Here is a 57,671-nt window from a genome sequence, read left to right on the forward strand (position 1 = left end):
TGCTGCGTGACGCCGAACGGGAAGGGGTCATCCCCGACCTGCCAGCCATCTACAAGGCCACAAAGGAGAGCAAGCGCAAGCCACGCCGCCCCAACGCTGTGCCCACCCTCGTGGACCACGCGAAGATCAGGAACGGGACACCAGTCCACCTACGTCTGTGGAACAAACCCGAGATCGATGCGCTCACCCCCTGGCTAGCCGAGGACCCCCGACGCGGTGAGGCAACCTGGGTGAACGACCGTACGCGGTGCCTAGTGTGGGCGGTAGACGGGCGTGCATACTCGCCGACGCGGCTGGTCCTGAACCTCTACGAGCTCGCCGGCTGGGAGGAAGCGCCTGTGGCGGTCCAGGGCCCCGCACGCTGGACTCTGGACGGTGGCGCAACCCTCTCAGAACTGGCACGGACACTGCTCGACGAGCAGGCCGAACAGGAATGAGTGCGGGCAACGCCGCAACACAGGCTGAGGAACACCGGCTCACTCACCCACGGCAAGGGGTCGAAAAGCGTTTCACAAGGCGGCGTCAGGCCCCTTCCCTGATCACGTAAACGTCATGTTGTCACGGAAAGCACCTGCTGCTGTCCCGTGGCGGTCGCCCGTCACAACTGACTTTGGCGAGACGGCTCGAGGTCGACTCATCGGTGGGACTGCTTGAGGCTGAGGGCCTGGAGGGCGAGGGTACGCATCATCCAGGCGGTATGGCCGTGCGGGTCTGGCGTCCAACCCCGCAGGCGAGGCCACCGTACGGTGCGTGGCGACCGACCGGACCACAGCCGGGACCGCTCGGTCGACGGCAAGGGACGGCTTCCACGGCGTCGTCGCCTGGACGACACCTTCCTTCCGCTCGTAGCAGCCAGTCTTCACTTGGCCGGCGCCCACGCGAGTTTCAGTAGGCCGGGTCCCGCAGTGATGCACCTCGCGACCAGTCGCATCGTCGCCGGTGAGACCTTGTCCGCCGTCCGGCCGCGGCGCCGCCGAACTCGCTACTAGGGAAGTTTCTCGCCGCCCCGGTTGGTTGTCCTACGAGCGTGGACCGTGACCGTGACGAAATCCCGCCCAGCCCCGAAGAGCAGCCCCATCCTCGCTCAGGACACCGGTATCCGCCCAGGTCAGTCGGCCTGCGCGGGCAGTTTCACCCCCAGTTCCTGAGTGAACGCCTCGATCTCGGCCAGCGCCCGCCTCAGGTCGTCGGTGACGGAGACCGTCAGTTGCTCGATGGAGGGTGACTCCCCGGCCTCGGAGGCGGAGGGGTCGAGCAGGCCAATGTCGAGACTCACCCTCTCGTCGGCGAGCAGTTCGCTGGCGTCGAAGGGGCGGAAGACGTCGGGCTGCCGATCCTTGCGGCTCTGGCGGTGCGGGTCGTCGGCGGGGAAGGCCCGGTGCTCGAAGTCGGCGAGGTGCTTGGCCTTCAGCGGGCGCTGTTTGAGAGTAAAGTTGCTGCCCATGCGTAGGCCGTAGACCCACAGCTGGCCGGTGTTCGGTGGGTCGTCGTCCTCGCGGTGGTCGGGGACCGCGTCGAAGAAGCGGCATCCCTTCGAGCATTCTGCGCCCCTTGTCGAGGGCGACCTCGACTTGCCGGCGGTCCCCGAGCCGTGCCCACGCCTTGGCTTCCTGCGCTGCGAGTTGAACGGCCACCCCGTGATGCTTCGCCCCTTCAAGCCCGGCCTGCGACGCCGCGATGACGCCGCGGTAGTCGCCGGTCGTGAGGGTGAACCAAGCCCGCATCTCGTGTGCCCACCCGGCCACCTCAGCGTGGTCGAAGCGCGCCCAGAGGGCCGGCCACGGCGCGGACACGATCTATTGGGACCCCGTCAAGAAGAGTTATGTGGGGGCCGTCTCCCCGGGGTACGCCCCGAACGGCAAGCGCCGTCGGCCGAAGGTGTACGGCAAGACGAAAACCGAAGTGCGCCAGAAGATCCGGGACTTGAAGAAGGAGGTGCAGACCGGAGTCAAGGCTCCGGCCCACTACACCGTGGCCGACGCGGTGAACGACTGGTTGGAGCGCGGCCTGAAGGGGCGCGACGAGAAGGGCACCATCGGCAAGAACCGCTCGATGGCGAACAAGCACCTGATCCCGTTTATCGGCAAGGCCAAGCTGAAGGAACTCAGCGCGGACGATGTCGACGACTGGTTGGACGACAGGGCCGAATTCCTCGCGACGCGGAGCCTGCGTGACCTGCTCGCCATCCTGCGCCGCTCCATCGCGCACGCTCAGCGCAGGGACAAGGCCGCGCGGAACGTCGCCCTACTTGTCACCGCGCCGGAGGGGCGCCCCGGCCGTCCGAGCAAGGCACTCAACTTGGAGCAGGCGAAAGCCGTGCTCGCCGCCGCGCGCCCGTCACGGCTGTACGCCTACCTCGTGCTCTCGCTGCTCAGCGATGTGCGCACGGAAGAGGCGCGGCCCCTCACCTGGGATCACGTCTTCCTTGAGACGAAGGACGGCATCCCGCCGCACGTCGCGGTGTGGCGCTCTGTGCGCAAGCACGGCGAGACGAAGACCCGGAAGAGCCGGCGAACCATCGCTCTCCCGAAGCAGGTGGTCGACGTCCTCGAAGAGCACCTGAGGTGGCAGAATTAAGGAACGTGCCTCACGAGGGATGGAGTGGAGCCCGGCCGGTCGCGTCTTCACCACCCGTACCGGCGAGCCGCTCGACGCGGCCAACGTCCGGCGTGACTTCAAAGCCATCGTTCGAAAGGCCGACCTAAAGCCGGAGTGGACGCCGCGGGAGCTCCGGCACAGCTTCGTGTCCCTGCTCTCGGACCATGGCATCCCGCTGGAGACCATCGCACTGCTGGTCGGTCACAGCAGCCAGGCGACGACCGAGGCGGTCTACCGCAAACAGCTCCGGCCCGTGATCACGAAGGGAGCCGAAGCGATGGACGACATCTTCACCGATGACCAGCAAGGGGAGGACGCGGAGGAGCAGGAAGAGGGCGACGAGGTAGCCTGATCAACTTCGTTTGGCCCCCTGTTTGGCCCCCCGGGCATGAAAGAGGGCCAATCGCGATCATGCGATTGGCCCTCTGACCAGCGTCGGGGTGGCGGGATTTGAACCCACGACCTCTTCGTCCCGAACGAAGCGCGCTGCCAAGCTGCGCTACACCCCGGTGTCGCTGCTGTCGCGGCGACGTCGTTTACTTTAGCCCACCGGTGGCCGGAGACGAAATCCGGTTTTGGCGCGGCGGCGGACGAGGTTCGGGCGGGTGTGGTCGAGGAGGATCAGGACGATGGCCAGGGCGTAGATGGCGAGGCCGATGAGGAGGGCGTTGGCGAGGGTGCCGCGGTAGCCGTGGTGGCCGGCGTCCAGGAAGGGGTAGAGGTAGCGGCCGGCCGTGCCGGGGATCAGCAGTTCGGCCCTGCCGAGGTAGAAGGCCAGGTAGGCCAGGGGGTAGACGAGCCAGGCGGCGGTCTGGCGGAGGTGCAGGCGGCCGCGGGCGGTGAGCAGGAGCCAGTCCAGGAGCGCCGCGATCGGGGTCGCGGTGTGGAGGAGCTGGAGGGCCGTCCACTGGCCGTGCCACGGGGTCGGCGGTGTGGTCGCGTCCGTCATGGAGAACGGCGGCGTGGTGTGTCCGAGGAGCAGGTGGTAGGCGAGGCCGGCGGTCAGGACGTAGAGCAGTGCGGCTCCTGTGACGATGGCCGGCAGGGGGCGGCGGGCCGCCCACGCGCGGTGGGCCGAGATGACCATGACCAGGGCCAGGAAGGCGTTGCTCTGGACGCTGAAGTAGCTCAGCGCGCGGGTCGGCGAGCCGAGCAGCAGCTCCAGTGCGACGCCCGCGAGGGCCATCAGGGCGACGAGCAGGCGGTACAGCGCCGTCAGCGGGCGGGGGACGGGGGCCATCACTGCGGCGGCGGGGACGTACGAGGGCTTCAGTACGGGCATGCCCGGGACCGCGGGAAGGTCCGGGATCTCCCTGGGTATCGGGGCCGTCATGCCTTCACGCTAAGCAGAATGGGCGAAACGGGCGATATGGGGTGGGCTGGTTGGGTTAATTCCGGAATGGGGGCGGTATTGGGAATGCCCTCGGGCAGGCCGGCGGGTCGGTCCTACGGCCGGTTCCCCTCATCGGTTCCTTGTTGTCGTCCGGTGGGGCTCGGCTCCGTGCTCCCCGCTTCGCCCCGCCTGGCACCAGCTTGCTTTCCGCTACTCCCGTCCCACCAGCGTCAGCAGCGTCGCCTCCGGTGGACACGCGAACCGTACGGGGGTGTAGCGGTTGGTGCCGCAGCCCGCGGAGACGTGCAGATAGGACGTACGGTCCTGCGCCGTGTGCGTGGACAGGCCCTTCACCCGGTCCGCGTCCAGGTCGCAGTTGGTGACCAGGGCGCCGTAGAAGGGGATGCACAGCTGGCCGCCGTGCGTGTGGCCGGCCAGGATCAGGGGGTAGCCGTCCGCCGCGTACGCGTCCAGTACGCGCAGGTACGGAGCGTGCACCACGCCCATCGAGAAGTCCGCGCCGCTCGATGGGCCGCCGGCCACGCGTTCGTAGCGGTCGCGCTTGATGTGCGGGTCGTCCAGGCCCGTCATCTCCACCGAGACGCCCTCGATCTTCAGCACGCCTCTCGTGTTCGTCAGGTTCAGCCAGCCCGCCGCGTCGAAGCCGTCCCGCAGGTCCTCCCACGGGTTGTGGATCGCGCCCACGACCGGCGGGTTGCCGTTCAGGCCGTGGCGGCCGCTCGCCCTCTCCAGCAAGTAGCGGGCGGGGTTGCGGGGTTTGGGGCCGTAGTAGTCGTTGGAGCCGAAGACGTACGCGCCGGGGAACTCCATCAGGGGGCCGAGCGAGTCCAGTACCTCGGGTACGCCCTCCGGGTCGGACAGGTTGTCGCCCGTGTTGATCACGAAGTCGGGGCGCAGGCCGGCCAGCGAGCGCAGCCAGCGCTGCTTCTTGCGCTGGCCGCTCACCATGTGGATGTCGGAGACCTGAAGCACGCGCAGTGGGCGCATGCCCGGGGGCAGGACGGGGACCGTGACTCGGCGGAGCCGGAAGAAACGGGCCTCGAACCCCGCCGCGTAGGCCAGACCGGCGGCGCCGACCGCCATGACTCCCAGGGGTACTCCGTATCGCGCGCGCATACGACCATCGTGTCAGACCCGGGACCCTGTGCCGCGTCCGGCCGCCCCTGAAATCAACGGGCGACCGGGCTCTCGTACCTGCGACAATCGGACCCATGACCACCACGCTCAAGTCGAAGCTGCACGACGACCTCAACGCCGCGATCAAGGAGCGTGACGAACTCCGCTCCTCGACGCTCCGGCTGACGCTCGCCGCGATCACCAAGGAGGAGGTCGCGGGCAAGGAGAAGCGTGAGCTGTCCGACGACGAGGTTCTGAAGGTGATCACCAAAGAGGCCAAGAAGCGCCGGGAGGCGGCGGATGCCTTCGCGCAGGGTGGCCGGGCCGAGCAGGCCGAGCGGGAGAAGGCGGAGGGCGAGGTACTTGCTGCCTACCTGCCCAAGCAGCTGTCCGACGAGGAGCTGAACGCGATCGTCGCCCAGGCCGTGGAAGAGGCGAAGGCGGCCGGTGCGGAGGGGCCGCGGGCCATGGGCGCCGTGATGAAGATCGTGAACCCGAAGGTGGCGGGTCAGGCGGAGGGCGGCCGGGTCGCCGCGGCGGTCAAAAAGCTGCTCCAGGGCTGACCCGGGGCTGTGCCAGCACTGGCCTGGGGTTCTTTTCGGGGCTGGCCTGGGTGTGCCGAGGCTGGCCTGGGGTTCTTTTCGGGGCCGGGCCGGGTGCGCCGGGCTGGCCTGTGTTCTTTTCGGGGCCGGACCGGGGTGGCCACGCGCGCTGGGGCCCGTGAACCCTGGGCTGACGCGGAATTGGCCCGGGGTTCTCGCCGGGTCGGGCCCCCGCACGGGCCCCGCACGGGTGGTCCAGCGGGCTCTCGGCTGGAGGTCGGCCTCGGGCTCTGTCTGGGGCGTGCCCGGGGCGGCCCACCTGCACCGGTGGCCCAGCGGACCCCGAGGTGGACCGCTCGTCCTGGGCGAGCCCGGAAGTCCGGTGCTGAACTGCTCCCGCCAGGCGAGCGCGCCGGCCCCGGCTTGGCCCAGCCGTCCCCTGCCCGCCCCTCCGGCAGGTCGGCCCCTTCGGCCCGGGAGTGGCCCCGGGCCCCACAGCGACCGGCCGTACGGCATTCGACGTGCCCGAGCCGATCCAACCCACCCCCACCTTACGTAACGGGGCCGCACCCAAGTCAGGGTGCGGCGCCGCCGCGTCAGACATCAACCAACGCCCCGAGCCGCCCGGCCTCCCAGCCGAAGCGCCCCGAGCCACCGGCCCGAGCCGAGGCGCCCGTGCCGCCAATCCCTGCGCGAAGCGCCCCGAACCGCCGGCCTTCACCCGAGACACCCGTACTGCGAGTCACTTGCGCGAAGCGCCCGGAGCCACCGGCCTTCCGAAGCGCGCCGAGCCGAGGAGCCCGAGCCGCCCGGCCTCCCAGCCGAAGCGCCCCGAGCCACCGCCCCCGAAGCGCCCGATCCGTCGCCCCTCCGCCCGGTGCGCCGCGGCGCAAGCCCGCTGCCCTCACCGTTCCTCGGGCCCCGGTGTCAAGGCCGCTGCCCTCACCGCCCGGCGCGCCCAAGCACCAGGGCCGTTGCCCCTCCGCCCGGTGCGCCCCGGTGCTAAAGCCGCTGCCGCCCCGCGCCAAAGCCGCTGGCGCCCCGCGCCAAAGCTGTTGCCGCCCTCGCGCTAAGGCCGCTGCGGCTCCCGCGCTAAGGCCGATGCCCCCCGTTTCCGTTTCGGCCTCCGTTGCCCTGGCCCTGGATGAAGTTGCCCGGGAAGGAGATGGTGGGGGCCGGGTTGGCGCCGCCGTTCGCGCCGCCGTCCGTCAGGCCGCCGATGATGCCGCCGTTGTCCCCGCCGCGGTTGTCGCCGTTGCCGTTTCCGTCGCCCCGGTCCCTGCCGTGCCCGTTGCCGTCCCCGTTGTCGTCCGGGATGTCGACGAGGTTGAAGGACTGGACGGGCTTGCCCTGCAGGGCGCCGGTCATGGCGTCCTTCCAGATCGGGCCGGGGACCTCACCGCCGTAGACGAGCGGGCGGTAGACACCGCCGATGGTGATGTTCCGCATCTTGACGTTCTGCTTGGGGCCGCCGACCCAGACCGCGCCGGACATGTTCGGCGTGTAGCCGACGAACCAGGCGTTCTTGCGCTCGTCCGTGGTACCCGTCTTGCCGGCGCTCTCGCGGTCGGTGAGGCCGGCCTGCTGGCCGGTGCCCGAGTCGACCACGCCGCGCAGCAGGGTGTTGACCGTGTCGGCGGTCTGCTCGCTCATCGCGCGCGAGCACGTCGACTTGGGCACCTCAAGGGACTTCCGCTCGTTGCCCACCTTCTGGGTGATCGACTCGATGGCGACCGGCGTGCAGTACATGCCGCGCGAGGCGAAGGAGGCGTACGCGCTCGCCATGGTCAGCGGGGACAGGCCCACCGCGCCGAGCGCGATGGCGGGCTCCTCGGGCAGCTTGTCGCCGTTGCCCTGCACCACGTGCAGCGCGTCGGCCATCTTCATCACCGGGCACAGCCCGATGTCGGCGATCATCTGGACGAAGTAGGTGTTGACCGACTTGGCCATCGCCTCCTTCATCCGGTAGGGGCCGACCTCCGCCTTGTTCTCGTTCTCGGCGGTCGTGTGGTCGTTGTTGACATAGGGCCGGCTGTCGCAGCGCTGGACCGGGCTCGGGTACTCCATCTTGTACGGCGACGGGTACTCCTGCGTCGGGGGCTTGCCGCCCTCGACCGCCGCCGCGGCCACGAACGGCTTGAAGGTCGAACCGGTCGGGAAGCCGAAGTTCGAACCGCCCATGTCGCGGTTGACCGAGTAGTTGTACTCGGTCTCGTCCTTCGCGTAGCCGTACGGCTTCGACTGGCCCATGGCGAGGATCTTGCCCGTGCCGGGCTCGACCAGGGTGGCGGCGGCGGCCACCGAGTCCGACTTGTTGATGTGGTCCTTGAGCGAGGCCTGGACGGAGTCCTGGGCCTGCTGGTCCAGGGTGGTGCGGATCGTCAGGCCGCCGCGGTTCCAGATCTTCGCGCGGGCTTCCTTGGTCTTGCCGAAGACCGGGTCGCTGAGGAAGACGTTCTCGACGTACTTGCAGAAGAAACTGGCGCCCTTGGTCGCGGTGATGCAGCCGTTCTTCGGCTGGCTGACCTTCAGGCCGAGCGGGGCCTGTTTGGCCTTGTCGGCCTCCTGCTGGGAGACGTCGCCGACCTCGGCCATGCGCTGGAGGACCACGTTGCGCCGCTTGGTGGCCTCGGCCTCGTCGTTGACCGGGTCGTAGCGGCTGGGGGACTGCACGATGCCCGCGAGCAGCGCCGATTCCTGGAGGTTGAGGTCCTTGGCGTGCTTGGAGAAGTAACGCTGGGCGGCGGCCTCGACGCCGTAGGCCTGCTGCCCGAAGAACGTGATGTTCAGGTAGTTCTCCAGGATCTTCTTCTTGCCGAGCTTCTCCTCGATCTGGATCGCGTACTTCAGTTCGCGGACCTTGCGGCCCAGTGTCTGCTGGGTGGCCTCGGCGACCTTGGTCGGGTCGTCGCCGGCCTCCTCGATGAAGTAGTTCTTCACCAGCTGCTGGGTGAGCGTGGAGGCGCCCTGGGCGACCCCGCCGCTCTGCGCGTTCTTGTTCAGGGCGCGCAGTACGCCCTTCAGGTCGACCGCGCCGTGCACATAGAAGCGCGAGTCCTCGATCGCGACGATGGCCTTCTGCATGTACGGCGAGATGTCCTTGAGCTCCACCACCGTGCGGTCCCGTGAGTAGACCGTGGCGATCTGCTGACCCTGGCTGTCCAGGATCGTGGTCCGCTGGCTGAGCTGGGGGCTCTTCAGGTTGGCCGGGATCTCGTCGAATCCCTGCACCGAGCCCTTGGCCGCGAGGCCGAGCGCGCCCGCCGCGGGCAGCGCGATGCCGGCCATGACGGCTCCTGCGAGGACACTGACACCGAGGAACTTGGCGGCCTGCTGCGTTGGCGACAGACCACCGCCCGAGCGCTTCTTTGGCATAGGGGCAGCCTACGTTCTCATTCGCCGGACACGCGTATATGCCTTGGCCTAAGCTGCTCTCAACTGTCACAGTAGCGCGGTCACCTATCAATACGTCCGGCGACCCCGAATCGTTCCGGATCTTCCCGGCTTTCTCCGACGGGTTCCTCCGTCGGGCATGTCGGGGTGTGTTGGAGGCGTGTCCGAATCCGCCTCGTGTGTCACGCGGCGTCCGTTGTGGCGCACCATAACTGTCCCGCTTTGCCGGGATGATCACGCATGTCACCAGCTCACTCCCGCGGGTGATCTGCCGCTTACCCATAGTCCGTTCGGGCCATTCAAGATTGGGCCCGACGGGGGTGTTGCGCTGTGCCCGCCTTCCGTAACGTCCTCAACTGGCTGCGGTGAATATGCCGCTGCCGCCGTGGGGGAGCCTCGATTCGGGAGAGGACGGCGCCGGTATGGGCTGGGTAACCGACTGGAGTGCGCAGGCCGCCTGCCGCACTACCGATCCGGATGAACTGTTCGTTCAGGGAGCAGCGCAGAACAGAGCCAAGGCAGTGTGCACCGGATGCCCGGTACGCACCGAATGCCTGGCCGATGCGCTGGACAATCGCGTGGAATTCGGTGTGTGGGGAGGCATGACGGAGCGCGAGCGCCGCGCACTGCTGCGCAGGCGCCCCACCGTGACCTCCTGGCGCAGGCTCCTGGAGACCGCGCGTTCGGAGTACGAACGAGGGGCCGGGATCGTGCCCCTCGACGACGACGAGGTGTACGAGAACTACGCGGCGGTCAGCTGAGACGTCGTCCTCTCTCATGCGTGAGAGGACGTCCCCTCTCACGCATCGGTACGCGTTTCGGGCAGCTCCGGCCGTTTGGCCGCGAGCCGGTCGCCGATGTCCCGCAGCCCCGCGAGGTCATGCACATCACCGGGGAGCGCGGCCACTTCCACCACGGCCACCTCGGGATGGCGCGCGGTGAAGCGGTCACGCGTGCGCTGCTCGCGGGAGAGCAACTGCATACGGTCGGCGTGCAGCCTCAGCAGACCTGCGGTCAGCTGGTCGACATCCGGGTCCGTGCCCGGGGAGCGCGGCTCGGACGCGGAGGAAGCAGCGGGGGATTCTGAACTGTCAGACGGCTCGGGAGAGTTACGAAGTCCAGCTTTCCCCTCCCCCTGATCCACAATGCCGGGCTCCTCAAGATTTTCCGCGGCGGCGAGCGCCCGCTCGGCCGACAGCCGGTCGGCGCCGCTGCCGTGGACGCGGTTGAGCACCAGGCCGACCAGCGGCATGTCCTCGGCGGCCAGCCGCTCCACGAAGTAGGCGGCCTCGCGCAGTGCGTCCCGCTCCGGGGCCGCCACCACCAAGAACGCCGTGCCGGGCGCCTGGAGCAGTTTGTACGTGGCGTCCGCGCGGGTACGGAAGCCGCCGAAGGTGGTGTCCATCGCGGCCACGAACGTCTGTACGTCCTTCAGCAGCTGACCGCCCAACAGCTTGCCCAGGGTGCCGGTCATCATCGACATCCCCGCGTTCAGGAACTTCATCCCCGCCCAGCCGCCCAGCTTCGCCGGCGCGGTCAGCAGCCGGATCAGCCGCCCGTCCAGGAAGGAACCGAGCCGCTTGGGCGCGTCCAGGAAGTCCAGCGCGGAGCGGGACGGCGGGGTGTCGACCACGATGAGGTCCCACTCGTCCTTCGCCCGCAGCTGGCCCAGCTTCTCCATCGCCATGTACTCCTGCGTGCCCGCGAAGCCCGCCGAGAGCGACTGGTAGAAGGGGTTGGCCAGGATCGCGGCGGCCCGCTCCGGATCCGCGTGCGCCTCGACGACCTCGTCGAAGGTGCGCTTCATGTCGAGCATCATGGCGTGCAGCTCCCCGCCCGCCCGTCGCCCGCCGCCGTCCCCGGCCGGATCGCCGCCCGAGGCGCCTGCTCGGTCCTCGGTGCCCTTCACCCGGCGCGGCACATTGTCCAGCGAGTCGATGCCCATCGACTGGGCCAGCCGGCGCGCCGGGTCGATGGTGAGCACGACCACTTTCCGGCCGCGCTCGGCGGCCCGCAGCCCCAGGGCAGCCGCGGTCGTGGTCTTGCCGACCCCGCCCGAACCGCAGCACACCACGATCCGGGTATCGGGATCGTCGAGCAGCGGATCGATGTCGAGCACGCGCGCGGGGGAGAGACGATGGCGTGCGGTGTCCTGTGCGTGGGCCGGGTCCGGACTCATGTCATCCCCTGTTCGCGCAGCTCGGTGGCGAGTTCGTACAGGCCCGCGAGGTCCATGCCCTCGGCGAGCAGCGGCAGTTCGTGCAGCGGCAGCTCCAGCTCACCCAGGACCGCACGCTGCTCCTGCTCCAACGCGTACCGCTCGGCGTACTCCGCGGCCTGCTCAAGGAGCGGGTCCACCAGCCGCTCGGCGTTCCCGCCGCGCCGCGCCCCGCCCAGCCCGGCGGCGGACAGCGCACGGGCCACGGCGGTGCGCGACACGGTGCCCACGAGGTCGAGGTCGGCCGCGTCCAGCACCTCCGGCCGCACCATGTTCACGATGACCCGGCCCACCGGCAGCCGGGCCGCCCGCAGTTCGGCGATGCCGTCCGCGGTCTCCTGGACCGGCATCTCCTCCAGCAGGGTGACCAGATGCACGGCGGTCTCGGGGGACTTCAGCACCCGCATCACGGCCTGCGCCTGATTGTGTATCGGGCCGATCTTCGCCAGGCCCGCGACCTCGTCGTTCACATTCAGGAAACGGGTGATGCGCCCCGTCGGCGGCGCGTCCATGACGACGTAGTCGTACACGAACCGGCCGTTCCTGTCCTTGCGGCGTACCGCCTCGCACGCCTTGCCGGTCAGCAGGACGTCCCTGAGGCCCGGGGCGATGGTGGTGGCGAAGTCGATCGCGCCGAGCTTCTTCAGGGCGCGGCCCGCGCTGCCCAGCTTGTAGAACATCTGGAGGTAGTCCAGAAGAGCCAGTTCGGGATCGATGGCGAGGGCGTACACCTCGCCGCCCCCCGGAGCGACGGCGATCTTCCGCTCCTCGTAGGGCAGCGCCTCCGTCTCGAAGAGCTGTGCGATGCCCTGCCTGCCCTCGACCTCCACGAGAAGCGTCCGCTTCCCCTCGGTGGCGAGAGCCAGCGCGAGAGCCGCGGCGACCGTGGTCTTTCCGGTCCCGCCCTTGCCGCTGACGACCTGGAGCCTGCTCACGTCTTCGAGACTAACCAGTCCGCCGTCGGGCTACGCGGGAGGCTGTGGATAACAGCGGATACAGTCGCCGCATGACCAAGTGGGAATACGCAACCGTGCCGCTGCTCGTCCATGCCACGAAGCAGATTCTGGACACCTGGGGCGAGGACGGCTGGGAGCTCGTCCAGGTCGTGCCCGGGCCGAACAACCCCGAGCAGCTGGTGGCCTACCTGAAGCGGGAGAAGCAGTGATGGGCGCCGTCGAGACGAGGCTCGCCGAACTCGGTCTGACCCTGCCGGAGGTCGTGCCCCCGCTGGCCGCCTACCAGCCGGCCGTCCAGACCGGCGCGTACGTCTACACCTCGGGCCAGCTGCCGATGGTGGAGGGCAAGCTGCCGGTCACCGGCAAGGTGGGCGCCGAGGTCACCGCCGAGGAGGCCAAGGAACTGGCGCGCACCTGCGCGCTCAACGCCCTGGCCGCCGTCAAGTCCGTCACGGGCGATCTGGACCGCATCGCGCGCGTGGTGAAGGTCGTCGGCTTCGTGGCCTCGGCCGCGGACTTCACGGGCCAGCCCGGTGTCGTCAACGGCGCCAGCGAACTGCTCGCCGAGGTCCTGGGCGAGAAGGGCGTGCACGCGCGCAGTGCGGTCGGCGTCGCCGTGCTGCCGCTGGACGCCCCGGTGGAGGTGGAGGTCCAGGTCGAACTGGTGCCGTGAGGCCCCGGCCCCGGGCGCCTCTCGAACATTCGCGCACATCGGGATAGCCTCCGCCCATGGCGAACGGGCAGTGGTACCCACAGGAGTGGCCGGACCGCATCCGCGCGCTCTCGGAAGGCACCCTCACACCGGTGCCGGCCAGGCGCGCGGCCACGGTGCTGCTCCTGAAGGACACCCCGCACGGCCCCGCCGTCCACATGCTGCGCAGACGCGCCTCCATGGCCTTCGCCGGAGGCGCGTACGCGTATCCCGGCGGCGGCGTCGACCCCCGCGACGACGACCACCAGGTCCGCTGGGCGGGCCCCACGCGCGCGTGGTGGGCCGAACGGCTGGGCGTCGACGAGACGGGGGCACAGGCGATCGTCTGCGCCGCCGTACGGGAGACGTACGAGGAGGCGGGCGTCCTGCTGGCCGGGCCGACGGCCGCGTCGGTGGCCGGTGACACCACCGGCGAGGACTGGGAGGCGGGCCGGGCGGCCCTGGTCGCCCGCGAGCTGTCCTTCGCCGAGTTCCTGGACCGCCGCGGACTGGTGCTGCGCTCCGACCTGCTGGCCGCCTGGACCCGTTGGATCACTCCGGAGTTCGAGTCCCGCCGCTACGACACCTGGTTCTTCGTGGCCGTGCTCCCCACGGGCCAGCGCACCCGCAACGCCTCCACGGAGGCCGACCGCACGGTGTGGATCCGGCCCGCCGAGGCCGCGGCCGGGTACGACAGGGGCGAGCTGCTGATGATGCCGCCCACCATCGCGACCCTGCGGCAGCTGTCGTCGTACGCAACCGCGGCCGAGGCGCTGGCCGCCGCGCCCGCGCGCGACATGACGCCCGTGCTGGCCCGCGCGCGCCTGGTCGACGGCGGGATCGTGCTGGCCTGGCCGGGCCATGACGAGTTCACCAAGCACATCCCTACCGCACCGACCGCCCCCACCGGTGGAGGCCCCGCATGACGGACGCAGCAGCCCTGCCCGGCCAGCCCCGGGGCAAGGCCCTGTCGGGCCCGGCCACGGCGCGGGCCGTCAACGTGCTCGCGCCCAACGCCTCCGCCATGACCCTGGACGGCACCAACACCTGGATCGTCTCGGAGCCCGACTCCGACCTGGCCGTGGTCATCGACCCGGGCCCGCTGGACGACGACCACCTCCGCACGGTCGTGGACACGGCCGAGAAGGCGGGCAGACGCGTCGCGCTGACCCTGCTCACGCACGGCCATCCCGACCACGCGGAGGGGGCCGCCCGGTTCGCCGAACTGACCCGCACCAAGGTGCGTGCGCTGGACCCGGCGCTCCGGCTCGGCGACGAGGGGCTGGGCGCGGGTGACGTGGTCACCACCGGCGGCCTGGAGCTGCGGGTCGTACCCACCCCGGGCCACACCGCGGACTCGCTGTGCTTCCACCTCCCGGCCGACGGGGCGGTGCTCACCGGGGACACCGTCCTCGGCCGCGGCACGACGGTCGTGGCGCACCCCGACGGCCGCCTGGGCGACTATCTGGACTCCCTGCGCCGGCTGAGGTCCCTCACGGTCGACGACGGCGTCCACACCGTGCTGCCGGGCCACGGCCCGGTCCTGGAGGACGCCCAGGGCGCCGTCGAGTTCTATCTCGCCCACCGCGCGCATCGGCTCGCCCAGATCGAGACGGCCGTCGAGGACGGCTACCGCACCCCGGCCGAGGTCGTGGCCCACGTCTACGCCGACGTGGACCGCTCCCTGTGGCCCGCGGCGGAACTGTCGGTGAGGGCCCAGCTGGAGTACCTCGGCGAACACGGACTGATCTGATCGAACGGGGGCGGCCGCCGGGCGCCGGGCGGGGCGTCGAGTCGCGTGCGCGGCGGACGGGCGTCGGGTTGTGCGGGCGTCGGCCTGGGCGGCGGGCCGGGCTGACCCGCTCGTCGTCGGGGCGGGGCCGATGGGCTTCACGGTCTGTACGCGCGCGTACTCCACCGTCCCAGGTCATCGAGGTACGCCGATGGAGAAGGGGCCGCCGGCCGGTCCCCCAGCCGTACTCGGCCGCCGTTGACAAGCGGCAAGGCAGGGTTGCAACAGCCAGGCGGACATCGCGCCCCACGCGCGCGTACCGCGTCGGCACGCGCGCGTGGGGGCCGTCGTACGGCTCTCAGGGCGAGGCCCCCACCGGGATCGACCACGGCGCCGGCCTCGCCGTCATCCGAGGCGGCTGCCCCTCAAGGGCCAGCGTCGGGCGGCTGCCCCCGGAGGGTCCGCCTCGGGGCGGCTGCCCCTGAGCGTCAGCGGGAGCGCTTGGCGAGCCGTTCGACGTCCAGCAGGATCACGGCCCGCGCCTCCAGGCGGAGCCACCCGCGCTGGGCGAAGTCGGCGAGCGCCTTGTTCACGGTCTCGCGGGACGCGCCGACCAGCTGGGCCAGCTCCTCCTGCGTGAGGTCGTGGACGACGTGGATGCCCTCCTCGGACTGCACGCCGAAGCGGCGGGAGAGGTCCAGCAGGGCGCGCGCCACACGGCCGGGCACGTCGGAGAAGACGAGGTCCGACATCGCGTCGTTGGTCTTGCGCAGACGGCGGGCGACGGCGCGCAGCAGGGCGCCGGCCACCTCAGGACGCGCGTTCAGCCAGGGCTGGAGGTCGCCGTGGCCGAGACCGAGCAGCTTGACCTCGGTCAGCGCGGTCGCCGTCGCCGTTCGCGGGCCCGGGTCGAACAGCGACAGCTCGCCGATCAGCTCGCTGGGACCGACGACGGCCAGCATGTTCTCGCGGCCGTCGGGTGAGGTGCGGTGCAGCTTGACCTTGCCCTCGGTGACCACGTACAGCCGGTCGCCCGGGTCGCCCTCGTGGAAGAGGGAATCGCCGCGCGCCAGGGTCACCTCACTCATGGAGGCGCGCAGCTCCGCGGCCTGCTCGTCGTCGAGAGCCGCGAAGAGCGGGTTGCGCCGCAGAACGTCGTCCACGAGTTCTCTCCTTGTCGACCTGCTCAAGGGATCTTGCTCCCCCGGTGTACCAGGGGACCGTGCTCCCCATTTTGCCGGACGGTCCAAACAGTGTGATCTGTCACAAGGATGCCGCACAGGTGTCCCGAGGTAAGCGGCAGGGGGCCAATCGGGGGCCGATCCCCGGGGTCCGGGGCGGATGTCGGTGCCGGGGCTTAGGCTGGCCGGGTGTCCAAATCGCCGGTAGAGCACAGGCCGAGGGGGCTGGGCGGGTGGTTGTACGTCGCGATTCCGCTGTGGGCGAACAGGGCCCGAGCGGTGGTAGTAAAAAGGTGAAATCGGCAGAAAAGGTGCCGACGAAGAAGATGGCTCCGGCGCCCGCGAACGAGGCGGAGGCCGCGAACAAGACGGCCCCGGCGAAGAAGGCGGCACCCGTGAAGTCGACGGCCGTCAAGAAGGCGGCAGAGAAGGCGGCCGCCGCGAAGCCGGCCGCCGCCAAGAAGACACCCGTCAGGAAAGTGGCTGCCAAGAAGGCAGCCGCCAAGAAGGCGGCAGCCGGAGCGTCTGGTGCCGAGAAGGCCGTGAAGGCCGTGAAGGCCGCCGTCGCGAAGCCCCCGAAGAACGAGTCGCGTGCCGCGCTCGTCCGCCGGGCCCGCCGGATCAACCGCGAACTCGCCGAGGTGTACCCGTACGCCCACCCCGAGCTGGACTTCGAGAACCCCTTCCAGCTGCTGATCGCCACGGTGCTGTCCGCCCAGACCACCGACCTCAGGGTCAACCAGACCACCCCGACGCTCTTCGCCAAGTACCCCTCGCCCGAGGACCTGGCCGCAGCCAACCCGGAGGAGGTCGAGGAGATCCTGCGTCCGTGCGGCTTCTTCCGGGCCAAGACGAAGTCGGTCATAGGGCTGTCCAAGGCGCTGACCGAGCAGTTCGGCGGCGAGGTCCCCGGCCGCCTGGAAGACCTCGTGAAGCTGCCCGGAGTGGGCCGCAAGACCGCCTTCGTGGTCCTCGGCAACGCCTTCGGTCGCCCCGGGATCACCGTGGACACCCACTTTCAGCGGCTGGTGCGGCGCTGGCAGTGGACCGAGGAGACGGACCCCGACAAGATCGAGGCGGCCGTCGGCGCGCTGTTCCCGAAGAACGAGTGGACCGACCTCTCGCACCACGTGATCTGGCACGGCCGCCGCATCTGCCACTCCCGCAAGCCCGCCTGCGGCGCCTGCCCCATCGCCCCGCTCTGCCCGGCGTACGGCGAGGGCGAGACCGACCCGGAGAAGGCGAAGAAGCTGCTGAAGTACGAGAAGGGCGGCTTCCCCGGCCAGCGCCTCAAGCCGCCGCAGGCCTACCTCGACGCGGGTGGCAGGCCGGCGCCGCCGCTGGGGGCCGGGTGAGGGGCCGGTCAACCTGGCTTGACCGGTTGGAACGATCCCGGCCCCGCAGGGCGTTGGACTCGGCAGAACGGGGGTGGTCATGACGCACATCAGCGGGACGCACACCGGCGGTCCGCATGCGAGCGACGCGGAGGCGGGCACCGCGGCCACGAGCACCGCGCGCGCGAACGGGACGCATGCCGACGCCGCGCACGCGAAGAGCCCGCACCCGTGCAGTACGCGGACCGGACCGGTGTCGCTCAGCAAGGAGGGGCTTCCCGGCTGGCTGGACCCGGTGGTGCACGCGGCGGAGACGGTCGAGCCGCTGCAGCTCAGCCGCTTTCTGCCGCCGAAGAACGGGGCGGGACGGCAGTCGGCCGTGCTGATCCTGTTCGGCGAGGGCGAGCGCGGCCCCGAGCTGCTTCTCATGGAGCGGGCGGGCTCCCTTCGCTCGCACGCCGGCCAGCCCGCCTTCCCCGGTGGCGCCCTCGACCCCGAGGACGGCGACCCGACGGCCGACGGGCCGCTGCGGGCCGCTCTCCGCGAGGCCGAGGAGGAGACCGGGCTCGACCCCCGCGGCGTACAGCTCTTCGGCGTGCTGCCCAAGCTGTACATCCCGGTCAGCGGCTTCGTCGTGACGCCGGTCCTCGGCTGGTGGCGCGAGCCGAGCCCGGTCGGCGTCGTCGACCCGAACGAGACCGCGCGGGTCTTCACCGTCCCCGTGGCGGATCTCACGGACCCGGTCAACAGAGCCACCGCCGTGCACCCCCGCGGCCACCGAGGTCCGGCATTCCTGGTCGAATCGGCGCTGGTGTGGGGCTTCACGGCGGGGATCATCGACCGCCTGCTGCACTACGCGGGCTGGGAGCGCCCGTGGGACGGAGACAGGCAGGTCCCGCTCGACTGGCGGTCATGACAGGGTGGCGTCCGTGCTGTGTATTCCCGGGGGGCTCCCCTCGGCACTCCGGCCTGGCCGGTCGGACCGGAGCGTGACGAGGCGAGGCCTGAACAAGTGAATGTGCTGGACATCCTGCTGCTGATCGCCGCCGTGTGGTTCGCGATCGTGGGCTACCGCCAGGGCTTCGTCGTCGGCATCCTGTCGGTGATCGGCTTCCTCGGCGGCGGGCTCGTCGCGGTCTATGTGCTGCCCGTGATCTGGGACGCCCTCACCGACAACGCGGAGGTCAACACGACCGCCGCCGTCGTCGCGGTGATCGTCGTCATCGTCTGCGCCTCAGTCGGGCAGGCACTGACCACCCACCTCGGCAACAAGCTGCGCCGGCACATCACGTGGTCACCGGCTCGTGCCCTGGACGCGACGGGCGGCGCGCTGGTCAATGTCGTGGCGATGCTGCTGGTCGCCTGGCTGATCGGTTCGGCGCTCGCCGGTACGACACTGCCGACCCTGGGCAAGGAGGTCCGCGGCTCCAAGGTGCTGCTCGGGGTCTCCCGGGCGCTGCCCACGCAGGCCGACACCTGGTTCGCGGACTTCTCCTCGGTCCTCGCGCAGAACGGCTTCCCGCAGGTCTTCAGCCCGTTCTCGAACGAGCCGATCACCGACGTCCAGCCGCCCGACCCGGCGCTGGCGGGCAGCGCCGTGGCCATCCGCGCCCAGAAATCCATCGTGAAGGTCATGGGCACCGCCCAGAAGTGCGGCAAGGTCCTGGAGGGCACCGGCTTCGCCTTCGCCGACCGTCGCATCATGACCAACGCGCACGTGGTCGGCGGCGTGGACGAGCCCACCGTGCAGATAGGCGGGGTCGGCCGCAGGTACGACGCGAAGGTCGTCCTCTACGACTGGCGGCGCGACATCGCCGTACTCGACGTACCGGACCTCAGGGCGCCCGCCCTGCGGTTCACGTCGCAGGACGCGGCGAGCGGCGACAGCGCGATCGTCGCGGGTTTCCCGGAGAACGGGGCCTATGACGTCCGTGCCGCACGTGTGCGCGGCCGCATCACGGCCAACGGCCCGGACATCTACCACCGCGGCACCGTCCGCCGCGACGTCTACTCCCTGTACGCGACCGTCCGCCAGGGCAACTCCGGTGGCCCGCTGCTCACGCCCGACGGCAAGGTGTACGGCGTGGTGTTCGCGAAGTCCCTCGACGACGCCGCGACCGGGTACGCGCTCACGGCCGACGAGATCCAGCAGGACATCGCCCGGGGACGTACGGCGAACGAGCAGGTGGGGACCGACAACTGCGCCCTGTAGGGCGGCCCGGCGAGGTGCTCAGCCGCGGGCGTGACGCAGGCGTACCGAGACCCAGCGGGCCCGGCGGCGCAGGATGCGCGGGATTCCCACGCGCAGGTCCGTGTCCGGCGTCTGTGGCGTGCCCGGCCGATGGGAATTCAGGCCACTGGCCGAGCGGCGGTTGCGGGGTGCGTCACTGTAGTCGTGCGTCCAGCCCATACCCGGACCTCTGCCCCTGCCCCAAGGTCGATAACCGCCCCGAGGCCCCTCAATTGGCCTATGCGCCGGGCATGTGGCCGTTCGTACGACAGATGTTCCCGTCCGGATACCGGGCGCATCGGCGCGGTCACCGATCGGGTTCGGGGTCTTTCAGCCAGTTGACGAGTTCGGCGGAGAAGGCGACCGGGTCCTCCTCGTGGGGGAAGTGCCCCAGCCCGTCGAACAGTCGCCAGCGGTAGGGCGCTTCGACGTACTCGCCCGAGCCGGCCGCGCTGCGCGTGCGCATCACGGGGTCGAGCGAGCCGTGCAGATGCAGCGTGGGCACGCGCACCGGCCGCTTCATACGGCGGTTGAACTGGATGCCGTCCGGGCGGACCAGGGACCGCACCATCCAGCGGTACGGCTCGATCGCGCAGTGCGCGGTCGACGGGATGCACATCGCGCGCTGATACGTCTCCACCGTGTGCTCGTCCGGCAGCTGGGGCCCGGACCAGTCCTGGATGAGCCGGCCCACGAGCGCGCCGTCGTCGGCGGTGAGCTGCCGCTCGGGCACCCATGGCCGCTGGAAGCCCCAGATGTAGGAGCCGGCGACCGTCTGCCTGGCGTCCCGCAGCATCGCGGCGCGCCAGCGTCGCGGGTGCGGCATCGAGACGACCGCGAGGCGCCGGACGAGCTTGGGGCGCATCGCGGCGGCCGTCCACGCCAGATAGCCGCCGAGGTCATGGCCGACCAGCGCGGCGTCCGGCTCGCCCAGGGAGCGGATCACTCCGGTGACGTCGAGGGCGAGGTTGGCGGGGTCGTAGCCGCGCGGGGTGCGGTCGCTGCCGCCCACGCCCCGCAGATCCATGGCGACGGCCCGGAAGCCCGCGTCGGCGAGTGTGACCAGTTGCCGCCGCCAGGTCCACCAGAACTGCGGGAAGCCGTGCAGCAGCAGCACCAGCGGGCCGTCGCCCAGCTCCGCCATGTGGAAGCGGGCGCCGTTGGCTGCGACGTCCCGGTGTGTCCAGGGGCCTTCGATCCGTACGGCCGGGGGAGCGGCGGGGTCCGTCATGACGACGAGCGTGCCACAGCCTCGATGGCTTCGGGCGCACGATCCCGCGACAGCTCCGGGCGCGGGTGCGGCTTGGCCTTCTGCAGGACGCCCGCCGACTCCTTCATGGACGCGGCCACCTTCTGCGGCCCCTTGCCCTTCTTGGCCTTCTGCGCGAAGTACAGGCCGATCAGCCCGAGGACGCCGGTGACCAGGACGTTCGCCGCGAAGGACAGCACGAAGCAGACGGCGAGGTTCAAGCCGCTCCAGGTCCGAATGCCGTAGGCGAGGGCGAAGTTGAGCATGGGCAGGGAGAACAGCAGGATCAGGCCGGCCACCGTGAAGACGCCGCCGCTCACCGCGCCCCGCTTGACGTCCTGCCTGAGCTGGGCCTTGGCCAGCGCGATCTCGTCGTGCACCAGTGCCGACATCTCGCTGGTCGCCGAGGCGACCAGCTGGCCGATGCTCCGTTCGGCGCCGACCGGGCTGCCGTCGGGTGCGCTCATCGCGGTCTCCCTCTTCTGCGTACGCCGTGCGTACGGATCCGTCTTCTGCCTGACTGCGTACGGTCCCGTAATTTGTACCGTCTCGTCAGATCATGCCGGACGGTCGTTCTCCTCGCCTGCCCCGCCCGGCACTTCGGCAAGCCCGTCGCGTGCGTCGGCCTTCGCCCGGGCCAGTCGGCGGTGTTCGGCGGCCTTGCGCTCGTAGATGTCCGCCATGCGCAGGTGGTAGGCCGGATCGTCCTCCTCGTAGACGTCCGGGATGCCGTCGCTGTCCTCGTCGCGTTCCTCCTCCGCGCACAGGCGGCGGTACTTGGCGTTGCGTATCTTCAGCAGGACCGTCGCGCACAGGGCCGCGAGGAGCGAGCCGGTCAGTACGGCCGCCTTGACCTCGTCGGTCAGCACCGCGTCGCCGACGAAGGCGAGTTCGCCGATCAGCAGCGACACGGTGAAGCCGATGCCGGCGAGGGTCGCGAGCGCGAACACGTCGGGCCAGGCGAGGTCGTCGCTGAGCGAGGCCCGGGTGAAGCGGGCCATGAGCCAGGTGCCGCCGAAGATGCCGACCGTCTTGCCGACGAACAGGCCGAGTACGACGCCGAGGGTCTCCGGCTGTGTGAACACGTCCCCGAGCGCCCTCGCGGAGATGGACACGCCGGCGCTGAACAGCGCGAACAGCGGCACGGCGAGCCCCGCCGACAGCGGGCGCACAAGGTGCTCGATCCGCTCACCGGGCGAGCGTTCTTCACCCTTGTGGGTGGTGCAGCGGACCATCAGGCCCATCGCCACGCCGGCGATGGTGGCGTGGACGCCGCTGTTGTACATCAGCGCCCAGATGACGAGTGCGAGCGGTAGGTACACGTACCAGCCGCGCACGCCCTTGCGCAGCAGTACCCAGAAGACGACGAGACCGGCCGCGGCGCCGCCGAGCGCGGCGAAGTCGAGCCGGTTCGTGAAGAAGACGGCGATGATCAGGATCGCGAACAGGTCGTCCACGACGGCGAGCGTCAGCAGGAAGGCGCGCAGCGCGCTCGGCAGGGAGGTGCCGATGACCGCCAGTACGGCCAGCGCGAAGGCGATGTCGGTGGCGGTCGGCACGGCCCAGCCGTCGGTGGAGCCGCCGCCGACGAGATTGGTCAGGGTGTAGACGAGGGCCGGTACGGCCATCCCGCACAGTGCAGCCACGACCGGGAGGACGGCGGCCTTCGGATCGCGCAGGTCACCGGCGACGAGCTCACGCTTCAGTTCGATCCCGGCGACGAAGAAGAAGACGGCCAGCAGCCCGTCGGCCGCCCAGTGCTCGACGGACAGGTTCAGACCGACGGCGGCGGGGCCCAGGTGGAAGTGGCCGACGCTCTCGTAGCTGTGCCCGAAAGCGGGTACGTTCGCCCAGATCAGCGCGGCGACGGCGGCGACGAGCAGCAGCACGCCGCCGACCGTCTCGGTGCGCAGCGCGTCCGCGACGAACCTCCGCTCGGGCAGTGAGAGCCTGCCGAGAACCTTGCGAGCGGTGGTGGTGCGGGGCGCGGTCACAGTGAAGACCTCCTGGTCGGCGGGCATGGCAGAGCACATGCCGACCAGACTTCCCGGCACACCTTGTGGATCTTGTTGTTCTTCGTGGATCTTGTTGTTGCTTCGACGCTTTCCCTATTTTACCCAACCCGTCAGGGGGGTCCTCGGCGCGTTCTGCGCACAGCTGTGCGCAGAAGGGACGCCCCGGTGTCAGGGCGTCCCCTCCGGCGGCCCCGCTCAGTCCTCGCTCGGCGCCGCCGGGAGCTTCGCCTGGATGAGGTCCATGACCGTCGAGTCCGTCAGCGTGGTGACGTCACCGAGCTGGCGGTTCTCCGCGACGTCGCGCAGCAGACGGCGCATGATCTTTCCGGAGCGGGTCTTCGGCAGCTCCGCCACCGGCAGGATCCGCTTCGGCTTGGCGATGGGTCCGAGCGCGGCGCCGACGTGGTTGCGCAGCTCGCCGACCAGACCGTCGTCCTCGGACGCCGTACCCCGCAGGATCACGAAGGCGACGATCGCCTGCCCCGTCGTCTCGTCCGCCGCGCCGACGACGGCCGCCTCGGCGACCGACGGGTGCGAGACCAGCGCGGACTCCACCTCGGTCGTCGAGATGTTGTGGCCGGACACCAGCATCACGTCGTCCACGCGGCCGAGGAGCCAGATGTCCCCGTCCTCGTCCTTCTTCGCCCCGTCGCCCGCGAAGTACTTGCCCTCGAACCGCGACCAGTAGGTGTCGAGGAACCGCTGGTCGTCGCCCCAGATGGTGCGCAGCATCGACGGCCACGGCTCGGTGAGGACGAGGTAGCCACCGCCGCCGTCGGGCACCTCGTTCGCCTCGTCGTCGACGACCGTGGCGGAGATGCCGGGCAGCGGCCGCTGCGCGGAGCCCGGCTTGGCCTCGGTCACGCCGGGCAGCGGCGAGATCATCATCGCGCCGGTCTCGGTCTGCCACCAGGTGTCCACGACCGGGGTGCGGTCCGCGCCGATGTGCTTGCGGTACCAGATCCACGCCTCGGGGTTGATCGGCTCACCGACCGACCCCAGCACGCGCAGGCTGCTGAGATCGAACTTCGCGGGGATGTCGTCGCCCCACTTCATGAACGTGCGGATGGCGGTGGGCGCCGTGTACAGGATCGTCACCCCGTACTTCTGCACGATCTCCCAGAAGCGGCCCTGGTGCGGGGTGTCCGGCGTGCCCTCGTACATGACCTGGGTGGCGCCGTTGGCCAGCGGCCCGTAGACGATGTAGGAGTGCCCGGTGACCCAGCCGACGTCCGCCGTGCACCAGTACACGTCCGTCTCCGGCTTGAGGTCGAAGACGGCGTGATGGGTGTACGCCACCTGGGTGAGGTAGCCGCCGGAGGTGTGCAGGATGCCCTTCGGCTTACCCGTCGTACCGGACGTGTAGAGGATGAACAGCGGGTGCTCCGCCTCGAACGGCTCCGGCGTGTGCTCGGCGGACTGCCGCTCCACGATCTCGTGCCACCACACGTCCCGCTCGTCGTGCCAGGCGACCTCCTGGCCGGTACGGCGCACGACCAGCACGTGGTCCACGTTGTCCACGCGCGTGATCGCCTCGTCCACCGCCGGCTTGAGCGCGGACGGCTTGCCGCGCCGCCAGCCGCCGTCGGAGGTGACGACCACCTTGGCGTCGGCGTCCTTGATGCGCGTGGCGAGCGCGTCCGCCGAGAATCCGCCGAAGACGACCGAGTGCGCTGCGCCGATACGGGCCGCGGCCAGCATCGCGATCGCCGTCTCCGGGATCATCGGCATGTAGATCGCGACCCGGTCACCGGCGCGGACCCCCAACTCCAGCAGCGCGTTGGCGGCCCTGGAGACCTCGTCCTTCAGCTCGGCGTAGGTGATGGCGCGGCTGTCGCCGGGCTCGCCCTCGAAGTGAATGGCGACCCGGTCGCCAAGCCCGGCCTCGACATGCCGGTCCACGCAGTTGTACGCGACGTTGAGCCGACCGTCCTTGAACCACTTGGCGAACGGCGGGTTCGACCAGTCCAGCGTCTCCGTCGGCTCCTCGGCCCAGGTGAGCCGGCGGGCCTGCTCGGCCCAGAAGCCGAGCCTGTCAGCCTTGGCCTGTTCGTACGCCTCTGCCGTGACGTTGGCGTGCGCGGCCAGGTCAGCGGGCGGCGCGAAGCGTCGCTCCTCCTTCAAGAGGTTGGCCAGGCTTTCGTTGCTCACGACATCTCCCTTTCGAAGGGTGTCCGTTGTGTCCCAGGCCACAGCTCATCAGACCCAGGGGGCCGATGACAAGGGTCGACCGTGAAGTGGTTTAGACCTCTGTGCGGGACGCGGCTACTTCTACCCACGGACGCCGACCGCCCCGAGTTCACGCCCACGGCACCGAGTGCCCGCCGCCGAAGACTACGCGCTTTGCCGGATGTGCCGCGCTGTGCCGTCGGTTGTCTGCGGCGGCGTGGTGACTGGTCGTGCTCGCGCGGCGGAGCCGCATAGCGATACAGCCCCGCGCTCCTTCGGGGGCGCTGACCGGAGCTTGCTCGGCCCGGAGGGCATCGGACCGGTGGCTGCGGGTTCGGAAGGCACCGGGGCCGACGGCTTCGGGACCGGTGGCCGCAGGGATCGGGAAGCGTCGGACCAGTGGCCGCGGGGTTCGGAAGGCATGGGGTCGGCGGCTGCCGGGTTCGGGAAGCCTTGGGTCAGGTGGTTCCTGGTTTCGGAAGCCCCTGGCTCCCGGGCCCCTGGGGTCAGTGGCGCCCGGGTCCCGGTGTGCGGCCGCTGTGTGTGGCCGCACACCGGCCTCCCCGCCCCGCTCAGGCCCGCCCCGCCCGCTCACGCGAGGCTGGGCAGCTCCTCCGTCCCCGGCACATGCTGGAACACCTCGTCCCCGACCGGCCCGCCGAGCAGATACGCCTGCGCCTCGCCCACATGGAAGTACATCCCGTGCAGCTCCAGCCCGCCGTCCGCTCGCGCCCGCGCCACCGAGTCATGGGCGCGCAAATGTTCCAACTGCTGGACCACATTGGTCAGGCAAAGCTGCTCGACCACGTCCGCGGCCGGCCGCCCGGCCAGCCGTGCCCAGGGGCGGCTGTCGTCGGCCATCCGCTTCAGGCTCGGCTGCCCGTGCCGCAGCCACCGGCCGAGCGGAGTCTGCCCGTCCCCGGGGGCGGAGTTGAGGAGGGCCTGCATGGCCCCACACCCGGAGTGCCCGCATACCGTGATGGACCGCACCTTCAGCACGTCCACCGCGTACTCGATCGCGGCGCCCACCGAGTCGTCACCCCACTCCTCGCCCGGCGGCGGCACGAGGTTGCCGACATTGCGGACGACGAAGAGGTCGCCGGGACCACTGGAAGTGATCATCGACGTGACGAGCCGGGAGTCGGCGCAGGTGAGGAAGAGCTGGGACGGCCGCTGCCCCTCCCGCGCCAGCCGTGCCAGCTCATCCCGCACCAGGGGCGCGGTGTTGCGCTGGAACGCGCTGATCCCACGGGCCAGTTCATGCCCACCGAAGCTGTGGGCGGCGCTCGTACCGGTTCCGGTGAGGGCCCCGGTACCCGTGCGGGTGTCGGGACTGCCTGCGGAGCCGACACGGATGCCGATGCCGGAGCCGGTGCCCGTGCTGGATCGAGAGCCCGAGCCCGGTTCCGATCCCGTGCCCGTGCCTGGTTCCGGTCCAGCATCCGAGCCCGAGCCCGAGCCCGGTTCCGAGCGAGGGCCGGAGCCCGAACCCGAGGGTGAGTCCGTGCCGGAGCGGGGAGTCGGTCCCGAGCCGGGGCCCGAGGTGACCGGGTTTGTGCCAGGGCCGGAGGTGGCGGGGAACGGGCCGGTGCCGGCACCCGCGCCGTCGTCTTCTCCTCTGCCACCTCCGCCGCCTGGTGCGCCGGTCTCGCCGTCCGGCAGCCCGGCATCATCGGGCACCCGGTGTCCGGACGCGCCGTCGCCCGACGAGCCGTCCCGGCTGCCCTGACCGCCGGACGGCATGGCGCACTGGTGGTTGCGCCATGGTGTCCACGGCCTGCAGTGGCACTCGGCGGAGGCCGGCCGTTCGCTGGTCCGGATCCCCGTGCGACACCCGGTCAGCTCGGTGGTGCCGCCCTGCGCGGTGTGCGAGCTCCGCCAGTCCTGCAGTGACTCGTACGCCGCGTGGTCCATGAACGAACCGTCCAACTCCACCACGGCGTGGGCGCCTTGGGGTACGAGGTGCAGGGCCCGGCTGAGCCGAGGGACCGCCAGGAACGTCAACTGTCCGCATACATGTACGTGATGGGCTCCTCCCTTCTCTTCGTGCGTGATACGGGTGCGGGTGAGACGGTGCATGGCTACGGCGACGGCCACGGCGACCCCGAGCGCCACTCCCTCCAGGACGCCCAGGAACACCACGCCGAGCGTGGTGACGGCGTACACCAGCACTTCTCTGTGGCGGGTCACCGTGCGGATGTGGTGCAGTGACACCATCTGGATGCCGACGGCCATCACCAGGGCGGCGAGCGAGGCGAGCGGGATGAGGTCCAGGACCGGAACCATCAGCAGCGCGGCGACTACTACGAAAACGCCGTGCAGCATCGTGGAGTTCCGGCTCACGGCACCGGATTGCACATTCGCCGAACTCCGCACCGCCACGCCCGCGACCGGCAGCCCGCCGAGCGCCCCCGAGGCGATGTTGGCCGCGCCCTGTCCGAGGAGTTCCCGGTCCAGGTCGGAGCGGCCGGCGCGGGGTTTTGGGCCGGGGCGGGCAGCGACCATCTTGTCCACGGCGACCGCACCCAGCAACGACTGCACGCTGCACACCAGCGTGGTGGTGAAGACGGCGGCGGCCGGGCCCAGCACCGGTCCCTCCGGCAGTCCGGCGAGGGCATGGCTGCCCCAGGACGGCAGGTCGACCTTGGGCAGGACCAGTCCCGCGAGCGAGGCGGTGACCGTGGCCCCGGTGACGGCCACCAGGGCGGCCGGGACCTTGCGCAGCAGCCGGCCCGGTCGGCCGGGCAGGCGCGGCCAAGCCAGGAGCAGGACCAGGGTCAGCGCGCTCATCGACACCGCCGCGGGGTGCAGGTCGGCCAATTGGGCGGGCAGACCGAGGATGTTGTCGATGACTTCGCTCTGCGGGGTGCCGCCCAGTACGACATGCAGCTGGGCGATGGCGATGGTGACGCCGATGCCGGCGAGCATGCCGTGCACGACGGCGGGGCTGACGGCGAGGGCGCTGCGGGCTACCCGCAGGCATCCCAGGCCCAGCTGGGACAGTCCGGCGAGGACGGTGATGGCGCATGTCGTGCGCCATCCATAGCGGTGGATCAGATCGGCGGTGACGACTGTGAGCCCGGCGGCGGGTCCGCTGACCTGGAGCGGGCTGCCGCCCAGCCGTCCGGCGACGAGACCGCCGACGGCGGCGGCGACCAGGCCGGCCTGGAGCGGGGCGCCGGTGGCGAGGGCGATGCCGAGGGACAGAGGGAGAGCGATCAGGAAGACCGCGATCGACGCGGACAGGTCGGCGCCCGCGATGCGGAACCGGCGGTGCGGGGCAGGGGGCGGGCTGTGCGGTTGGTGCGGATGCTCGGGTCGGGTGTGGACGCAGGCTGACATGTTCCCGTCTCCTCCGGGGCAGCGCGGTCGCGGAATGGGGGTCCCGTCGATGACGGGGCGGTCGCGGCCGTGGGTCACGGCGTGCAGCGGCGGGATGGATCAACGCTCAGTAAACGAATCGTAATTGCGAGTAAAGGTCACGCATATCTTTTCTACGCAAATGGTGCAGATGTTCACCTGTTGAGGTGAAGTGAGCCGTTTATCGGCTTGTCGTATTAAGTCCTTCTCGGTCCCGTGCGACCTTGGCGGCGCTGTCGGCAAAACCGGCACATCGCCGCAAAGCGCCTGATCAGCGTTTGCCTGAGAGAAGGAAGAAGGTGGGCGGAACATGGCCGCCAACCAGAGGATCGCCGTGGGTGCCATGGTCGCCGCGGCGTGTGCCGCGTCGCTCGTCGGTTGCGCGACCGGCTCCAGCGGTTCGAAGGAAGGGGCGCCCGGCCCGGCGAAGGGAGCGCCGGCGCCCAACAGCATGCTCCGTCTGATCGGCGACGGATCCACCGCTTACACCGGGGCGCAGCCCCACCTGCCCAAGCCCGAACGGCTCAAGTCCGGCGAGAAACCTCCGCAGTTCGTGGTGTTCTCCTGGGACGGTGCGGGCGAGGACAGCCAGAAGCTGTTCTCCCACTTCCGCAAGGTCGCCAAGGACAACAACGCCACCATGACCTACTTCCTTAGCGGCGTGTACATGCTGCCGGAGGAGAAGCGCGACCTCTACCGTCCCCCGCAGCACTCACCGGGCCGCTCGGACATCGGCTTCAACGACGAGAAGGGGATCGCCGACACCGTTCAGCAAGTGCGTCTGGCCTGGCTGGAGGGCAACGAGATCGGCACTCACTTCAACGGGCACTTCTGCGGCACCGACGGCGGGGTCGGCGAGTGGTCCGTGGAGGACTGGAAGAGCGAGATCGCCCAGGCCAAGCAGTTCGTGAAGAACTGGAAGACCAACAGCGGCCTGACGAAGTCCGCGCCGCTGCCCTTCGACTACGACAAGGAGCTGATCGGCGCCCGCACCCCGTGTCTGGAAGGCCAGAAGAACTTCATGAAGGCGGCCCGGGAACTGGGCTTCCGCTATGACACCAGTGGCGTCAACAACCAGGTCTGGCCCAAGAAGAAGGAAGGGCTGTGGGACCTGTCGATGCAGCTCGTGCCCTTCCCCGGCCACACCTACGAGCAGCTGACCATGGACTACAACTTCATGGTCAACCAGTCCGGCGCCTCGACCCAGGGTGACCCCGACAAGTACGACTACTGGGGCGACCAGATGCGCGACGGCCTGCTCAAGGGCTTCTCCCGGGCCTACGACGGCAACCGCGCCCCCCTGGTCATCGGCAACCACTTCGAGTCCTGGAACGGCGGCACCTATATGCGTGCCATCGACGAGGTCGTCGAGCAGGTGTGCAACAAGCCCGAGGTGCGCTGCGTTTCCTTCCGGCAGCTCGCCGACTGGCTGGATGCCCAGGACCCGCAGATCCTGGAGAAGCTGCGCACCCTGGAGGTGGGCGAGGCGCCCAAGCAGGGCTGGGCGTCCTTCCTCGCGGCCCGCCCGGCCCCGGCCCCGAAGGGGGTGCCCGGGGCGCCGGCGGTCAAGCAGTAGCCGTCAGGCGGGGGCGGCGACGTCCTCGCCCAGCACGAACCCGGGGTCGACCTGCGCCGTCAGGTCGGCCCCGGTGCGCTCGTTGCCCCATGCCTCGGCGTTCTTCAGATGGAAGTGCACCATCTGCCGCGTGTAGCGCTCCCAGTCGCGCATCTCGTAGGTCGCGTCGGCGGCGACCCGGATCTTGCGCAGGGCGCGGCGGTTGGCGTCCTCCAGGAACTCGAACCGGGGCGGCCGGCCCTTCTCCATAGCGCGCACCCAGTCCGAGTGCCCGAAAGCCACGAGCAGGTCGTCCCCGACCTCCGCGCGGAGGAAGTCGAGGTCGTCCTCGCCCTGCACCTTGTTGCCCACGACCTGAAGGACAACCCCGAAGTCCCGGGCGTACTCCTTGTACTGACGGTAGACGGAGACCCCCTTCCGGGTCGGCTCGGCGATGAGGAACGTGATGTCGAAGCGGGTGAACATGCCGGAGGCGAAGGAGTCCGAGCCCGCGGTCATGTCGACCACGACGTACTCGTCGCGGCCGTCGACGAGGTGGTTGAGGAACAGCTCCACCGCTCCGGTCTTGGAGTGGTAGCAGGCGACCCCCAGGTCGGCGTCCGTGAAGGGCCCGGTGACCATCAAACGGACGGCACCGCCGTCGAGTTCCACCGGTCGCGCGCAGGCGTCGTAGATCGGATTCGGCTCTCGCACCAGGACCAGCCGCGAGCCCTCGCCCGGCGGGGTCGTCTTGATCATCGTCTCGGCGGAGGCGATGCGCGGGTTGGCGCCGCGCAGATAGTTCTTGATCAGCGGCAGTTGCTCGCCCATCGCGGGCAGCGCGGCCGCTTCCGCCTCGCCGAGACCGAGGGCCGCGCCGAGGTGCTGGTTGATGTCGGCGTCGATGGCGAGGACCGGCGCGCCTGTGGCCGCGAGATGGCGGACGAAGAGGGAGGAGAGCGTGGTCTTGCCGCTGCCGCCCTTCCCGACGAAAGCAATTTTCATGTTCACGAAGAGTAGTCGTATGGTGGCGGTGCGTGTCGGGGCGTGAGAAGAAGACCACTCCTTCGTGGGGCGGGCGCGCGGGGTGCGTAGGGTCGTACTCATGAGTACGACAGGCGCGACCGCCGATCCGCTCGCGGCCCTGGGTTCCCTGCCCGGTGTGGCCGAGTCCGTGGAGTCCGTACGCAAGGCCGTGGACCGGGTCTATGGTCACCGGATCATGCGGCGGCGCAGCAACGAGATCACCTCGGAGGCGGCGCTGCGCGGCGCCCGGGGCTCCGCTGCGCTGTCCGGCGTGGACTGGGCCCTGGAGGAGGTACGGCGCCGCACGGACTTCGGTGCCGACGACGACGCGCGCGTGCTCGGCGCCGCTCTCAGGCTGACCGCGGAGGCGGGTCAACTGCTGTCGGTCTGGCGGCAGTCGCCGCTGCGCGTGCTGGCCCGGCTGCACCTGGTGGCCGCCGCGAGCGGCGCGGACGAGGCCGGCAGGCCGCGCCGGGACGGCGAGCGTGTCGACGAGCCGCTGATCGAGCTGCCGGCGCCCGGCGCGGACGAGGTGTCCGGCCGGCTGGAGGGGCTCGCGGAGCTGATCGTCGCGGGAAGCGCCGCTCCCGCCCTGGTGACGGCGGCCGTCGTGCACGGCGAACTGCTCGCGCTGCGCCCCTTCACCTCCCGCAACGGCCTCGTCGCGCGCGCGGCCGGGCGGATCGTCCTGGTGGGCAGCGGTCTGGACCCGAAGGCGGTGTGCCCGGCCGAGGTGGGGCATGCGGAACTGGGCCGCGCGGCCTATCTGGCGGCCCTCGACGGCTATGTGTCGGGCACTCCGGAGGGCATGGCCGCCTGGATCGCCCACTGCGGCAAGGCCGTCGAACTGGGGGCGCGCGAGTCGACGGCGGTGTGCGAGGCGCTGCAGCGCGGCGCTGCCTGAGAACAGGGTTGCGGCGGCACGAGTCCTCGTACCGCCGCTGGCATGCCCACCTGGTTACCAAGCGTCCTCGATGTATTGCCCATCAGGCCGGGATCTTCGCCCGTCACCTGGTGCGGCTGGCCCGTAATCGACGGGTCGACGTCGCGTGGGTGCCCGGTGTTCATGCTCGGTCCGTGGGGCCGAAAGCGTCTTGAAAGGGGATCCTCTCGGATGTCCTTTGGTCTCGCGGGCCGTTGAATCCTTTGTACTGCAAGCCCGGAGCAAGCGGAACCCCTGGCCATGGTTCTTTACTTTTAGGTTCAAACGCCCATCAATCGGGCGGCGGCGAGGGGGTCAGGCGACTGGGCTGCGGCGCCGGGCGGCGTACCAGACCAGACCCGCGGTGGCCGCCGCCGCGCCTATCGCGGCGGCGGCCACCATGACCGGACGCGGCGGTGCCGAGAACGCGGGCAGCCGCTGCTTGAGCCGGACCGGCCGGTGGAAGTCCAGAATCGGCCACCCGCGCGCGAGTGCTTCGCGCCGCAGTGCCCGGTCCGGGTTCACGGCGTGCGGATGCCCGACGGCCCGGAGCATCGGCAGGTCGGTCGCCGAATCGCTGTAGGCGTAACAACGGTCGAGGTCGTACCCCTCGGACTCGGCCAGCTCCTTGATCGCCTCCGCCTTGGTGGGTCCGTACGCGTAGTACTCCACCTCGCCGGTGAAACAGCCGTCGTCACCGACGACCATGCGGGTGGCCACCACCCGGTCCGCGCCGAGCAGTTCGCCGATCGGCTCGACCACCTCGGCGCCCGACGTGGACACGATCACGACGTCGCGCCCGGCCGTGTGATGCTCCTCGATGAGGGAGGCGGCCTCGTCGTAGATGATCGGGTCGATCAGATCGTGCAGGGTCTCGGCCACGATCTCCTTCACCTGCTGGACGTTCCAGCCGCGGCACAGGGTGGACAGGTACTCGCGCATGCGCTCCATCTGGTCGTGGTCCATGCCGCCGACCAGGAAGACGAACTGCGCGTATGCGGTGCGCAGCGCGGCCCTGCGGTTGATCAGTCCGCCTTGGTAGAACGACTTGCTGAAGGTGAGCGTGCTCGACTTCGCAATGACCGTCTTGTCCAGGTCAAAGAAGGCCGCGGTGCGGGCCAAGGGGTGGTTTTCCACGACCCTGAGCATAGGCGCCCACCATTCGGCGTAAGGTGGGGCGCGTGGGTTTGCCTGAGAGGGCTCTCGGGTACACCATGGAAGTCACGGATCGTTCGCGACCGTGCTAACCCGGTCCGACTCCTCCCCCCCCCCCCCCCGAGTCGGCCGTGGGGACGACCCCCGCTCTCCCCCCCGGCGGGGGTCGTCGCATGTCCGGGTGGGTTTTCCTCTTCTTCAGGTGGCCTCGACGCCGCGGCAGGGCGGCGTCGACCGCCCTTTCGGCATGCCCATGATCCGTCACGGAGGGTAGTCGTCAGGGTGCGCTGCGGAAGTCGTTCGGCGCCTCGTGCGCCGGTCACCGGTATGAGTGACGGCGATATTCACAACCACCGGGTTGTCCACAGTTTTCGACCAAGATCCACATGATTTCCGGGATCGCTGCACCGTGATTCCAACGCGCCCCGCCGGCCGCGAGTTCATGGCCGGTTCCGTTTGTCGGCGCGCGTTTGGCCGGTTCGTATCGGCCGTTCATATGAAGGCCGGTCGCCGGTTCTTCACACGTTCGGGAATCGCGTGGCCGCATCGGGCCGCGCGCGCAGATGCAGCGAAGGGGGACCACATGGCCGGAACCGTCACGCACGATCCACCGCCCGCCGTCGGAGGACGCCCGGGCAGGCCGCTCATCGTCACCGAGGACGCCGAACTCCTCGACGACCTGCTGCGCCTGTGCGCGGCGGCAGGCGCAACACCCGAGGTCCACCACGGGGTGCCGGAGCGCAGGGGCAGCTGGGAGGCGGCGCCGCTCATCCTGGTCGGTGACGATGCCGCGCGGCGCGTGCGCGGGGCCGCGCGCCGACGCGGAGTGGTGCTGGTCGGCCGGGACCAGGACGACTCCGGGGTCTGGAAGCGGGCCGTCCAGATCGGCGCCGACCACGTCCTGATGCTTCCCGACGGCGAGCAGTGGCTGGTCGACCGCATCGCCGACGTCGCCGAGGGAGTCGGACGGCCCGCGCTCACCGTCGGCGTCATCGGCGGCCGGGGCGGCGCCGGGGCCTCCACGCTCGCGTGCGCGCTCGCCGTCACCTCCGCGCGCGAGGGACTGCGCACCCTGCTCGTGGACGCGGATCCGCTCGGCGGCGGACTCGACGTACTCCTCGGAGGTGAAACGGCCGAAGGACTGCGCTGGCCGGCCTTCGCCGCCTCACGCGGCCGGGTCGGCGGCGGCGCCCTGGAGGAGTCCCTGCCCCGGCTGCACTCCCTGAGGGTGCTCAGCTGGGACCGCGGCGACTGCGTCGCCGTCCCGCCGCAGGCCGTGCGGGCGGTGCTCGCCGCCGCCCGGCGGCGCGGCGGCACGGTCGTCGTCGATCTGCCCAGGCGACTGGACGACGGCGTCGCCGAAGTCCTCGCCCAGCTCGACCTCGCGCTCCTCGTCGTCCCCGCCGAACTGCGCGCCGTCGCGGCGGCCGGGCGGGTGGCCTCCGCCGTCGGCATGGTCCTGCGCGACCTGAGGGTGGCGGTACGCGGGCCGTACGCGGCCGGATTGGACGACCGTGAGGTGGCCCGCCTGCTCGGGCTCCCCCTGGCCGGGGAAGTACCCGTCGAGTCGGGGCTGCTGCGCCCGCACCACAGCGGGAAACCACCCGCCGCGGCCGGCCGGGGACCCCTGGCCCGGTTCTGCAAGGACTTCTGGGAGCGCACTCTGGTCGAGGCGGGTGCCGCATGAGGGCGATTCCCGGCCTGGAGCCGGCGGACGGCGCGCGGCTGCTCGACGGCGTGCGGCGCAAGCTGGCCGAGAGCGGCGCCGAGCCGACACCCGCGCGCGTGGCGCAGGCGCTGCGCGACCAGGGACGGGTGCTCGGTGACGCCGAAGTCCTCGGCGCGGCCGACCTGTTGCGCTCCGAACTGGTCGGCAGCGGCCCCCTGGAACCGCTGCTCGCCGATCCGTCGGTCACCGACGTCCTGGTGTCGGCCCCGGACCGGGTGTGGGTGGACCGGGGCGGCGGTCTGGAGCTGACCACGGTGACCTTTGCGGACGCGGCGGCGGTACGGCGCCTCGCACAGCGGCTGGCCGCCGTGGCCGGACGCCGGCTCGACGACGCGCGGCCCTGGGCCGACGCCCGGCTGCCCGACGGCACCCGGCTGCACGCGGTGCTGCCCCCGGTCGCCGTCGGCTGCACCTGCCTGTCACTGCGGGTCGTACGGCCCCGGGCGTTCACCCTCGACGAACTGGTGGCGGCGGGCACGGTGCCGCCCGGCGGGGACCGGATCCTGCGGGCGCTGCTGCGGGCGCGACTGTCCTTCCTGATCAGCGGCGGTACCGGAAGCGGGAAGACAACCCTGCTCAGTGCCCTGCTCGGGCTGGTCGGACCCGGGGAGCGGATCGTGCTCGCCGAGGACTCGGCGGAACTGCGGCCGGACCACCCGCACGTCGTGCGGCTGGAGACCAGACCCGCCAACCAGGAGGGCGCCGGTCTGGTCACCCTTGAGGACCTGGTGCGCCAGGCGCTGCGGATGCGCCCTGACCGGCTGGTCGTGGGCGAGGTGCGCGGCCCCGAGGTCGTGCACCTGCTGGCCGCCCTCAACACCGGGCACGAGGGCGGCTGCGGCACCGTCCACGCCAATGCCGCCGCGGACGTCCCGGCCCGCCTGGAGGCACTGGGCACCGCCGCCGGGCTCGACCGGGCCGCCCTGCACAGCCAGCTGGCGGCCGCGCTGTCGGTGGTGCTGCACCTGATCCGGGACCGGACCGGCCGCCGGCGGATCGCCGAAGTGCACGTCCTGGAGCGGGACCCCGCGGGTCTGGTCCGGACGGTCCCGGCACTGCGCTGGTCCCCGGGGGCGTTCGCGCGGGAGCCCGGATGGGAGCGGCTGCGCGGGCTGCTCCGCGGTGACGCGAGCGAACAGAACTGTGGGGGCGATGAGAGTGATCCATGAGATGTCGACGGGGGCCGCGGGGGTGTGCGTCGCGGTGGCCGTTTGGTTGTTCGGCGAGCGGCACCGCGGCGCGCGGCGGGCGCGGCTGCTGCTCGCGGGCGGCGGAGTCGTGGGGACGGGGCCGCCCCGGTGGGGGCCGGCGGCCGGCGAACTGCGGCGCCTGCGCGGCCGGTTGCGGGGCGAATGGTGGGCCCTCGGCATCGGGCTGCTGCTCGCGCTGCTGGGCGCATCGGTGATTCCGGCCGTCGCGGGGGCGGCCGGCGTGCCCGTGCTGCGCCGGATGCGACTGGCCAGGGCGGCCCGGTTGACCCGGGAGCGGCGGACGGACGCCGTGATCGCCCTGTGCGGGGCGCTCGCCGGGGAGGTGCGCGCCGGACGGCAGCCCGGCGAGGCGCTGCTGCGCGCCGCGCGTGACAGCGGCGGCCTCGGGGACATGCAGGCCGCGGTCCTCGCCGCGGCCCGGTTCGGCGGGGACGTACCGGGCTCGCTCGCCGCGGCGGCCCGGCAGCCGGGTGCCGAGGGGCTGCTGGGGCTCGCGGCGTGCTGGCGGGTGGCCGTGGACCAGGGCGCAGGGCTCGCGGCCGGCCTCGACCGGCTCGACGCGGCCCTGCGTGCCGAGCGGGACCAGCGCGCCGATCTGCGGGCCCAGTTGGCGGGTGCCCGGGCGACGGCCGTGATGCTCGCGGCCCTGCCCGTCCTCGGGCTCCTGCTGGGTACGGCCATGGGCGCCGACCCGCTGCGGGTGCTGCTGCACACCGGAGCGGGACTGGGCTGCCTGGTGGTCGGCGGACTCTTCGAGGCCGCCGGGCTGTGGTGGGCGGCACGGATCGTACGGGGAGCGGAGGCGGCATGAGCGCGGATGTTGTCCACAGGCTGGGGATGGCCGCCGGAGCGGCGCTGGCGCTCGGCTGGTCGGTACGGCGGCTGGCGGTGGGGCGGCGCGAGCGCCGGGCGCGCGGACGGTTGGCCGGGCTGCTGACGCCCCGTGCCCCGGCCGCGCGGACGCCCGCCTCGCGCAGGGCCGCCGGGCAGTCGGCCTTCGAGGCCCGCGCTGCGCTACGGCGTTGGCTGCCGTGGGCCGGTGCGGTGTGCGCCGGTTGGGTGCTGGTCGGCGGGGTCGCGGGGGCCGTGGTGGGGCTGGGCGTGGCAGCGGCGCTGTGGCGGTGGCGGCGCCGGCAGAGGGCCGCGGCCGGGGCGGAGGAGGCCGATGCCGCCGAGGCCGCTCGCCAACTGCCGCTCGCCGCGGATCTTCTGGCGGCGTGCATCGCGGCCGGTGCCGGCCCGGTGATCGCCGCTCAGGCCGTCGGCGAGGCCCTGGCGGGACCCGTCGGGGAAGGGCTCGCGCGGGGTGCGGCGGAGGTGCGGCTTGGCGGTGAACCGGCCGATGCCTGGCGGCGGTTGGCGGCCCTGCCGGGCGCCCGGCCGCTGGCCCGGCTGCTGGAGCGGGCCGACGAGTCCGGGCTGCCCGCGGCGGGACCCGTCGCCCGGCTGGCCACGGACGCCCGCGCGCAGTGGGCGCGCACCGCGACGGCGCGGGCCCGCCGGGCGGCCGTCATGGTCACCGCGCCGGTGGGGCTGTGCTTCCTGCCCGCCTTCGTCACCGTCGGCGTCCTGCCCGTGGTGATCGGGCTGGCCGGGGGAGTGCTGCGAGGGGGTGGCGGATGACGAGGTGAGGCGGCGGCGCGGCGCCGGCGGCGGCCCGAGCCGCGACCGCGACCGGCCCGCCGACAGGCCGACAGGACTGGCGGGACTGCACGACTGGCAGGGCAGACGGGGCCGACAAGGCCACTGGACAAGGGAGTTGAGATGAACGTGAAGGTCAAGAAGGTGTGGGCTCGGCTGCGTGTGGTGCGGCGCCGGGACTCGGGGATGGTGACGTCCGAGTACGCGATGGGGATCGTCGCTGCGGTGGGGTTCGCGCTGCTGCTCTACGAGGTCGTGACGAGCGGTCAGGTTCGTGCGGAACTGCAGGCCATCGTGAAGCGAGCGCTCAGTGCGCGGATGTGAGCGCAAGGAGAGGCGCGATGCGGGGTTCGTGACGGCGGAGGCGGCTGTGGTGCTGCCCGTCCTGGTGGCGTTCACGATGGCGCTTGTCTGGGGGCTGTTCGTCGTGGCGGCGCAGATCCAGTGCGTGGACGCGGCCAGGACGGGTGCGCGGGCGGCGGCCCGGCAGGATCCCGACGACGCGGTCGTGGAGGTCACCCGCGCGGCGGCACCGGGCGGCGCGAAGGTCACGGTCGTCCGTGAGGGGGACCAGGTGCGTGTCACGGTCGTGGCGCGGCCGCCACTGCTCGGCGCGCTGCCCCTGGAGGTGCGGGAGGAGGCCGTGGCGGCCGCGGAGGAGGCGGTGGGAGCACCGCCGGCGGGGGAGGAAACGGCGGGGGTACCGCCGACGGGGGAGGCGAGCCCATGAGGCGCCGGGTGACGGAGCGCTTCCGCTGCTCCGTCCGGGGCCGGTTGCCCGGATGGCGTCCGGACCGTCTCGGCGGTCTTCCCCGGTGGCTTCGCGGCTGCCTCTCGGGCCGGCTGACTGGGGTCCGCCGGGGGCGGTTCCCGGGTTGCCTCACCGGGCGGCTTCGCAGGCGGCTCTTGGAGCGCTCACCTGGGTGGGGCTCCGCGCGGTTCTCGGACCAGGGGTCTGCCACCGTCTGGAGCGTCGGGGCGATCGCCGTCCTGTGCGTGGTGTTCGGCGTCGTACTCGCCCTCGGGCAGGCCGTCGTGATCCGGCATCGGGCGGCGGGCGGCGCGGATCTCGCGGCGCTCGCGGCGGCGGACCACTGGTCGGAGGGCACACAGGGGGCCTGTGCCCGGGCCGAGCGGGTGGCGGGCGCGCAGGGCACGCGGCTGGTGCGGTGCGTGATCGTCGGGGAGACCTCGGACGTCACCGCGGCGGCCGGTGGCGGGCCGTTCGCGGCCGAGGTCAGGGCGCGGGCCGGTCCCGCGGGACCGCTTGCGGAGGACCCGCTGCCCGCACCCCCGCCGACCGTTGCGGCGGCTCCGGACGTGGCCTCCCTCCGGGGGTTGGGGCCCGCACAGGAACCGCCGTCCGCGCAGGAACCGGCGCCCGCATGGGAACCGGGGTCCGCGCAGGAACCGGCGCCCGCATGGGAACCGGCGTCCGCGCAGGAACCGGGGTCCGCTCGGACGGCTGCCCTGACCGCGGTGTCTCCTCGGACCGCGGCGGCTACCGGGATTCCGAGACCCGCGCGGGTCCCGGCGCCTCCTCGGGGCCAGACGCCCGCTCCGGGCCCGGAGCCCGCCCCGGCGCCAGCGCCCGTTCAGCCTCCGGCGCGTACCTAGTGCCCGGTGCCTGCCCGGCCCCCGGCCGCCCGGCGTCCAGCGCGTGCCCAACGTCCGGTGCCTGCCCAGTCTGCGGTGCCTGCCCGGCGTCCGGTGCGTGCCCGGCCCTCGGCGCGCGCCCGGCGTCCGGTGCTTGTCTGGCATTCGGGGCGTGCCCAGTCTGCGGTGCCTGCCCGGCGTCCGGCGAGTGTCCGGCCCCCGGTGCCTGTCCGGCCCCCGGTGCCTGCCCGGCGTCCGGTGCCTGCCTGGCATTCGGGGCCTGCCCGGCTCCCGGCTCTCGTGGGGCATCTCTCAGCAGGGTCGTGAGGAGTCGTACCGCTCCTCGCTTGTGCAACGGTTCGTTCCCGTTGCCGCACTTGGGGGACTGGATGCAGGACGGGCAGCCGGCGTCGCACTCGCAGGCGGCGATGGCCTCGCGGGTGGCGGCCAGCCAGTCGCGGGCGGTGTGGAAGGCGCGTTCGGCGAAGCCCGCACCGCCCGGGTGGCCGTCGTACACGAAGACCGTCGGCAGGAGCGTGTCGGGGTGCAGCGGCACCGAGACGCCCCCGATGTCCCAGCGGTCGCAGGTGGCGAAGAGCGGCAGCATGCCGATCGAGGCGTGCTCGGCGGCGTGCAGGGAGCCGCCGAGGATCTCCGGGTTGATCCGGGCCTCGTCCAGCTGGTCCTCGGTGACCGTCCACCACACCGCCCGCGTCCGCAGCGTACGAGGAGGGAGGTCGAGCTTCGACTCGCCCAGCACTTCACCGGTGATGACACGTCGACGCAGGAAGGAGACGACCTGGTTGGTGACCTCTACGGAGCCGTAGCAGAGCCGGCCCGCGCCCCAGGGGACCTCGATGTCCGTCTCCAGGACGGAGATGGACGTGGTGTCGCGGGCGACCGTCGAATAGGGCGGTTCGGCCTGCTCGACCAGGGCGACCGAGTCCTCCAGGTCGAGCGAGCGCACCAGGTAGGTGCGGCCCTGGTGCAGATGGACCGCGCCCTCGTGCACGGTCGAATGGGCGGCGCCCGCGTCGACCGTGCCCAGCAGGCGTCCCGTCCCGGCCTCCACGACCTGTACCGGCGTGCCGCCCGCGCCGCGGATGTCGGTCAGGTCGGCGGCCCGCTCGCGACGCGTCCAGTGCCAGGCCCTGGTCCGCCGGCGCAGCAGCTTCGCGGCCTCCAGCTGCGGCAGCAGCTCCGCGCAGGCCGGGCCGAACAGCTCCAGGTCCTCTTCGGTGAGCGGGACCTCCGCGGCGGCGGCGCACAGGTGCGGGGCCAGGACGTACGGGTTGTCGGGGTCGAGGACCGTGGACTCCACGGGTTGCTCGAACAGGGCTTCGGGGTGGTGCACGAGGAAGGTGTCGAGCGGGTCGTCGCGGGCGACCAGGACCGCCAGGGCGCCCTGGCCGGAGCGTCCGGCGCGGCCCGCCTGCTGCCACAGGGACGCGCGCGTGCCCGGATATCCGGCGATCACCACGGCGTCCAGCCCGGAGATGTCGACGCCGAGTTCCAGGGCGGTGGTGGCGGCCAGGCCCAGCAATTCGCCGGAGTACAGGGCGCGTTCCAGGGCGCGGCGCTCCTCGGGGAGGTAGCCGCCCCGGTAGGCCGCCACCCGCCCGGGCAGGGAGCGGTCGACCTCGGCCAGGCGTTCCTGGGCGATCACCGAGATCAGCTCGGCGCCACGCCGGGAGCGGACGAAGGCGACCGAGCGCACGCCCTGCACGGTGAGGTCGGTCAGCAGGTCGGCGGTCTCGGCGGTGGCGGTGCGGCGGACGGGTGCGCCCTTCTCGCCGTGCAGTGCGGTGAGCGGGGGTTCCCAGAGGGCGAACACGAGTTCCCCTCGGGGTGAGGCGTCGTCGGCGACCTCGACGACCGGCAGGCCGGTCAGCCGGCGGGCCGCCACGGACGGCTCCGCGGCGGTCGCGGAGGCCAGCAGGAACACGGGGGAGGCGCCGTAGCGGGCGCAGAGGCGGCGCAGCCGGCGCAGCACCTGGGCGACGTGCGAGCCGAAGACCCCCCGGTAGGTGTGGCACTCGTCGACGACGACGTACTTCAGGGACTTCAGGAAGGAGGACCAGCGGGCGTGCGAGGGCAATATGCCCCGGTGCAGCATGTCCGGGTTGGTGAGGACGTAGTTGGCGTACTGGCGGATCCACTCGCGTTCCTCGAACGGCGTGTCTCCGTCGTAGACGGCCGGACGCACCGCGGTGCCGAGCGGTTGTGAAAGTTCCTTCACCGATCTGCACTGGTCCGCCGCGAGGGCCTTGGTGGGGGCCAGGTACAGCGCGGTGCTGCCGCGGCCGTTCGGGGCCTCGGAGCCGTCCAGCAGGGCCGACAGGACCGGCACGAGGTACGCCAGTGACTTGCCGGAGGCGGTGCCCGTGGAGACGATCACCGAGTCGCCGTCCAGGGCGTGCTCGGCGGCCAGGGCCTGGTGCGCCCAGGGGTGGTCGATGCCGGCGGCCTGGACGGCCGCGACGACCTCCGCACGGATCCGGTCGGGCCAGACGGCATGGCGTCCCGCGCGCGGGGGCAAGTGCTCCGTATGGGTGATGCGCGCAGACCGGTTCGGCCCCGAGGCGAGCCGGTGCAGGACCGTGCCCGGGGAGAAGCGGGATGCGGCGTCCGTCGGGGATCGATCGGATCGGTGATTCTTGGCCATCGGGACCGAGTGTGTCACCGGCGTGACGGACAATGGGGCCAAGGCGTCGTGCACGCCTGCCGGTAAGTGATTGAATGCCATCGCGGCTGGCGTACGTCCCGGGGGCCGCAAGCCGAGGTGTCCCGAGGGGCGACCGCTCGATAGCAAGGTGCTGGAGGATCCGTGGACCTGTCCCTGTCGACCCGTACCGTCGGCGATCGTACGGTCGTCGAGGTCGGTGGCGAAATCGACGTATATACCGCGCCCAAGCTGCGCGAGCAGCTGGTCGAGCTGGTGAACGACGGGAATTTCCACCTCGTCGTCGACATGGAGGGCGTGGACTTCCTCGACTCCACCGGGCTCGGCGTGCTGGTCGGCGGCCTGAAGCGGGTGCGTGCCCATGAGGGCTCCCTGCGCCTGGTCTGCAACCAGGAGCGCATTCTCAAGATCTTCCGTATCACCGGCCTCACCAAGGTGTTCCCGATTCACACCTCGGTCGAGGAAGCGGTTGCGGCCACCGACTGACCCCGGGCCGCCGACCGGATCCGGGCCGCCGAGCGGCCCGATCCGCCGTAGGACCGCGTCCCGGGCCGATCGCCCGGGCCGAAGAAGCTGATCAGGGGGCGGGGCTTTCGGCGGCCCGGCCCCCCGACCGCACGCCCGAAGTTCCGAGGGGGATGCATGGCCACCGTTGAACTCCGCTTCAGCGCGCTGCCCGAGCACGTCCGGACCGCCCGACTGGTGGCGGCAGCGGTGGCGCGCAGGGCCGGGGTGGACGAGGCCGTACTCGACGAGGTCCGGCTCGCCGTGGGCGAGGCATGCTCCCGTGCCGTCGGGCTGCACCAGAGCTCCGGCACCACCGCGCCGGTGAAGGTGGTGCTGGTCGAGGAGGAGAAACAGTTCTCCATCGAGGTCGGCGACGAGGCGCCCCGCTCGGCCCCGGGTGACCGGGCGCCCGGCGGGTCCGGACACGACGTGGACGCGGAGGCCGAGGAGGACGAGATGGGCCTCGCGGTCATCAGCGGCCTCGTCGACGACGTGGAGGTGACCGCCGGGGAACACGGCGGGCAGATCCGTATGACCTGGCCGACCACGCCGCCGGCGGTCGCGCACGGCTGAGGCATTCCGTACCACCGGCGCTCCACCGGCGCGATCACCCGCCACCGGCGCGCCGTAGGCACCCCGTCGGCGCCGTCCGTGGCGCGCGCCCTGTCGGGCGTCACACTCAAGGGCCCTGCTCAGCAGGGCCCTTCGTGTTGTGCTCCCGCCACCGCCACCCGAATTCGTGAAGAAATTCACGATCAATGAGCCGATAATTTGATCAAGCGTCAATGCGTGCGTCAATGCTTTTGAGGCATTACCGCTTTCGGGTTCCGTGGCGCGGCGTCGATCATTTGCTGAAGAGCAAGTGAAGGCTAATTCCGTTTACCGCGCTCTGTTTTGATCAGGTTCCGGTACCTACAATCCGTCCACATCTTGAGCTCAGCCCAAGCGTCAAGGAGGACGAATGGCGGGGCTTTCTACCCCTCATCAGTTGGGCCACCCCACATCCCTCGCAGCCGCAGTCCTGACCGACGGCAACCGCGTCCTGGTGGCGGTCTTCGTGGTCGTCGCGCTGGCCGCGCTCGTGGTAGCCGGGATCCTGGTGCGCCAGGTGCTCGCGGCAGGCGAGGGCACCGACAGCATGAAGAAGATCGCCGCGGCGGTCCAGGAAGGCGCCAACGCCTATCTGGCCCGCCAGCTGCGCACGCTCGGCGTTTTCGCCGTCGTCGTGTTCTTCCTGCTCATGCTGCTGCCCGCGGACGACTGGAATCAGCGTGCCGGACGGTCGGTGTTCTTCCTGATCGGCGCGGCGTTTTCGGCGGCCACCGGCTATATCGGCATGTGGCTCGCCGTGCGCAGTAATGTGCGCGTCGCCGCGGCGGCCAGGGAGGCGACACCGGCGGAGGGAGAACCGGAAAAGGATCTCACCACCGTCTCGCACAAGGCCATGAAGATCGCTTTTCGTACGGGCGGCGTCGTCGGCATGTTCACGGTGGGGCTCGGCCTGCTGGGCGCCTCCTGTGTCGTGCTGGTGTACGCGGCCGACGCGCCGAAGGTGCTTGAGGGCTTCGGCCTCGGGGCCGCCCTGATCGCCATGTTCATGCGAGTCGGGGGCGGCATCTTCACCAAGGCCGCCGACGTCGGCGCCGACCTGGTCGGCAAGGTCGAGCAGGGCATTCCGGAGGACGACCCGCGCAATGCCGCGACCATTGCCGACAACGTGGGCGACAACGTCGGCGACTGTGCGGGCATGGCCGCCGACCTGTTCGAGTCGTATGCCGTGACCCTGGTCGCCGCGCTGATCCTCGGCAAGGCGGCGTTCGGTGACTCCGGGCTCGCCTTCCCGCTGCTGGTACCGGCCATCGGTGTGATCACCGCCATGATCGGCATCTTCGCGGTCGCCCCGCGCCGGGCGGACCGCAGCGGCATGTCCGCGATCAACCGTGGCTTCTTCATCTCGGCCGTGATCTCGCTCGCCCTGGTGGCGGTGGCGGTCTTCGTCTACCTGCCGGGGAAATACTCCGACCTCAGCGGCGTCACGGACGCGGCGATCAGCGGCAAGGACGGCGATCCGCGGATCCTCGCCCTGGTCGCGGTGGCGATCGGCATCCTGCTCGCCGCGGTGATCCAGCAACTCACCGGCTATTTCACCGAGACCTCGCGCCGCCCCGTGCGCGACATCGGCAAGACCTCGCTCACCGGTCCCGCCACCGTCGTGCTCGCCGGCATCTCGATCGGCCTCGAATCGGCCGTCTACACCGCGTTGCTGATCGGACTCGGCGTCTACGGAGCGTTCCTGCTCGGCGGTACGTCGATCATGCTGGCCCTGTTCGCGGTCGCGCTGGCCGGCACCGGCCTGCTCACCACCGTCGGTGTGATCGTCGCCATGGACACCTTCGGCCCGGTCTCCGACAACGCACAGGGCATCGCCGAGATGTCCGGCGACGTCCAGGGCGCGGGCGCCCAGGTGCTCACCAACCTGGACGCGGTCGGGAACACCACCAAGGCCATCACCAAGGGCATCGCGATCGCCACCGCCGTCCTGGCGGCCTCGGCGCTGTTCGGGTCGTACCGCGACGCGATCACGACCGGGGCGCACGACGTCGGCGAACGGCTCTCCGGGGCGGGCGCGCCGATGACCCTGATGCTGGACATCTCACAGCCCAACAACCTGGTCGGCCTCATCGCGGGCGCGGCGGTCGTCTTCCTCTTCTCCGGGCTCGCCATCAACGCCGTGTCGCGGTCGGCGGGCTCCGTGGTGTTCGAGGTGCGCCGGCAGTTCCGAGAGAAGCCCGGGATCATGGACTTCAGCGAGAAGCCCGAGTACGGCAGGGTCGTCGACATCTGCACCAAGGACGCCCTGCGGGAGCTGGCCACGCCGGGCCTGCTGGCCGTGATGGCGCCGATCTTCATCGGCTTCACGCTCGGCGTCGGCGCGCTCGGCTCCTATCTGGCCGGCGCCATCGGCGCGGGCACGCTGATGGCCGTGTTCCTCGCCAACTCCGGCGGCGCCTGGGACAACGCCAAGAAGCTCGTGGAGGACGGCAACCACGGCGGCAAGGGCAGCGAGGCCCATGCGGCCACGGTGATCGGCGACACCGTCGGCGACCCCTTCAAGGACACCGCGGGACCCGCGATCAACCCGCTGCTGAAGGTGATGAACCTGGTGTCGCTGCTGATCGCGCCGGCCATCATCAAGTTCTCCTACGGCAGCGACAAGAGCCTCGGCGTGCGGATCCTGATCGCGGTCCTCGCGCTCGTGGTCATCGTCGGGGCGGTGTACGTCTCCAAGCGGCGTGGCATCGCCGTGGGGGACGACGAGGAGAACGCCGAGCGGGTGTCCGAGTCGGCCGATCCCGCGGTGGTTCCCTAGGCGGTCCCAGCAAGGTCGCTCAACGGGCGGGCGGGCGGCGCGCATCGACGCGCCGCCCGCCCGCTTCACGCGCGTGTGGCCGCCGCTGCGGCCGTGAGCCTTCTCTCCCTCGGAGTAAATGGCATCAAAAGTGTTCTTAACGGACGTACGGCGGCGGACGCGGACGGTGTGGCGTGTAGGGTCCGGGGGCCGAGAGCCACGGAAGGGACCGATCCGGTGAACAAGAAGCTCGCGGCCGCACTGTCCGGCGGCGCGGTACTGGCGCTGGCGCTGACGGGATGCAGCGGCGACGACACCAACGAAAAGCTGGACGCCTGGGCCAAGCAGGTCTGCGACGCGGTGCAGCCGCAGGCCAAGAAGATCGCCTCCGCCAACACCGCGATACAGAAGCAGACCTCGGACAACAGCGCACCGGCGGACGTGCAGAAGACGGACGCGCGGGCCTTCCAGGACATGTCGGACGCCTACAAGGCGATCGGCGCCGCCGTCAGTTCGGCCGGGGCGCCCGCCGTCGACGGCGGCGAGAAGAAGCAGCAGGACGCCGTCAAGGAGCTGAACGCCATCTCGGCGCAGTACGCGTCCCTGAAGAAGCAGGTCGACGAGCTGGACACCAAGAACCAGGGGAAGTTCGCCGACGGTCTCAAGGACATCGCGACGGAGCTGTCCAAGCTGAGCAAGACCGGCAACGACGCGCTCAAGAACCTGGAGGAGGGCGACGTCGGCAAGGCGATGGCCCGGCAGGAGACCTGCAAGTCGGCGTCCGCGTCCGCATCGCCGTCGGCCTCGCAGACCGCGGGCTGATCCAGGGGCTGTGGCGGGGCCGGCCCCTGGAGGGCTCGGGTGCGTGCACCGCCCGCACGAGCGGACACAATGGGACACGTGAGTAACGCCACCCTGCGCTCCCTGCCGTCCTCCGACCGCCCCGATGTCGCCGCCCGGCTGCGTGAGGCCCTGCTCGGCGCCTCCTTCACCGCCGACGGGCTGCTCGAACTGCTCGGCGCCCCGGCCTATGCGGCACTGGCCCGCAGCGAGACCGTGCCCGCGCTCCGGGCGACCCGCGGCGACACGCCGCTGGAGACGCTGGTACGGCTGTTCCTGCTCCAGCAGCCCGTCCCGTACGCGCGCGTGGCGGACGTGCTGCCCCTCCCGGAGTGCCTGGAGAGCGGCTGGCTGGTGCGCACGGGCGGGGACGAGGTCGCCGCGAGCGTGGACGTACGGCCGTACGGCGGTCCGGGCGGCGAGGACTGGTTCATCGTGTCCGACCTCGGGTGCGCGGTAGGCGGCGCGAGCGGCATCGGGAACCGGGACGAGGGGGTCGTGCTCGGGGTCGGCGGCGCCTCCACGACGCTCGCCGGCATCACCGTGCGCACGCCCGTCGCCGCCGCGCTCGACCTAGGCACCGGTTCCGGGATCCAGGCCCTGCACGCCGCCCAGCACGCCACGCGCGTGACGGCGACCGACGTCAACCCGCGCGCCCTGCACATGACCGCGCTGACCCTCGCCCTGTCCGGCGCCCCGGCCGCCGACCTGCGCGAGGGATCGCTGTTCGAACCGGTCAAGGACGGGGAGACGTACGACTTGATCGTCTCGAACCCACCCTTCGTGATCTCGCCCCGCGCCCGGCTGACCTACCGGGACGGTGGAATGGGCGGGGACGATCTGTGCCGCTCGCTCGTTCAGGAATCGGGGGAACGGCTGAACGTGGGCGGGTTCGCGCAGTTCCTCGCCAACTGGCAGCACGTGGAAGGGGAGGACTGGCAGGACAGGATCAGATCATGGGTGCCACGCGGGTGCGACGCCTGGGTCGTGCAGCGCGAGGTGCAGGACATCACGCAGTACGCCGAACTGTGGCTGAGGGACGCCGGCGACCACCGTGGGGACGCCGCCGAGTACCAGGCGCGGTACGACGCCTGGCTCGACGAGTTCGAGGCGCGCAAGGTCAGGGCGGTCGGGTTCGGATGGATCACGCTGCGCAGGACGGGGGCCGCGACGCCCTCCGTCACCGTGGAGGAGTGGCCGCATCCGATCGAACAGCCGCTCGGCGAGGCGGTCCGGGCGCACTTCGCCCGCCTCGACTACCTCCGCGAGCATGACGACGCGGCCCTGCTGGACAGCCACTTCCGGCTCGTCACGGAGGTCGTACAGGAGCAGGTCGGACTGCCCGGCGCCGAGGACCCGGAGCATGTCGTGCTGCGCCAGAACCGCGGGATGCGGCGCGCCACCAAGGTGGACACCGTCGGCGCCGGCTTCGCGGGCGTGTGCGACGGCACGCTGAGCGCGGGCCGCATTCTGGACGCCATCGCCCAGTTGCTGGGCGAGGACCCGGTGGTCCTGCGCGACCGTACGCCGGCGCAGATCCGCGTCCTCGTGGAACAGGGCTTCCTGGAACCGGCCTGACGATCCGACCCGCCCTCGGCCGGGGGCACTCCGCGGCTTGAATGGGCTCCGTGGGCTCTGTGCGATGCGCGCCGCGGTGACTCGTGCGGTTCCCTGCCGGGCGGTCCGGATGCCGTGTGACTGATACGTCACTTGTGGCATGCGTGTCTGCTGTGGCCTGCGTGCCTTTCGTCACCCGAGTTCCTGGTGGCATCGCGGCCGGCGCGCCTGCTGTGCCCCGCGTGCCTGCCCGCGCCCTGCGCGCCGGCCGTGCCTCGCCGCGTCACCGTGCTCCACGGGCTCTCCATGACCCGTAGCCGGTGTCCTCTGTGACCCGTGTGTCATCCGTGAGGAAACCGGCCGGAACGAGGTGGGCGACCGGTTCCGGGCGGGTGGGTTCGGACGCGTACGGGAAGGGGCGCCGACCGCGCGTTCACCTCGGATTCGCCCGTCCGCCGCCCGCGCGTGCCAGTCTCCGGGCGCGGGGTACGCACGGACCGGGGGGAAAGGGGCGCGAGGAACCATGGAGAGCGGACCGGCGATCTTCGCGGGAGTGGTGTTCGCCCTGTTCGGAGGCGCACTGCTGGCATGGACCGGCACGCGGCTGCACCGCCGTGAGCCCATCGCCCACGGTGTGAGTCGAGTCGCATCGGCGACCCTCACCTGCCTCGCTTCGATGATCGCGCTGGGCCTCGGGGCGTACTGCTTCACCCGCATCTGAGGGCGCCACGCCTGCTGTTCCAGGCGTAAGGGGAGCGCCACCCTCCGGGCACGGCCGCACGGTCCCCCAGCGGTCCGGGCGGCAGGAATGGCGGTAGTCGGGTTACCGTTCGAGTGGCCGTTGCGGGCTTTTCCCGTTTGACACGGGGGCGGGATGTACCGTCACACTCCGCAGCGTCACCACCACCCGACCCCGGGACAATGGCCTGGGGAGGCCCCAAGCGTCGACCGGAGAGAAGAGCGAAGTTGTCCCCGACCAGCGAGACCGCACAGGGCGGCCGCCGACTCGTCATCGTCGAGTCGCCTGCCAAGGCGAAGACGATCAAGGGCTACCTGGGCCCCGGCTACGTAGTCGAAGCGAGCGTCGGGCACATCCGCGACCTTCCCAACGGCGCCGCGGAGGTGCCGGACAAGTACACCGGCGAGGTGCGCCGCCTCGGCGTGGACGTCGAGCATGACTTCCAGCCCGTCTATGTGATCAACGCCGACAAGAAGGCGCAGGTCAAGAAGCTCAAGGACCTGCTGAAGGACTCCGACGAACTCTTCCTCGCCACCGACGAGGACCGGGAGGGCGAGGCGATCGCCTGGCACCTCCAGGAAGTCCTCAAGCCGAAGATCCCGGTCAAGCGGATGGTCTTCCACGAGATCACCAAGGACGCGATCCGCGCCGCCGTCGCCAACCCGCGCCAGCTCAACCAGAAGCTCGTCGACGCCCAGGAGACCCGCCGCATCCTCGACCGCCTCTACGGCTACGAGGTCTCGCCGGTCCTGTGGAAGAAGGTCATGCCGCGCCTGTCGGCCGGCCGGGTCCAGTCCGTCGCCACCCGGCTCGTGGTCGAGCGGGAACGCGACCGCATCGCCTTTCGTTCTGCTGAGTACTGGGACCTGACGGGCACCTTCGCGACCGGCCGCGCGGGGGATCCGTCGGACCCGTCGTCGCTCGTTGCCCGCCTGCAGAGCGTCGACGGCAGGCGGGTCGCGCAGGGCCGCGACTTCGACTCGCTGGGACAACTCAAGAGCGCGAGCACCCTCCACCTCGACGAGGCGAACGCCCGTGCCCTCGCCGCCGCCCTGGAGAACACCCGCTTCTCGGTCCGGTCCGTCGAGTCCAAGCCGTACCGCCGCTCGCCGTACGCCCCGTTCCGTACGACGACGCTCCAGCAGGAGGCCAGCCGCAAGCTCGGCTTCGGCGCGAAGGCGACCATGCAGATCGCGCAGAAGCTGTACGAGAACGGCTACATCACCTATATGCGTACGGACTCCACGACGCTGAGCGACACCGCGATCAGCGCCGCCCGTGCCCAGGTCACGCAGCTGTACGGCGGGGACTACCTGCCGTCCCAGCCGCGTACGTACGCCGGCAAGGTCAAGAACGCGCAGGAGGCGCACGAGGCGATCCGGCCCTCGGGCGATCGTTTCCGCACGCCCGCGGAGACCGGTCTGACCGGTGACCAGTTCAAGCTCTACGAGCTGATCTGGAAGCGGACGGTCGCCTCCCAGATGAAGGACGCGACCGGCAACAGCGTCACCGTGAAGATCGGCGGCAGGGCCGCCGACGGGCGGGACGTCGAGTTCAGCGCGTCCGGCAAGACGATCACCTTCCACGGCTTCCTCAAGGCGTACGTCGAGGGTGCCGACGACCCGAACGCCGAGCTGGACGACCGTGAGCGCCGGCTGCCGCAGGTCGCCGAGGGCGACGCGCTGAGCGCCGAGGAGATCACGGTCGACGGGCACGCCACCAAGCCCCCGGCCCGCTACACCGAGGCCAGCCTGGTCAAGGAGCTGGAAGAGCGAGAGATCGGCCGCCCGTCGACGTACGCGTCGATCATCGGCACGATCCTCGACCGCGGCTACGTCTTCAAGAAGGGCACGGCCCTGGTGCCGTCCTTCCTGTCCTTCGCCGTCGTCAACCTCCTGGAGAAGCACTTCGGGCGGCTCGTCGACTACGACTTCACCGCCAAGATGGAGGACGACCTCGACCGCATCGCGGCCGGCGAGGCCCAGGCCGTGCCGTGGCTGAAGCGCTTCTACTTCGGCGAGGGCACAGCCACAGGTGGCGCGGCCGACGCCGGCAACGGCGACGGGGACCACCTCGGCGGCCTCAAGGAGCTGGTGACCGACCTGGGCGCGATCGACGCGCGCGAGGTGTCGTCGTTCCCGGTCGGCAACGACATCGTGCTGCGGGTCGGCCGCTACGGCCCGTACATCGAGCGGGGCGAGAAGGACGCCGAGCAGCACCAGCGCGCCGACATCCCGCAGGACCTGGCGCCCGACGAGCTGAGCGTCGAACTGGCCGAGGAACTCCTCGCCAAGCCGAGCGGCGAGCGCTCGCTGGGCACCGACCCGGAGACCGGCCGGCCGATCGTCGCCAAGGACGGCCGCTACGGCCCGTACGTCACGGAGATCCTTCCCGAGGGAACCCCGAAGACGGGCAAGAACGCCGTCAAGCCCCGCACCGCCTCGCTGTTCAAGTCGATGTCGCTGGACACGGTGACGCTGGAGGACGCGCTGCGCCTGATGTCGCTGCCGCGGGTCGTCGGCACGGACGCGGACGGCGTGGAGATCACCGCACAGAACGGGCGCTACGGGCCGTATCTGAAGAAGGGCACGGACTCGCGCTCGCTCCAGTCGGAGGACCAGCTCTTCACGATCACGCTGGAGGAGGCGGAGGCGATCTACGCCCAGCCCAAGCAGCGTGGCCGCGCCGCCGCCAAGCCGCCGCTGAAGGAACTCGGCGCGGACCCGGTCAGCGGCAAGCCGGTGGTCGTCAAGGACGGCCGCTTCGGACCGTACGTCACCGACGGGGAGACCAACGCGACCCTGCGCTCCGGCGACAGTGTCGAGACGATCACCCCGGAGCGCGGCTTCGAACTGCTCGCCGAGAAGCGGGCGAAGGGCCCCGCCAAGAAGACGGCGAAGAAGGCGGCCGCGAAGAAGACCGCCCCGGCGAAGAAGACCGCGGCGAAGAAGACGGCGGCCAAGAAGGCGACCTCCGCCGCGAAGAAGACCACGGCCAAGAAGACCACCGCGAAGAAGGCGACGGCCTCCAAGGCGTCCGTGGAGGACTGACGGCCCGGACGGCGCGGGCCCCGTGTCGTCGGTCCTTCACATCGCGCACATCCGGTGCGCGAAGGGCACGCCCAGGCATCACTTTGGTGTCGGGGCGTGCGCACGTTCGGACGGCCGCCGCGGGCTGTCGGTGGCTGCCGATAGGCTGAACGCATGACGCGAGCCGAGCAGCCAACGGCCCACAGCACGACCCCCGACGACGCACTCGTAGCGGACTCCCGCGAGCGCGCCGTCCGCGCCCTGCTGCGCCAGCCCGAGCTGAAGCGCCTGTGGAGCGCGCAGCTGGTCGGCGGCGTGGGGGACACCCTCGCGTTGCTGGTGCTCGTCGTGCTCGCCCTCCAGGCGGCCATCGCCGAGGGCTCGTTCGGCGACGGCTACCGCGGCGTGGCGTTCGCGGTGGCGGCCGTGTTCGCGGCGCGCATCCTCGCGACGCTGCTCTTCGGCGCCGTCCTCCTCGGCCCGCTCGCCTCCCTCACCTCCCAGGAAGGCCCGCTCGACCGCCGCTGGACCATGGTCGGCGCCGACGGCCTGCGGGCCGCGCTGCTGATCATCGCCCCGCTGTGGATCGACTGGACACCGGACAACGCGCTCGCCGTCCTCCTGGTGACCGTCTTCGTCACCGGGGTCGCCGAGCGCTTCTGGACCGTGTGCCGGGAGAGCGCGGCCCCCGCGCTGCTGCCCGCCCCGCCCCCGGAGGGCGCGACGGTGCGACCGCTGCCGGACCACATGGACGCCCTGCGCCGGCTTGCGCTGCGCACCAGCTTCGCCGCGGTCCCCCTGGCCGCCGCCGCCCTGGTCGTCGGGGCACTCCTGAACAACCTGCTCGGCACCGGCGTCGGCTGGTTCGACCAGCACCAGGTGGCGCTCGGCTCGTATGTGGCGGCCGGGCTGTTCGCCGCGTCCCTGTCGGTGGTGACCTTCCTGGAGCTGCCCGGCACGCGCACTCCGCGCCCGCGGTCCCCGCTCGAAGGACTGCGCCGCCCCAGGACCGGCACCGGCGTGGACAAGGGCCGCACGGGCGCGATCCCGCTGCTGGTCCCGGCCTGCGCCGCCGTCGCCGGGGCCATCTCCGCCGCCGTCGCCGTCTCGGTGCTGCACGCCACGGAACTCGGTGGCGGCCCCGTGCTCTACGGCCTGCTGGTGCTCGGGCTGACCGGCGGAGTCGTCGTCGGTATCCGCACCGCCCCCGCCGTCCTGCCGTCGCTCTCGCGCCGCCGGCTGCTGTCGCTTGCCATCGCGTTCACCGGTGTGGCCCTGCTCGCCGCCGGGCTCGTCCCGGACGTCACCAGCGTGGTGCTGATCGTCGCGCTGGCCGGGGTCGGCGCGGGCGTGGCCGCCAACACCGGGCACGCGCTGCTGGACCAGGAGACCGAGGACCACCGCCGGCCGCGCACCACCGAGCATCTGCACGCCGTCGTCCGGGTGTTCGTGGCGGCCGGTGCGCTGATCGCGCCCCTGGTGGCCGCGCTCATCGGTCCGCACCGCCTGGAAAACGGCAGGTTCGTGTTCGCGCACGGCGGCGCCGCCTTCACGCTGATGCTGGTCGGCGCGCTGCTGCTGCCGGTGGCCGCGCTGGTGCTGGCCAAGGTCGACGACCGGGCCGGCGTCCCGCTGCGGCAGGACCTGCGCGACGCGCTGCTCGGCGGCGACGACCCGGCGCAGGCGCCCGCCGCGAACGGCTTCTTCATCGCCCTGGAAGGCGGCGACGGCTCCGGGAAGTCCACCCAGGCCGAAGCCCTCGCGGAGTGGATCAGGGCCAAGGGGCACGAGGTCGTCCTCACCCGCGAGCCCGGGGCCACCCCCGTGGGCAAGCGGCTGCGGTCGATCCTGCTGGACGTGTCGTCGGCCGGACTGTCCCACCGCGCTGAGGCGCTGCTGTACGCCGCCGACCGCGCCGAGCACGTCGACACGGTCGTGCGGCCCGCGCTGGAGCGGGGCGCGGTCGTCATCTCCGACCGTTACATCGACTCATCGGTCGCCTACCAGGGAGCGGGCCGCGACCTGTCCCCGACCGAGATCGCCAGGATCAACCGCTGGGCGACCAACGGGCTGGTCCCGCACCTGACCGTCCTGCTCGACGTGTCCCCGGAGACCGCCCGCGAGCGGTTCACGGAGGCACCGGACCGGCTGGAGTCGGAGCCCGCCGAGTTCCACGCGCGCGTGCGGGCCGGTTTCCTGACGCTGGCCGCCGCCGACCCCGGCCGCTACCTCGTTGTGGACGCGGGCCAGGAACCGGAGGCCGTCACCACCGTCATCCGGCACCGTCTGGACATCGTGCTGCCGCTGTCCGAGGCCGAGATCAAGGCACAGGAGGAGGCCCGCAAGGCCGCCGAGGAGGAGGCCCGCCGCAAGGCCGAGGAAGAGGCCGCCCGCAAGGCCGAGGAGGAGCGCCTGGAGCGCGAGCGCCAGGAGCAGCTGGCCCGGCTGCGCGCCGAGGAGGAGGAGCGCAAGCAGCGCGAGCTGGAGGAGGCGCAGCGGCGCGAGGCCGAACGGCAGGCGGAAGAGGCCCGGCAGCGGGCCGAGGAGGCCAGACGCCGGGCGGAGGAGGAGCGGCAGCGGCTCCTCGCCGAGGAGAAGGCCCGTGCCGAGGAAGAGGCCCGCCGCAAGGCCGAGGAGGAGCGCCGGCGTCGGCAGGCCGAGGAGGAGGCCAGGCTGCGCGCCGAGGAGGAGGCGCGGCGCCAGGAGAGGCAGCGCAAGGCCGAAGAGGCGCTGTTGCGGGCCGAGGAGGCCAGGCGCCGGGCCGCCGAGGCGGCGGCCGCGGCCGATGCCGTGGCCCAGCAGCCCACGGCACCGCGGCCGGCGGCTCCCGGAGTGACGCCGGAGGCCACCACAGTGGAGACGCCGATGGTGACGCCCGGTGCGGACGAGACGGCGGTGCTGCGGCCGGTGCGCGAGGAGCGGGACGGCGGGGCTCGCCCCGGCCGGCAGGCGGAGTCCGAGTCCGAGGTGACGGCGAAGCTGCCGCAGCCGCCGGTCGTGCCGGGGGCCGCCGACGAGACGGCGGTGCTGCCGCCGGTCAGCCCGGGCGCGGCGGACGAGACCGCCGTGCTGCCGCCCGTACCCGCCGACGACCCGGCGGACCGGGTCCCGCGGGACTTCTTCCGGGACGAGCGGCCTTCGGCGGCGGGCGACGACGAGGACCGTACGCGCGAGATGCCACAGGTCGACGCGGACGCCGAGGCCGGCGGCGCGGCACGGCGCCGCCCGCGGCCCGACTGGGCCGAGGAGACACCGCTGGACGACCTGCCGTCGCTGGCGGACGAACTGCTCGGGTCGTACGAGGCCGAGGAGTACGACGAGAACCGGGACCGGCGGGGCCGGGGGCGACGCGGCTGACCGCTCCGCCGCTGCGGGCCGCGTGGCGTACACGTGGTAGGCACTGCCCGCGACCGGCTGGCCGGCGTGGAATGCCGGTCACCGGGTACGGTCACCGGATGCATCGGTGCGGTCGGTGAAGGCCGTCACCGAAGGCGGTCCGCGCATGCGGTCCGCGCATGCGGTCCGTGCATGGGGTCGGCCGGCGAAGGCGGTCCGTACATGGGGTCGGTCGGCGAAGGCGGACCGCGTATGCCGTCGGTGGAGGCGGTCGGCGGCCCGTTGTCAGTGGGCACCCGCACAATGGACTCCGGAACGCGGAACGTGACGGAAGGGCGGCGTGACCCATGACCGTGTGGGACGACCTCGTCGGGCAGGAGAAGGTGAGCGAGCTGCTGGACGCGGCAGCCCGGGACGCCGACGCCCTCGTCACCGCCGCCGCCGCGGACGCGCCGCCGCCGGAGGCGTCCAGGATGACGCACGCGTGGCTGTTCACCGGCCCGCCCGGCGCGGGCCGCAACCAGGCGGCGCGGGCCTTCGCCGCGGCCCTGCAGTGCGTGAGCCCCGACCGCGCGCTCGGCGGCGCCCCCGGCTGCGGGTTCTGCGACGGCTGCCACACGGCGCTGGTCGGCACCCACGCGGACGTGTCCACGGTCGCCGCGGTCGGCAGCGAGATCCTTGTCAAAGACATGCGGGACACGGTCCGCAAGTCGTTCACGGCACCGGCGAACGGCCGCTGGCAGGTGATCCTCGTCGAGGACGCCGAGCGGCTGAACGAGAAGTCGGCCAACGCCGTGCTCAAGGCCGTGGAGGAGCCCGCGCCCCGCACGGTCTGGCTGCTGTGCGCGCCCTCCATCGAGGACGTGCTGCCCACCATCCGCTCCCGCTGCCGACATCTCAACCTGCGCACACCGTCGGTGGATGCCGTCGCCGACATGCTCGTCCGCCGCGAGGGCGTCGAGCCGGACGTGGCCGCCGCGGCGGCCCGCGCCACGCAGGGCCATGTCGACCGGGCCCGCCGGCTGGCCACCGACCCGGCCGCACGGGAGCGCCGCGCCTCCGTGCTGAAGCTCCCGCTCCGCCTCGACGAGGTCGGCAACTGCCTCAAGGCGGCCCAGCAACTGGTCGAGGCCGCGGCCGAGGACGCCAAGCAGCTCGCCGAGGAGACGGACGGCAAGGAGGCGGAGGAGCTGAAGGCGGCGCTGGGCGCGGCCCAGGGCGGACGGCTGCCGCGCGGCACGGCGGGCGTGATGAAGGACCTGGAGGACATGCAGAAGCGGCGCAGAACCCGGACACAGCGGGACAGCCTCGATGTCGCCCTCGGCGACCTCACCGGTTTCTACCGCGATGTGCTCGCCCTCCAGTTCGGCTCCCGAGTGGCGATGGCCAGCACGGACGCAGAGGACGCGGTGGAGCGGGTGGCGCACGCCAGTTCACCGGAGGCGACCCTGCGCCGCATCGAGGCGATCTCCGCGTGCAGGGAGGCCCTGGACCGCAATGTGGCGCCGCTGCTCGCGGTGGAGGCGATGACGATGGCACTGAGAGCGGGCTGACCCCGGCCGCCGGTCCGGGACGCGCCGCTCACCCGTCCAGGGCCCAGGCCGTTGCGGCGTTGACGTCATCACCCGTAAGAGCCATGAAGAGCACGCATCGCATCCGCCCCATCGCTCAGCGTTACGCTCGATCGATGCACACCAGGCGAACTCCCCGCCCGACCAAGGCCACCGCCCGCGCCCTGGCCACCGCCCTCACGGCAGCCGGGCTGCTCCTCACCGCGTGCTCCGCGGGCGGCTCGACGACAGCAACCGGCGAAGCGGCGCAGCCCGCCCTGGCCCCGCTGCCGAGTTCGACACCGCCCGCGCTCGCGCCGTACTACGGGCAAAAACTCGCCTGGCGCGACTGCGGCGTCGAGGGCTTCCAGTGCGCGACGCTGAAGGCGCCGCTCGACTACGCCAAGCCCGGCGCCGGCGACGTACGGCTCGCCGTCGCCCGCAAGAAGGCCACCGGCGAGGGCCGGCCGCTCGGCTCGCTCCTCGTCAACCCGGGCGGCCCGGGCGGCTCCGCGGTCGGCTACCTCCAGCAGTTCGCCGGCATCGGCTACCCGGCCGAGGTCCGAGCCCGCTACGACATGGTGTCGATGGACCCGCGCGGCGTCGCCCGCAGCGAGCCCGTCCAGTGCCTGGACGGGCGGCAGATGGACACGTACACGCAGTCGGACGTCACGCCCGACGACCACAAGGAGACCGACGCGCTGGTCGAGCGGTACAAGAAGTTCGCGGAGCGCTGCGGAGCCCGCTCGTCGCGGCTGCTGCGCCATGTGTCCACGGTGGAGGCCGCCCGGGACATGGACATCCTGCGGGCGGTGCTCGGGGACCGGAAGCTGAACTACGTGGGCGCGTCCTACGGGACCTTCCTCGGGGCGACGTACGCCGGGCTGTTCCCCGGGCGGGCGGGCCGGCTCGTCCTGGACGGCGCGATGGACCCGTCGCTGTCCGCGCGGCAGCTGAACCTGGAGCAGACGAGGGGCTTCGAGACCGCGTTCCAGGCGTTCGCGAGGGACTGCGTCCGGCACGCCGACTGTCCGCTAGGCGGCAAGGGCACGCCCCCGGCCCAGGTCGGCGACCACCTCGCGGCCTTCTTCCGCAAACTGGACGCACA

General features: G+C 71.5%; 43 protein-coding genes, 1 tRNA gene and 3 pseudogenes (1 of these 47 running past the window's edge). 30 read left to right on the forward strand and 17 right to left on the reverse strand.

The window, feature by feature from the left end; genetic code table 11:
* A pseudogene (locus AC27LF_RS39795) lies at positions 1-437 on the forward strand (AIPR family protein); the annotation flags it as partial.
* A gap of 671 nt (positions 438-1,108) precedes the next feature.
* Here AC27LF_RS39795 and AC27LF_RS39800 read toward each other — a convergent pair.
* Positions 1,109-1,444, reverse strand: coding sequence for a hypothetical protein (locus tag AC27LF_RS39800; protein ID WP_479661262.1), 336 nt, complete (start codon positions 1,442-1,444; stop codon positions 1,109-1,111).
* A gap of 278 nt (positions 1,445-1,722) precedes the next feature.
* Here AC27LF_RS39800 and AC27LF_RS39805 point away from each other — a divergent pair.
* A pseudogene (locus tag AC27LF_RS39805) lies at positions 1,723-2,950 on the forward strand (site-specific integrase).
* An 83-nt stretch (positions 2,951-3,033) separates the two neighbouring features.
* Here the strand turns inward: AC27LF_RS39805 and AC27LF_RS39810 are convergent.
* From AC27LF_RS39810 to AC27LF_RS39820, 3 genes are all read right to left on the reverse strand, one after another.
* Positions 3,034-3,107 (reverse strand) — tRNA-Pro (locus AC27LF_RS39810).
* Positions 3,108-3,139: 32 nt separating this feature from the next.
* Positions 3,140-3,931, reverse strand: coding sequence for a Pr6Pr family membrane protein (locus tag AC27LF_RS39815; protein ID WP_479661263.1), 792 nt, complete (start codon positions 3,929-3,931; stop codon positions 3,140-3,142).
* 210 nt (positions 3,932-4,141) lie between these two features.
* The gene (locus AC27LF_RS39820; protein WP_479661264.1) at positions 4,142-5,068 is read right to left on the reverse strand and encodes a metallophosphoesterase; all 927 of its coding nucleotides are present in this window, start codon (positions 5,066-5,068) and stop codon (positions 4,142-4,144) included.
* A gap of 95 nt (positions 5,069-5,163) precedes the next feature.
* Between AC27LF_RS39820 and AC27LF_RS39825 the strand changes: the two genes are divergently transcribed.
* On the forward strand, positions 5,164-5,631 hold the full coding sequence (locus AC27LF_RS39825; RefSeq protein ID WP_479661265.1) for a GatB/YqeY domain-containing protein: 468 nt from the start codon (positions 5,164-5,166) through the stop codon (positions 5,629-5,631).
* Between the two features lie 1,071 nt (positions 5,632-6,702).
* On the opposite strand, the gene AC27LF_RS39830 is transcribed toward AC27LF_RS39825, so the two are convergent.
* Entirely contained in the window at positions 6,703-8,985 is a 2,283-nt protein-coding gene (locus AC27LF_RS39830; protein WP_479661266.1) for a transglycosylase domain-containing protein, read from the reverse strand.
* 440 nt (positions 8,986-9,425) lie between these two features.
* On the opposite strand from AC27LF_RS39830, the gene wblA reads away from it, so the two are divergent.
* Entirely contained in the window at positions 9,426-9,764 is a 339-nt protein-coding gene (gene wblA / locus AC27LF_RS39835; RefSeq protein WP_388715710.1) for a transcriptional regulator WblA, read from the forward strand.
* 38 nt (positions 9,765-9,802) lie between these two features.
* Here wblA and bagB read toward each other — a convergent pair whose 3' ends face one another.
* On the reverse strand, positions 9,803-11,182 hold the full coding sequence (bagB, locus tag AC27LF_RS39840; protein WP_479661267.1) for an ATPase BagB: 1,380 nt from the start codon (positions 11,180-11,182) through the stop codon (positions 9,803-9,805).
* Positions 11,179-12,156, reverse strand: coding sequence for an ATPase BagA (gene bagA / locus AC27LF_RS39845; RefSeq protein WP_479661268.1), 978 nt, complete (start codon positions 12,154-12,156; stop codon positions 11,179-11,181). The genes bagB and bagA overlap by 4 nt, the downstream gene beginning before the upstream one ends.
* Positions 12,157-12,227: 71 nt before the next feature.
* Between bagA and sp36 the strand changes: the two genes are divergently transcribed.
* From sp36 to AC27LF_RS39865, 4 genes are read left to right on the forward strand one after another with little or no spacing between them, the layout of a single operon-like run.
* Entirely contained in the window at positions 12,228-12,386 is a 159-nt protein-coding gene (gene sp36 / locus AC27LF_RS39850) for a Sp36 family protein (protein ID WP_003991873.1), read from the forward strand.
* A complete protein-coding gene (locus AC27LF_RS39855) occupies positions 12,386-12,850 on the forward strand; it encodes a RidA family protein (RefSeq protein ID WP_479661269.1) in 465 nt (154 codons plus the stop codon). The genes sp36 and AC27LF_RS39855 overlap by 1 nt, the downstream gene beginning before the upstream one ends.
* Before the next feature lie 56 nt (positions 12,851-12,906).
* Positions 12,907-13,794 (forward strand): NUDIX hydrolase, encoded by an 888-nt coding sequence (locus AC27LF_RS39860; protein WP_479661270.1) that lies wholly within the window; start codon positions 12,907-12,909, stop codon positions 13,792-13,794.
* A complete protein-coding gene (locus tag AC27LF_RS39865) occupies positions 13,791-14,621 on the forward strand; it encodes an MBL fold metallo-hydrolase (protein WP_479661271.1) in 831 nt (276 codons plus the stop codon). Before AC27LF_RS39860 ends, AC27LF_RS39865 begins: the two co-directional genes overlap by 4 nt.
* 467 nt (positions 14,622-15,088) lie before the next feature.
* On the opposite strand, the gene AC27LF_RS39870 is transcribed toward AC27LF_RS39865, so the two are convergent.
* Complete coding sequence (locus AC27LF_RS39870; RefSeq protein WP_023547771.1) at positions 15,089-15,763, reverse strand: Crp/Fnr family transcriptional regulator; 675 nt, start codon at positions 15,761-15,763, stop codon at positions 15,089-15,091.
* 344 nt (positions 15,764-16,107) lie between these two features.
* Between AC27LF_RS39870 and nth the strand changes: the two genes are divergently transcribed.
* From nth to AC27LF_RS39885, 3 genes are all read left to right on the forward strand, one after another.
* Complete coding sequence (gene nth / locus AC27LF_RS39875; RefSeq protein WP_479661300.1) at positions 16,108-17,136, forward strand: endonuclease III; 1,029 nt, start codon at positions 16,108-16,110, stop codon at positions 17,134-17,136.
* Positions 17,137-17,368: 232 nt separating this feature from the next.
* Positions 17,369-18,031, forward strand: a complete 663-nt coding sequence (locus AC27LF_RS39880) for an NUDIX hydrolase (protein ID WP_479661301.1) — start codon at positions 17,369-17,371, stop codon at positions 18,029-18,031.
* A gap of 96 nt (positions 18,032-18,127) precedes the next feature.
* Positions 18,128-19,327, forward strand: a complete 1,200-nt coding sequence (locus AC27LF_RS39885; protein WP_479661272.1) for a MarP family serine protease — start codon at positions 18,128-18,130, stop codon at positions 19,325-19,327.
* A gap of 18 nt (positions 19,328-19,345) precedes the next feature.
* Here the strand turns inward: AC27LF_RS39885 and AC27LF_RS39890 are convergent, their stop codons facing one another.
* The 6 genes from AC27LF_RS39890 to AC27LF_RS39915 all read right to left on the reverse strand — a co-directional run bounded on the left by AC27LF_RS39890 (position 19,346) and on the right by AC27LF_RS39915 (position 28,120).
* Positions 19,346-19,525 carry a hypothetical protein gene (locus tag AC27LF_RS39890; protein ID WP_479661273.1) on the reverse strand — a complete coding sequence of 60 codons (180 nt, stop codon included), beginning with the start codon at positions 19,523-19,525 and terminating at the stop codon, positions 19,346-19,348.
* Positions 19,526-19,652: 127 nt separating this feature from the next.
* Complete coding sequence (locus AC27LF_RS39895) at positions 19,653-20,576, reverse strand: alpha/beta fold hydrolase (protein ID WP_479661274.1); 924 nt, start codon at positions 20,574-20,576, stop codon at positions 19,653-19,655.
* On the reverse strand, positions 20,573-21,061 hold the full coding sequence (locus tag AC27LF_RS39900) for a phage holin family protein (protein WP_479661275.1): 489 nt from the start codon (positions 21,059-21,061) through the stop codon (positions 20,573-20,575). The genes AC27LF_RS39895 and AC27LF_RS39900 overlap by 4 nt, the downstream gene beginning before the upstream one ends.
* A 90-nt stretch (positions 21,062-21,151) precedes the next feature.
* Positions 21,152-22,588 carry a Na+/H+ antiporter NhaA gene (gene nhaA, locus AC27LF_RS39905; RefSeq protein WP_479661302.1) on the reverse strand — a complete coding sequence of 479 codons (1,437 nt, stop codon included), beginning with the start codon at positions 22,586-22,588 and terminating at the stop codon, positions 21,152-21,154.
* Between the two features lie 216 nt (positions 22,589-22,804).
* On the reverse strand, positions 22,805-24,760 hold the full coding sequence (gene acs, locus AC27LF_RS39910; RefSeq protein ID WP_479661276.1) for an acetate--CoA ligase: 1,956 nt from the start codon (positions 24,758-24,760) through the stop codon (positions 22,805-22,807).
* 609 nt (positions 24,761-25,369) lie between these two features.
* Positions 25,370-28,120: a SulP family inorganic anion transporter gene (locus AC27LF_RS39915; RefSeq protein ID WP_479661277.1), complete on the reverse strand. Its 2,751-nt coding sequence runs from the start codon at positions 28,118-28,120 to the stop codon at positions 25,370-25,372.
* Positions 28,121-28,448: 328 nt separating this feature from the next.
* On the opposite strand from AC27LF_RS39915, the gene AC27LF_RS39920 reads away from it, so the two are divergent.
* Positions 28,449-29,714: a polysaccharide deacetylase family protein gene (locus tag AC27LF_RS39920; RefSeq protein ID WP_479661278.1), complete on the forward strand. Its 1,266-nt coding sequence runs from the start codon at positions 28,449-28,451 to the stop codon at positions 29,712-29,714.
* Positions 29,715-29,717: 3 nt separating this feature from the next.
* On the opposite strand, the gene AC27LF_RS39925 is transcribed toward AC27LF_RS39920, so the two are convergent.
* On the reverse strand, positions 29,718-30,698 hold the full coding sequence (locus AC27LF_RS39925; protein WP_479661279.1) for an ATP-binding protein: 981 nt from the start codon (positions 30,696-30,698) through the stop codon (positions 29,718-29,720).
* Between the two features lie 100 nt (positions 30,699-30,798).
* Here AC27LF_RS39925 and AC27LF_RS39930 point away from each other — a divergent pair, with 100 nt between their 5' ends.
* The gene (locus tag AC27LF_RS39930; RefSeq protein ID WP_479661280.1) at positions 30,799-31,623 is read left to right on the forward strand and encodes a Fic family protein; all 825 of its coding nucleotides are present in this window, start codon (positions 30,799-30,801) and stop codon (positions 31,621-31,623) included.
* A 333-nt stretch (positions 31,624-31,956) separates the two neighbouring features.
* Here AC27LF_RS39930 and AC27LF_RS39935 read toward each other — a convergent pair whose 3' ends face one another.
* Positions 31,957-32,790 carry an HAD family hydrolase gene (locus tag AC27LF_RS39935; RefSeq protein WP_479661281.1) on the reverse strand — a complete coding sequence of 278 codons (834 nt, stop codon included), beginning with the start codon at positions 32,788-32,790 and terminating at the stop codon, positions 31,957-31,959.
* Positions 32,791-33,379: 589 nt separating this feature from the next.
* Between AC27LF_RS39935 and ssd the strand changes: the two genes are divergently transcribed.
* The 7 genes and pseudogenes from ssd to AC27LF_RS39970 form a co-directional block, all read left to right on the forward strand.
* Positions 33,380-34,483, forward strand: coding sequence for a septum site-determining protein Ssd (gene ssd, locus AC27LF_RS39940; protein WP_479661282.1), 1,104 nt, complete (start codon positions 33,380-33,382; stop codon positions 34,481-34,483).
* Positions 34,480-35,694: a TadA family conjugal transfer-associated ATPase gene (locus AC27LF_RS39945; protein WP_479661283.1), complete on the forward strand. Its 1,215-nt coding sequence runs from the start codon at positions 34,480-34,482 to the stop codon at positions 35,692-35,694. Before ssd ends, AC27LF_RS39945 begins: the two co-directional genes overlap by 4 nt.
* Positions 35,678-36,547: a type II secretion system F family protein gene (locus AC27LF_RS39950; protein WP_479661284.1), complete on the forward strand. Its 870-nt coding sequence runs from the start codon at positions 35,678-35,680 to the stop codon at positions 36,545-36,547. Before AC27LF_RS39945 ends, AC27LF_RS39950 begins: the two co-directional genes overlap by 17 nt.
* Complete coding sequence (locus AC27LF_RS39955; protein ID WP_479661285.1) at positions 36,544-37,359, forward strand: type II secretion system F family protein; 816 nt, start codon at positions 36,544-36,546, stop codon at positions 37,357-37,359. The genes AC27LF_RS39950 and AC27LF_RS39955 overlap by 4 nt, the downstream gene beginning before the upstream one ends.
* A 141-nt stretch (positions 37,360-37,500) precedes the next feature.
* Positions 37,501-37,701, forward strand: a complete 201-nt coding sequence (locus AC27LF_RS39960; RefSeq protein ID WP_351731566.1) for a DUF4244 domain-containing protein — start codon at positions 37,501-37,503, stop codon at positions 37,699-37,701.
* Positions 37,702-37,729: 28 nt separating this feature from the next.
* Positions 37,730-38,107 carry a TadE family type IV pilus minor pilin gene (locus AC27LF_RS39965; RefSeq protein ID WP_479661286.1) on the forward strand — a complete coding sequence of 126 codons (378 nt, stop codon included), beginning with the start codon at positions 37,730-37,732 and terminating at the stop codon, positions 38,105-38,107.
* A 176-nt stretch (positions 38,108-38,283) separates the two neighbouring features.
* Positions 38,284-38,676 (forward strand): annotated as a pseudogene (locus AC27LF_RS39970) (Rv3654c family TadE-like protein); the annotation flags it as partial.
* Between the two features lie 202 nt (positions 38,677-38,878).
* Here the strand turns inward: AC27LF_RS39970 and AC27LF_RS39975 are convergent.
* On the reverse strand, positions 38,879-41,719 hold the full coding sequence (locus AC27LF_RS39975; protein WP_479661287.1) for a DEAD/DEAH box helicase: 2,841 nt from the start codon (positions 41,717-41,719) through the stop codon (positions 38,879-38,881).
* 81 nt (positions 41,720-41,800) lie between these two features.
* On the opposite strand from AC27LF_RS39975, the gene bldG reads away from it, so the two are divergent.
* From bldG to AC27LF_RS40025, 10 genes are all read left to right on the forward strand, one after another.
* Positions 41,801-42,142, forward strand: a complete 342-nt coding sequence (bldG, locus tag AC27LF_RS39980; protein WP_010986038.1) for an anti-sigma factor antagonist BldG — start codon at positions 41,801-41,803, stop codon at positions 42,140-42,142.
* 156 nt (positions 42,143-42,298) lie between these two features.
* Complete coding sequence (locus AC27LF_RS39985; RefSeq protein ID WP_479661288.1) at positions 42,299-42,736, forward strand: ATP-binding protein; 438 nt, start codon at positions 42,299-42,301, stop codon at positions 42,734-42,736.
* A gap of 388 nt (positions 42,737-43,124) precedes the next feature.
* Positions 43,125-45,533, forward strand: coding sequence for a sodium-translocating pyrophosphatase (locus AC27LF_RS39990; RefSeq protein ID WP_479661289.1), 2,409 nt, complete (start codon positions 43,125-43,127; stop codon positions 45,531-45,533).
* A 216-nt stretch (positions 45,534-45,749) separates the two neighbouring features.
* Positions 45,750-46,334 (forward strand): small secreted protein, encoded by a 585-nt coding sequence (locus tag AC27LF_RS39995; RefSeq protein WP_479661290.1) that lies wholly within the window; start codon positions 45,750-45,752, stop codon positions 46,332-46,334.
* 69 nt (positions 46,335-46,403) lie between these two features.
* Complete coding sequence (locus tag AC27LF_RS40000) at positions 46,404-47,930, forward strand: DUF7059 domain-containing protein (RefSeq protein ID WP_479661291.1); 1,527 nt, start codon at positions 46,404-46,406, stop codon at positions 47,928-47,930.
* 502 nt (positions 47,931-48,432) lie between these two features.
* Positions 48,433-48,630: a hypothetical protein gene (locus AC27LF_RS40005; protein ID WP_479661292.1), complete on the forward strand. Its 198-nt coding sequence runs from the start codon at positions 48,433-48,435 to the stop codon at positions 48,628-48,630.
* A gap of 245 nt (positions 48,631-48,875) precedes the next feature.
* Positions 48,876-51,698 (forward strand): type I DNA topoisomerase, encoded by a 2,823-nt coding sequence (topA, locus tag AC27LF_RS40010; RefSeq protein ID WP_479661293.1) that lies wholly within the window; start codon positions 48,876-48,878, stop codon positions 51,696-51,698.
* A gap of 153 nt (positions 51,699-51,851) precedes the next feature.
* The gene (gene tmk, locus AC27LF_RS40015; protein ID WP_479661294.1) at positions 51,852-55,034 is read left to right on the forward strand and encodes a dTMP kinase; all 3,183 of its coding nucleotides are present in this window, start codon (positions 51,852-51,854) and stop codon (positions 55,032-55,034) included.
* Positions 55,035-55,360: 326 nt separating this feature from the next.
* Complete coding sequence (locus AC27LF_RS40020; RefSeq protein ID WP_479661295.1) at positions 55,361-56,566, forward strand: DNA polymerase III subunit delta'; 1,206 nt, start codon at positions 55,361-55,363, stop codon at positions 56,564-56,566.
* A 134-nt stretch (positions 56,567-56,700) separates the two neighbouring features.
* On the forward strand, positions 56,701-57,671 hold the 5' portion of the coding sequence (locus AC27LF_RS40025; RefSeq protein WP_479661296.1) for an alpha/beta hydrolase. The gene runs 619 nt beyond the window's last position; 971 of the gene's 1,590 nt are visible here — the first part of the coding sequence; the start codon lies at positions 56,701-56,703; the stop codon falls past the right edge of the window.

Source organism: Streptomyces diversicolor (assembly GCF_057537855.1).

What these genes read in the sequence shown, in the direction of transcription:
- AC27LF_RS39830 (WP_479661266.1), bottom strand. Translation starts at nt 8,985, where the DNA reads ATGCCAAAGAAGCGCTCGGGCGGTGGTCTGTCGCCAACGCAGCAGGCC.
- AC27LF_RS39820 (WP_479661264.1), bottom strand. Translation starts at nt 5,068, where the DNA reads ATGCGCGCGCGATACGGAGTACCCCTGGGAGTCATGGCGGTCGGCGCC.
- AC27LF_RS39985 (WP_479661288.1), top strand. Translation starts at nt 42,299, where the DNA reads ATGGCCACCGTTGAACTCCGCTTCAGCGCGCTGCCCGAGCACGTCCGG.
- AC27LF_RS39890 (WP_479661273.1), bottom strand. Translation starts at nt 19,525, where the DNA reads ATGGGCTGGACGCACGACTACAGTGACGCACCCCGCAACCGCCGCTCG.
- AC27LF_RS39900 (WP_479661275.1), bottom strand. Translation starts at nt 21,061, where the DNA reads ATGAGCGCACCCGACGGCAGCCCGGTCGGCGCCGAACGGAGCATCGGC.
- AC27LF_RS40005 (WP_479661292.1), top strand. Translation starts at nt 48,433, where the DNA reads ATGGAGAGCGGACCGGCGATCTTCGCGGGAGTGGTGTTCGCCCTGTTC.
- AC27LF_RS39825 (WP_479661265.1), top strand. Translation starts at nt 5,164, where the DNA reads ATGACCACCACGCTCAAGTCGAAGCTGCACGACGACCTCAACGCCGCG.
- AC27LF_RS39955 (WP_479661285.1), top strand. Translation starts at nt 36,544, where the DNA reads ATGAGCGCGGATGTTGTCCACAGGCTGGGGATGGCCGCCGGAGCGGCG.
- AC27LF_RS39815 (WP_479661263.1), bottom strand. Translation starts at nt 3,931, where the DNA reads ATGACGGCCCCGATACCCAGGGAGATCCCGGACCTTCCCGCGGTCCCG.
- AC27LF_RS39950 (WP_479661284.1), top strand. Translation starts at nt 35,678, where the DNA reads ATGAGAGTGATCCATGAGATGTCGACGGGGGCCGCGGGGGTGTGCGTC.
- AC27LF_RS39935 (WP_479661281.1), bottom strand. Translation starts at nt 32,790, where the DNA reads ATGCTCAGGGTCGTGGAAAACCACCCCTTGGCCCGCACCGCGGCCTTC.
- AC27LF_RS39930 (WP_479661280.1), top strand. Translation starts at nt 30,799, where the DNA reads ATGAGTACGACAGGCGCGACCGCCGATCCGCTCGCGGCCCTGGGTTCC.
- AC27LF_RS39945 (WP_479661283.1), top strand. Translation starts at nt 34,480, where the DNA reads ATGAGGGCGATTCCCGGCCTGGAGCCGGCGGACGGCGCGCGGCTGCTC.
- ssd (WP_479661282.1), top strand. Translation starts at nt 33,380, where the DNA reads ATGGCCGGAACCGTCACGCACGATCCACCGCCCGCCGTCGGAGGACGC.
- AC27LF_RS39975 (WP_479661287.1), bottom strand. Translation starts at nt 41,719, where the DNA reads ATGGCATTCAATCACTTACCGGCAGGCGTGCACGACGCCTTGGCCCCA.
- AC27LF_RS39915 (WP_479661277.1), bottom strand. Translation starts at nt 28,120, where the DNA reads ATGTCAGCCTGCGTCCACACCCGACCCGAGCATCCGCACCAACCGCAC.
- AC27LF_RS40000 (WP_479661291.1), top strand. Translation starts at nt 46,404, where the DNA reads ATGGGACACGTGAGTAACGCCACCCTGCGCTCCCTGCCGTCCTCCGAC.
- wblA (WP_388715710.1), top strand. Translation starts at nt 9,426, where the DNA reads ATGGGCTGGGTAACCGACTGGAGTGCGCAGGCCGCCTGCCGCACTACC.
- sp36 (WP_003991873.1), top strand. Translation starts at nt 12,228, where the DNA reads ATGACCAAGTGGGAATACGCAACCGTGCCGCTGCTCGTCCATGCCACG.
- tmk (WP_479661294.1), top strand. Translation starts at nt 51,852, where the DNA reads ATGACGCGAGCCGAGCAGCCAACGGCCCACAGCACGACCCCCGACGAC.
- AC27LF_RS40020 (WP_479661295.1), top strand. Translation starts at nt 55,361, where the DNA reads ATGACCGTGTGGGACGACCTCGTCGGGCAGGAGAAGGTGAGCGAGCTG.
- AC27LF_RS39920 (WP_479661278.1), top strand. Translation starts at nt 28,449, where the DNA reads ATGGCCGCCAACCAGAGGATCGCCGTGGGTGCCATGGTCGCCGCGGCG.
- AC27LF_RS39960 (WP_351731566.1), top strand. Translation starts at nt 37,501, where the DNA reads ATGAACGTGAAGGTCAAGAAGGTGTGGGCTCGGCTGCGTGTGGTGCGG.
- AC27LF_RS39990 (WP_479661289.1), top strand. Translation starts at nt 43,125, where the DNA reads ATGGCGGGGCTTTCTACCCCTCATCAGTTGGGCCACCCCACATCCCTC.
- AC27LF_RS39860 (WP_479661270.1), top strand. Translation starts at nt 12,907, where the DNA reads ATGGCGAACGGGCAGTGGTACCCACAGGAGTGGCCGGACCGCATCCGC.
- bagB (WP_479661267.1), bottom strand. Translation starts at nt 11,182, where the DNA reads ATGAGTCCGGACCCGGCCCACGCACAGGACACCGCACGCCATCGTCTC.
- AC27LF_RS39855 (WP_479661269.1), top strand. Translation starts at nt 12,386, where the DNA reads ATGGGCGCCGTCGAGACGAGGCTCGCCGAACTCGGTCTGACCCTGCCG.
- AC27LF_RS39800 (WP_479661262.1), bottom strand. Translation starts at nt 1,444, where the DNA reads ATGGGCAGCAACTTTACTCTCAAACAGCGCCCGCTGAAGGCCAAGCAC.
- AC27LF_RS39895 (WP_479661274.1), bottom strand. Translation starts at nt 20,576, where the DNA reads ATGACGGACCCCGCCGCTCCCCCGGCCGTACGGATCGAAGGCCCCTGG.
- nth (WP_479661300.1), top strand. Translation starts at nt 16,108, where the DNA reads ATGGCTCCGGCGCCCGCGAACGAGGCGGAGGCCGCGAACAAGACGGCC.
- AC27LF_RS39865 (WP_479661271.1), top strand. Translation starts at nt 13,791, where the DNA reads ATGACGGACGCAGCAGCCCTGCCCGGCCAGCCCCGGGGCAAGGCCCTG.
- AC27LF_RS39925 (WP_479661279.1), bottom strand. Translation starts at nt 30,698, where the DNA reads ATGAAAATTGCTTTCGTCGGGAAGGGCGGCAGCGGCAAGACCACGCTC.